The sequence below is a fragment of the Actinomadura keratinilytica genome (assembly GCF_039539665.1).
Classification (GTDB): domain Bacteria; phylum Actinomycetota; class Actinomycetes; order Streptosporangiales; family Streptosporangiaceae; genus Spirillospora; species Spirillospora keratinilytica.
Map to the genome: position 1 here is coordinate 1 of NZ_BAABDO010000014.1, position 56,057 is coordinate 56,057.

Here is a 56,057-nt window from a genome sequence, read left to right on the forward strand (position 1 = left end):
GCACGGGGCGCCGCCCGCCGGTACGCGGCGGCGGCCGCCGCCGTCATCGCGGCGGCCGTGCCGCCGCCCGCGCGCGCCGACCCGTCGGCGATGGCGGCCCACGTCCTGCGGTTCCCGCTGGGACTGGCGGACGTGGCGTCCCCCGCCGACAGCCCGCTGCCCGGGCACCTGCTCGCCGGCCTCGGCCCGTTCGGGCACACCCTGGCCCTGACCGCGCTCGCCGCCGCGGCCGTCGCGATGGCCGCGTCGCTGGTCGTCCGGCCGCCGCGCGGTCCGCGGGCCGCCGCCGACCGGCTCGCCCTCGGCCTGACCCTGGCGACCGCCCTCATGCCCGCCTCCCGGTGGGGCTACCTGGTCTACCCCGCCGTGCTGGCGCTGTGGGCGCGGCTCGCGGCCGCGCCCCGCCGCCCCGCTCCCCGCCCGGCCGCCGCTTCGCGGGAGGAGAACGACCTGTGCCGCGTTGCCTGATCATCACCAACGACTTCCCGCCGCGCCGGGGCGGCATCGAGACGTCCGTCCACGAGCTGGCGCGCCGCTTCCCGCCCGGCGAGGTCGTCGTCTGCACCTCCGACGAGCCGCAGGCGCGCGCCTTCGACTCCGGGCTGCCGTTCCCGGTGGTGCGCGACCGCGTCCGCACACTGCTGCCGACGCCCCGCGTCGCCCGCAACGCGCGCGCCGTGGCCAAGGCGTACGGCTGCGACCGCGCGTGGTTCGGCGCCGCCGCCCCCCTCGGGCCGCTGGCGGGACGGCTCGGACTGCCGCCCGTGGCGACCACGCGCCCTGGCGGTCAGCGAGGCCGCCGTCGTCAAGCACGTCGGCTCGATCTTCACCAAGCTCGACCTGCACCAGACGCCCGACGACCACCGCCGCGTGCCGGCCGTCCTCACCTACCTGCGCGGCGTGCGCCCCTGACCGGCCCCTAGCGCCCCTCGAAGACGGGCTTCTCCTTCTTCAGGAACGCCTCGGTGGCGTTGCGGTGGTCGGCCGTGGCCGCCAGCCGGTCCTGCAGCTCGGCCTCCTTCTCCAGGCTGGACTCCAGGTCGTGGGAGGCCGCGTGGTCGAGGGCGGCGCGGATGGCCGCGTACGCGACGGTCGGCCCGGCGGCCAGCCGGCGCGCCAGCTCCAGCGAGGCGGACGCCAGCTCGTCGGCCGGGACGACCCGGGCGGCCAGCCCCAGCTCCAGGGCCTGCGGCGCCTTCACCGGCTCGCCGAGCAGCAGCAGCTCGGCGGCCTTGGCGCGGCCCACCATCCGCTGCAGCGTCCACGACATGCCGGTGTCGGGGCCCAGCCCGATGCCCGCGAACGCCGTCACGAACGTCGCCTTCTCCGATGCGACGACCAGGTCGCACGCCCACGCCAGCCCGGCCCCGGCCCCGGCCGCCACCCCGTTCACCGCCGCCACCGCCGGCTTGGGCAGCCCGGCCAGCGCGCGCACCACCGGGTTGTAGTGCCGGCGGACGGTGTCGTCCAGGCCCTTGCCGGAGGCGAGTTTGTCGGCGTGCTCGCGCAGGTCCTGGCCCGCGCAGAACGCCCGTCCCGTGCCGGTCAGCAGCACCGCCCGCGCGCCCTCGTCCGCGGCGGCCCGCTCCAGCGCCGCGCGCAGCGCCTCCTTCATCTCGACGGTCAGCGAGTTCATCGCCTCCGGCCGGTTCAACGTGATCGTGGCCACTCCGTCGGCGACGTCGTACAGCACGCTCTCAGACACCATCGTCCTCACATTCCTCCCGGGAACCTCAGCCAACGATCGGTGAAACCGGAGGCCGCGGGCAAGAGCCGCGCCGCCGCGCGGCGGTCCGCCCGCCCGGCCGTCGCCTCCCCGGTCGCTGATCGTTACCACTTCGCGCCCCGAACACGGGATAATGGACCACTACTGATGACGCGGATGCGACAGGCGGCCACGCGGCCAACGGTGCCCGGAGGCCCCACGCGGCCCTAGGCAGGAAGGGGATGCACGCATGGCGGCGATGAAGCCGCGGACGGGAGACGGTCCGCTCGAAGTGACCAAGGAGGGACGCGGCATCGTCATGCGGGTCCCGCTGGAAGGCGGGGGACGCCTCGTCGTCGAGCTCTCCGCCGACGAGGCCAAGGAGCTCGGCGAGGCCATCAAGCAGGTCGTCGGCTAACTGACGACGCTCGGAGTCCTTGGGGAGGTGTACCCGCGGAGAGCGCGGGCCGACGGCTCCGCGTTGCTCCCCCAGGGGGCGACCCCCTGGCACCTCGTGAGGATTCCTGGTGTGCCGGTCCCGGCACGTCCGGCACGTGCGGTGACGGTCCCCGGCGCCACGCCGGGGACCCGCACCGTGCCGGACGCGATCGCGTGACGGTTCGCGCGGCACTTCCACTACTTCACGACACGCAGGCGGCTCCGCGGGCGGCGGGCTCGCGAGCAGGCCGAACGGCAGGGACAGGGGGATCACCGGCATGCCCATAGAGACCCGGGTCCGCGACGCGGGCGGACCGCCGGTCGAGGCGGCGGCGTCGCTCGGCGCGCAGGCGGTGGCACTGCCGGTCCGCCCCGGGCCGGTCGCTCCCGCCGACGCCCCGCCCGGCCTGCCGTGCTCCCTCGACGAGCTGCTGGCCCTGCACGGCGCCAAGGGCGAACCCGGCGAGGTCATCGCCGCGCCCGCGCGCCTCGGCGACCGGCTCGGCGAACTGCTGCTGTACGGGGTCGGCGAGGCCGCCCCCGCCGACCTGCGCAAGGCGGGCGCCGCACTGGCCCGCCGCGGCCGGGGCCGCGACACGCTCGTCGCGGGCCCTCCCGACACCTCGGCCGACGGGCTGTCCGCCTTCGTCGAGGGCGCCCTGCTCGCCGGCTACCAGTTCACGATCCGCTCCGGCGACGGCGCCGGGAGGGGCAAGGCCCCCCTCGGCACGCTGGCGCTGGCCGCCGGGTCCGCCGACCCGCGCGCGGCCGACCGCGGCGCCGCCCTGGCGCAGGCCGCCGCCCGCGCCCGCGACCTGGCCAACCAGCCGTCCACCGACAAGGGCCCGTCCTGGCTGGCCGACCGGGCCGCCGACCTCGCCGCCGAGGCCGGCCTCGGGCTGCGCGTGCTCGGCGAGAAGGAGCTGGCCGCGGGCGGCTTCGGCGGGCTGCTGGCGGTCGGCTCGGGCTCACCGCGCCCGCCCCGGCTGATCGAGCTGAGCTACGCGCCCGAGGACGCCGACGGACGCCACGTGGTGCTGGTCGGCAAGGGCATCACCTTCGACAGCGGCGGGCTGTCGCTCAAGCCCAACGACAACATGAAGACCATGAAGACCGACATGGCGGGCGGCGCCGCCGTCATGGCGGTCATGGGCGCGCTGCGCGACCTCGGCGTGCGGACCCGGGTCACCGGGGTGGTCGCCGCGGCCGAGAACATGCCGTCCGGGTCGGCCATGCGCCCCGGCGACGTGGTCGCCCACTACGGCGGGCGGACCTCCGAGGTGCTCAACACCGACGCCGAGGGCCGCCTCGTCCTCGCCGACGCGCTGGCCTACGCCGCCGCCGAGCTCGACCCCGACGTGATCGTGGACGTCGCCACCCTCACCGGCGCCGCCAAGGTCGCGCTGGGGCTGCGGCACGGCGCCCTGTACGCCACCGACGACGACCTCGCCGCGGCCCTCACCGCCGCCGGGCGCGCCGCGGGCGAGCCGCTGTGGCGGATGCCGCTGATCGACGACTACCGGCCCGGCATCGACTCCGACGTGGCCGACGTGGCCAACATCGAACGCCGCGGCTTCGGCGGCGGCTCGATCATGGCGGCGCTGTTCCTGCGCGAGTTCACCGGCGGGCGGCGCTGGGCGCACCTCGACGTGGCCGGTCCCGCGCGGGCCACCGGCGACGACGCCGAGATCACCAAGGGGGCCACCGGCTTCGGCGCCCGCCTGCTGCTCACCTGGCTCGCCGCACCGTCCGCCTGAGCCGCGGGCGGCCCCGGCCACCCGCCCGGCCGCGTCACACCCCGCGGCGTCACACCCTGCGGCCGGGTCACACCTTGCGGCGGTCGATCACCGGGATCCGGTGGCGGCTGCGCACCGCCGCCACGACCTCCTTCAAAGACGCGTCCCAGGCCGGGTCCACGGCGAAACACCACGCCGCCGCGTCCCGGGCCTCCGGCAGCGCCGCCGTGGACACGTCCGGCAGCGTCAGCGCGACCAGCAGCGACCGCTGCGCCGTGCGGACCGTCTCGGCCAGCTCCGCCGACGGCAGGAACACCAGGTAGTCCTGCTCGCCGCGGCGGGTGCCCGGCATCCCGCGGCGCAGCGCGCACATCGCCGCCACCCGCGGCCACGGCAGCACCCGGTCGGCGCGGCGCGGCAGCGGCCAGCGCGCCGGACGCCGCACGCCCGTGTCGTCCAGTTCCAGCACGGGCCGCCGCCCCAGCAGCACGCCCACCGCCCGCAGCAGGCCGGCGCCGAACAGGGCCAGCCCCAGCACGCCCACCGTGATGAACATCACGGCCCCGAACCCGGCGCGGCCCGTCACCCCGCCGGCGACGAAGCCCACCGAGGCCAGCACCAGCAGCGCCAGCGCCGCGACCTGACCGGCCGACCGCGCCGTCGGCCGCGTCCGGACCCGGAACACCGCCGCCGCGCCCCCGCCGGCCGCGGCGCTCATTCGCGCTTGACGGCGCACAGCAGGCCGTCGCCGACCGGCAGCAGCAGCGGCACCAGCCGCTCGTCCTCGCGGACCATCCGGTTCACCTCGCGCACCGCCAGCGTGTCGGGGTCGCGGCGGGCCGGGTCGGCCACCCGGTGGTGCCACAGCGCGTTGTCGAAGGCCAGCACGCCGCCCGGACGCAGCAGCCGCAGCGCCGCCGTCAGGTACTCGGGGTACTCGTGCTTGAGCGCGTCGCAGAACACCATGTCGTAGGCGCCGTCGGTGAGCCGCGGCAGCACCTCCAGCGCCCGCCCGACGATCATCCGGGTGCGGGAGGAGCCGAGGCCGGCCTCGGCGTAGGCGAGCTTGGCCAGCCGCTGGTGCTCGGGCTCGACGTCCACGCTGGTCAGCACCGCGTCCGGGCGCATGCCGCGCAGCAGGCAGATGCCCGACACCCCGCAGCCGGTGCCGATCTCCACGACCGTCCGGGCGCCGATCAGCGTGGCCAGGAACCGCAGGGCCGCCCCGCCGGCCGGGCCGATGGGCGTGGCTCCGACCTCCTCGCCCCGCCGTCGCGCGTTCACCAGCGCCTCGTCTTCGGGGAGGTACTCCTCCACGTAGGCCAGGGTGGCCTGAATGGCGTCGATGGCTGCCTCCTCGCGGGACCCCGCCTGGCTCATGTTGGAAAGACATTATCGCCGACCGGGAACCACCCGGCGTTTCAGCACGTTGTAACAGTCGTCGGTCCACTAACCGCCCCAGCCCAGGCGCGACCGTGTCGTTCCAAAGCGAGAGCGTTGGCCACCAGAGAGGAACAGCCCAGCACCATGGGAGTGGCAGCACTTACATTTAAGGGCGCTGTGGGGGTCGGCCCCCGCAAGGGGTTCGGGACCACGGCGGCCACGCGCACCCGCGAGAACGCGCCGGAGGCCGAATGGGCTCCGCCGTCGTGGGACGAGGTCGTGCGAGAGCACTCGGCGCGCGTCTACCGGCTGGCCTACCGGCTGACCGGCAACCAGCACGACGCCGAGGACCTCACCCAGGAGGTCTTCGTCCGGGTGTTCCGTTCGCTGGCGAACTACACGCCCGGCACGTTCGAGGGCTGGTTGCACCGCATCACCACGAACCTGTTCCTGGACATGGCGCGGCGCCGCCAGCGCATCAGATTCGAGGGGCTGGCCGACGACGCCGCCGAACGCCTGCAGGGCCGCGAGCCCACGCCCGCGCAGGCCTACGACGACCGCAACTTCGACGCCGACGTCCAGGCCGCACTCGACGCCCTGGCGCCCGAGTACCGGGCCGCCGTGGTGCTGTGCGACATCGAGGGCCTGTCGTATGAGGAGATCTCTGCGACATTGGGTGTCAAACTGGGAACCGTGCGCAGCCGCATCCATCGGGGGAGGGCGCAGCTGCGCGCCGCACTGGAGCACCGCGCGCCGCAACGCCGCGGTGCCGCGGACCCGGGTGCCGAGGCAGGTGACCTGGCCGCGGCGCTGCCGGCCGCAGCGGCCGCCGCGGGACGACCGGCCACGGGGGACGCGTCGACCTACGCCGGCGGGGCCCCGCGACCGGAGGGCGCATAGGGTTTCGCCACGCGCCGCCGCGCGTGACCGACTTGATCGACGAGGGAGCAGCGTGAGCTGTCTGGGGGAGCGTCTGACCGCGTTGGTCGACGGCGAGCTGGGGCACGACGAGCGCGACCGCGCGCTGGCCCATCTCGCGGTGTGCGCGCGGTGCAGGGCCGAGGCCGAGGCCCTGCGGGGGCTCAAGAGCCGGCTGCGGGGGCTGGCCGATCCGCCCGCCGGCGAGGGCGCCGACGACCTCCCGACGGGCGACTTCGTGGCCCGCCTGAAAGAACTGGGCCGGCAGGCGCTGGACGCGCCCGGCCCCGACGACCTTCCGCCGCCGGCGCGCCCGTCCGGCGGCATGACGCCCGCACCGGCGCGCCGCCGCGGCGGCGACCGCCTCTCCGACCGTTCGCACCGGCCGCTCGACCACCCCGCCCGCACCCGCCGGCACGCCGCCGTCACCGCCGCCGCCTTCGCCGCCGACCCGGTCGGCTGGCCGGACCGGCCCGATGCGGCGCGCTCGCACCGCCGCCGCTACCTGGCCGTCGGAGCGGCCCTGTTCCTCGGCATCGGCACCGCCTCCTACCTGGCGGGCGGCGAGCAGGACGCGCCCGCCGTCAACCCCGCCTTCGACCGGTTCGCCGTGGAGCACGCACTGACCTCCGGTGACGTCCCGATCACCGATCCGCTGCTGCAGGCCGTCCAGACCACGCCGGGGCCGTGACCGCGCGGACCTGGGCCGCGCTCGACAAAGCCGTATTCGCCTGCGGACTGGCAGGCGTCCTGATCCTGGCCTGCGCGCTGACCGGGGACGCCGCCGTGGCGCGGCGTGCGCCCAGCGACTCCGAGGCGGTGCGGCTGCTGCGCGACGCCGCCGAAGCGGCCCGCCGCGTCCCGTATGAAGGCGTCCAGGTCGTCACCACGTGGAACCGCCGCGGCGGCCGCCCCGTCACTTCACGCGTGGACATCGCGCACACCCCGGGGGAGGGCACGTACGTCGGCGACCGCGCGGACGACGGCGGCCGGGCCGCCTACCGGTCCGACGCGGCCGCCGGGCACGGCCCGCTCACCGGGTTCACCGCCGCGATGCTGGAGCTGCTCACCCGCAACTACGCCGTCGTGCGCGCGGACGACTCGTCGGTCTGCGGCCGCGCCGCCCGGGTGGTGGAGGCCCGCCGCCGCGACGGCAGTCCGGCCGGGCGCTTCTGGATCGACGCCGAGACCGGCCTGATGCTGTACCGGGAGCTGCTCGACGGCACCGGACGCACGATCACCGCGACCGGGTTCGACCAGGTGACCATCCCGTCCGGCGGACGCGGCGGCGAGGACGCGCCCGCGCGCGGCACCGCGCTCGGCAAGGCGGCGGTCGCTCCCGCCCGGAACGTCTCCCCCTGGGAGGACCGCCTCGACCCCGCCGAACTCGGCGACCTGCGCGACCACGGCTGGCCGCTGCCGCGCGCCCTGCCCGGCCTCAGCCTGTCCGACGCCCGCCGCTCCACCACCCGCCCCACCGACGGCACCGTCCACCTGACCTTCTCCGACGGGCTGGAGTCGGTGTCGGTGTTCGTGCAGCGCGGCAGCCTGGACGAAACCAGCCTCACCGACTGGAATCGTACTGTCACCGAGGGCGACACCGTCTTCCGGCGACGGGCGCTGCGGCAGTGGGCCGTGTGGGCCGACGACGGCTACGTCTTCACGGTGGTGACCGACGGCCCGGAGGCCGCCGCCGAGCGCGCGGTGGACGCTCTGCCCCACGGCGGAGGGGATGTGCGCACCCGGCTGGGCCGCGGTCTGCGCAGGCTCGCTTCGTGGGGCAACCCCTTCGGATAAGTCTTATGCTCACCACATGCCCCGATGGGCACGATGAGCCTGGATACGTGAACATGCACGGCGAGAACCATGCTCGGTAGGAGAGATGGGGATGACGGAAGACAGCCGCGGACCCGCCAGGGCGTCGGCGCAGGACGACGAGCTGGTCGCCGGCGCCGGGGTTGAGCGGCGGGAGCCCGGCGAGGCGGGGCAGGCCGCGGAGGAGGCCCGGCAGGACGCCCGGGACGACGCGGACGCCGCGGGACGCGAGCAGGGTTTCGCGCCCCCCGATCCGCCCGGCGGCGACGCCTCCTCTCCGGGATCCCGGCCGACCCTGCTGGACAAGCCCGTCGGCGGCGATGAGATGGCTCCGCAGCGGCCCGGGTTCGTCCCGTACGACCAGCACGCCCCCCAGCCCGACCCGTACGCCTGGCCGTCCCAGGGGCACCGGCAGCCCCCGCCGCCGACCGGCCCGCCGGTGTCCACGACCCCGCCGCCGGGCGCGACGCCGATGGGCCCGCCGCCGGGTTCCGGCGTCGGCCCCGGCACCCCCGGAGCCCCGGGCGATCCCGGCGGGCCCGGCCCCTACGGGGGGCAGTTCGGCGCGGCCCCCAACTGGGCCCCGGTCCCCGCGCCGCCGTCGTCCGGCCGCGGCGGCCCCGGCCTGGGCGTCATCGCCGCGATCGCGCTGATCGTGGCGCTGGTGGCGGGCGGTATCGGCGCCGGCGTCGGGGTGATGGCCGCCGACGGCGACGGCGGCACCGTCAGCCTCGGCAGCAGCTCCGACAGCAGCACCGGGCAGCAGAACCGGCCGCCGGACTCGGTCGCGGGCGTGGCGCAGCGGGTGCTGCCCGGCGTCGTCATGATCAGGGTGTCGTCGCCGACCGGCGAGGAGTCCGGGGGCACCGGCTTCATCGTCAACAACGGCTACATCATCACCAACAACCACGTGGTGTCCTCCGGCGGCCGGATCCAGGTGGTCTTCAACGACAAGAAGGTGCTGCCCGCCTCGATCAAGGGCCGCGACCCCAGCTCCGACATCGCCGTGCTGCGCCCCGAGGGCAACCACTCGATGCCCGCGCTGTCGCTGGGCGACTCCAGCAAGCTGGCGGTCGGCGACCCCGTGATCGCCATCGGCTCGCCGCTGGGCCTGCAGGGCTCGGTCACCACCGGCATCGTCAGCGCGCTCAACCGCGCGGTGCCCACCCGCGGCGAGGGCGGCGGCGACGGCTCGGTGCTCAACGCCATCCAGACCGACGCGGCCATCAACCCCGGCAACTCCGGCGGCCCGCTGGTGGACAGCAGCGGCCGGGTGATCGGCATCAACACCGCGATCGTCACGCTGGGCAGCGGCGGCATCACCGGGGAGACGCAGGGCGGCAGCATCGGCCTGGGCTTCGCCATCCCCATCAACCAGGGCCGCCGGGTCGCCGAGGAGATCATCAACACCGGCCGGGCGCGCCGCGCCCAGCTCGGCATCGGCATGGACCAGACCTTCCCCGGCCCGGGGGTGCGCATCCCCGAGCAGGCGCAGGGCGGGGTGCAGCCGCTGGTGAAGGGCGGGCCGGCCGAGCGCGCCGGGCTCCGCCCCGGCGACGTGATCACCAAGCTGGACGGGCAGCCGATCGAGGACCCGTCCGAGCTGGCGGCGCAGATCCGCAGCAAGGCGCCGGGCGACAAGGTCAAGGTCACCTACCAGCGCGACGGCAAGGAGACCACCGTCGAGATCACTCTGGCCGAGGCCAACTGAGCCGGCCCCGCGCGGCCGTCCGCCCGCCTGCCGTGCGGCGGGCGGACGGCCGCCGGGTTGCGGAAACGGGAAATCGCGATAAGCCGCCCGCTCTAGGCGATTTGCCGGGATCGGCCTTGTGTGCGCAGGGGATACGCTGACCGGCGGGATACCCTGTGGTGCATCGGGCCGGGACCGGGCCCGCGTACCCGGCGAGGTGTGGAGGACGGGTTGTTCGACGTCGGACTCGGCGAGATGGTCGTGCTCGTCGTGCTGGCCCTGGTCATCTTCGGGGACAGGCTGCCCCAGGTCGCCGGGCAGGCGGGACGGGCGCTGCGACAGCTGCGGCAGATGGCCAACAGCGCCAAGGCCGATCTGCAGGAGGGCCTGGGCCCGGAGTTCCGGGACTTCGACCTGGCCGACCTGCACCCCAAGACGTTCGTCCGCAAGCACCTGCTGGAGGACGACGACGGGTACGAGCCGAGGTACGGCTCGCGCGGCGGCGTCTTCGACGACGAACCCGGCTACGCCACCGCGGGCGGCGGCGGCCTGGAGTACGGCGAACGGCCGCCCTTCGACAACGAGGCCACCTGAGCCCCACCCCAGACGGCAAGGCCCCGGGACGGCGCGTCCCGGGGCCTTCGACGTGTTCGACGTTCAGGCCTGGACGGGCGGGGGCTCTTACGGCAGGCTCACGCCGCCTGAAGGCTCAGCCGCCGACGTCCGCCCGCCCGCTCACTTGCGCTTGGGCGTGATCCCCAGGGACATGCCGGCCAGGCCGCGGCCCCGGCTGCCGAGGCTGTCGGCGATCGTGCGCAGCACCTTGGCGGCCTCGGCGTCGGGGTCGTCCAGCACCAGCGGGCGTCCGGCGTCGCCGCCCTCGCGCAGCCGGGCGTCGATCGGCACCTGGCCCAGCAGCGGCACCCGGGTGCCCAGCGTGCGGGTCAGCGCGTCGGCGACCCGCTGGCCGCCGCCCGAGCCGAAGACGTCCTGGCGCTCGCCGCAGTGCGGGCAGGCCAGGTACGACATGTTCTCGATCACGCCGACCACCTGCTGGTGGGTCTGCGCGGCGATCGCCCCGGCCCGCTCGGCGACCTCGGCGGCCGCCTGCTGCGGGGTGGTGACGACCAGGATCTCCGCCGACGGCAGCAGCTGGGCCACCGAGATGGCGATGTCGCCGGTGCCCGGCGGCAGGTCCATCAGCAGCACGTCCAGGTCGCCCCAGTAGACGTCGGCGAGGAACTGCTGCAGCGCCCGGTGCAGCATCGGCCCGCGCCACACCACCGGCTGGTTCCCGGCGGTGAACATGCCCACCGAGATCACCTTCACGTCGTGCGCGCTGGGCGGCATGATCATGTCCTGGACCTTGGTGGGCGGGTGCTCCACGCCGAGCATCCGCGGCACCGAGTGGCCGTAGATGTCGGCGTCGACCACGCCGACCTTGCGGCCCTGCGCGGCCAGCGCCGCCGCCAGGTTCACCGTGACCGAGGACTTGCCGACGCCGCCCTTGCCGCTGGCCACCGCGTACACCTTGGTCAGCGATCCGGGCTTGGCGAACGGGATCTCCTTGACCGGCTCGCCGCCGCGCAGCCGGGTCTGCAGCGCCCTGCGCTGCTCCTCGCTCATCACGTCCAGCTCGACCTGGACCGAGGTGACCCCGTCCAGGCGGGACACGGCCTCGGTGACGTTACGCGACAGGGTGTCCTTCAGCGGACACCCGGCCACGGTCAGGTAGATGCCGACGCGCACCGCGCCGTCCGGCGCGATGTCGACGTTCTTGACCATGTCGAGCTCGGTGATCGGCTTGCGGATCTCCGGATCCTGCACCGTGGCGAGTGCCGCGGTCACCTGCTCGGTCGTCAGCTGGGAGGCCATGACTCCATGGTATGAACTCGGTCCGGGGCGTTGCGAATCAGCTCCCCTGGAGCGGACGGCCGCACCGGGGGCGGGAGTAGCATCGGGACGTGACACCGCCGTCCACCTCGATCTCCGCGGAGCTGTCGGTGTGGCGCATGCTGCTGCGCGCCCAGGTGCAGATCTCCCGCCGCCTGCAGGCGGACCTGCTGGCCGACCACGGCCTGCCGCTCGGCTCCTACGACGTGCTCACCCACCTCGGCGCGGCGCCCGGCGGGCGGCTGCGGATGAACGACCTGGCCGACCGGGTGCTGCTGTCGCGCAGCGGCCTGACCCGCCTGGTCGACCGGCTGCAGCGCGAGGGCCTGGTGGCCCGCCAGTCGTGCACCAGCGACGCGCGTGGGCTGTACGCAGTGCTCACCCCGGCCGGGCGGCGCCGCCTGGAGGAGGCCACCCCGACGTACCGGCGGGGCGTCCGCGAGTACCTGCTGAGCCGCCTGGACGAGGACGACCTGGGCCGCTTCGCCGCGATCCTGCGCAGGCTGCTGGACGAGCCGCCGGCCGCGTCCGCCCGCACCCCGCTGACGCGGCACCACGAGGCCACCGTCACCGCCTGACCGCCGCCGTGGCCCGCCGGGACCGGCCACGCGGGGCCGGGTCCGCGGGCCTGGACCCGCGGACCCGCCCCGGCAGCGGCGACCTGCCGGGAGGCGCCGTCAGCGCTTGGGCGCCGCCTCGCCGTTCTGGCGCCGCGGGGCCGGGGCGCCGCCGTGCTCCCCGTTCAGCTCCCTGAGCACGCGCTCCAGCTCCGAGCGCAGGAAGTCGCGGGTGGCGACCTCGCTGACCGCCAGCCGCAGCCCGGCGATCTCCCGGGTGAGGTACTCGGTGTCGGCGATGGAGCGCTCGTTGCGGGTCCGGTCCTGCTCGTACTGCACGCGGTCGCGGTAGTCCTGCCGGTTCTGCGCCAGCAGGATCAGCGGGGCGGCGAACGACGCCTGCACCGACAGCATCAGCGTCAGGAAGATGAACGGGTACGGGTCGAACCGCAGCTCCGCCGGCCCCAGGCTGTTCCAGGCCAGCCACACCGCGATGAACACCGTCATGTAGACCAGGAAGCGCGCGGTGCCCAGGAACCGCGCGATCCGCTCCGACAGCCGCCCGAACGACTCGGGGTCGTAGTGCGGCCGCGGCAGCAGCGACCGGGACGGTTCGCGCGGCTCGTCCAGGCGGGCGCCCACACGCCCCGCCCGGCGCCCGGCCGGCGACTCCCCGCGAAGCTCGATCATCCCGTTCTCCCTCAGCCTTCCCGCGGTCGGTGCGCGTCGTCGTATCCGTCAGCCGGTGTCTGTCAACCGGTACTCGTCCGCCGGCCCTGCCGGTTCCGCCTGCCGGCCCTGCCGGTTCCGCCTGCCGGCCCTGCCGGTTCCGCCTGCCGGCGCCCTACCCGTCGGCGCCGGGCCGCCCGGCGCCGCGCAGCGCCTCCTCCTCCGGGTCGGGGCGCTCGGCCGCCGCCACGTCCATCGCGTTCTCCCGCCAGTCCTGCGGCAGCAGGTGGTCGAGCACGTCGTCGATGGTGACCGCGCCGAGCAGGTGCCCGTCCTCGTCGGCCACGGGCGCGGCCACCAGGTTGTAGGCGGCCAGGAACATGGCCACCGCCTGCAGCGACACGGTCGGGCGCAGCGGCGCCAGATCGGTGTCGACGATCCCGCTGACCAGCGTGGACGGCGGCTCGCGCAGCAGCCGCTGGAAGTGCACCGTGCCCAGGTACCGGCCGGTGGGCGTGGCGGTGGGCGGACGGCACACGTACACCTGCGCGGCCATCGCCGGGTTCAGGTCCGGGTTGCGGATGTGCGCCAGCGCCTCGGCCACGGTGACGTCCGGCGACACGATCACCGGATCGGTGGTCATCAGGCCGCCCGCGCTGTCCTCGGCGTAGGTCAGCAGCCGCCGCACCGGCGCGGCGTCGCGCGGCTCCATCAGCGTCAGCAGCCGCTCGCGCTGCTCGGTGGGCAGCCCGCCCAGCAGGTCGGCGGCGTCGTCGGGACCCATCGCCTCCAGCACGTCGGCGGCGCGGTCGGCGTCCAGGGCGCCGAGGATCTCGATCTGGTCGTCCTCGGGCAGCTCCTCCAGCACGTCGGCCAGCCGCTCGTCGTCGAGGGCGACGGCGACCTCGGCCCGCCGCTTCTCCGACAGCTCGTGCACCACGTTGGCCAGGTCGGCGGGCTTCATCCGCTCGAACGCGGCGATCAGCCCGGCGGCGCCCTGGCCGTGCTCGACGGCCGAGAACCCGGTGACCGCGTTCCAGTCCACCACGAACACCTCGCCGCGGCGGCGGCGCAGCCCCCGGCCGCGGCCGCGGCTGACGGCGACCTTGCCGACCAGCCAGTCCCGGGTGCGGGTCGGCTCCATGCCGACGTCCACGACCTGCACCTGCTCGCCGGTCTCGGCCAGCGTGACGGTGCGGTCGAGCATCTCGGCGATCACCAGCGTCTCCGACTCGCGCTGCTGGAAGCGCCGCATGTTGAGCCGGCCGTCGAAGATGACCGCGTCGGGCTCGATCATCATCACCCGGGTGATGGGCAGGAACACCGGACGGCGCGAGGCGACCTCCACCACCAGCCCCAGCACGCGCGGCGGCCGGTCGCCCAGGCGCAGCGCCACCACCACGTCGCGGACCCGTCCGACCTGGTCGCCCACCGGGTCGAACACGGCGATCCCGGCCAGCCGCGCGATGAACACCCGCGTCGGAGTCGCGCTCATGACACGCAGGCTACCCGCGATCTTGACGTTGATCCGGACGGTGATCCGACCTTGCGAAGCGGAGTTCCACCGGCATGTCACATCCGCGGCGGCCGTTCCGTCTTCGGGGGTGATGTGCTGGAGACGACCGCGAAGGAGGCCGCCATGGCCCGCATCTCACTGGACCCGCCCAGGACCCTGCGCTACCGGGCGCTGGCGTGGATGCTGCGCCGCAAGTACGGCAAGGAGCTCGACCCGTTGCGGGCGATGGGCCACCACATGGGCGTGTTCACCACGTACGGGATCATGGAGATGGGAGTGATGCGCTGGAAGGCGCTCCCGAGCCGGCTCCGGGACCTGGCGATCATGGCCGCCGCGGTGCGCGTGGGCTGCGAGTGGTGCGTGGACTTCGGCACCTGGGAGGCCAACACGCACGGCATTCCGCTGGCCAAGCTGGAGGCGCTGCCGCGCTGGCGCGACAGCGACCTGTTCACCGAGGAGGAGCGCCTGGTGATGCAGTACGCCGAGGCGATGACCGCCGACCCGCCGCAGGTCACCGACGAGCTGGTCGAGGCGCTGCGCCGCCACCTGGACGAGCGCGGGCTGGTGGAGCTCACCATGTGCGTGGCCGTGGAGAACCTGCGCTCCCGCTTCAACGCGGCCGCCGGGCTCGTCGGCCAGGGCTTCAAGGAGCACTGCGAGATCCCGGCCCGGCGGGCCGCGAAGGAGAGCGCGGCATGAGCGGGAACCCGGCCGAACCCGCGGACGGGCGGGCGGCCGAGCCGGCGGACGCCGAGGCCGCGCGGCTGTTCGAGGAGCACCGGGGGCTGCTGTTCTCGGTGGCGTACCGGATGCTGGGCACCGTCGCCGACGCCGAGGACGCGGTGCAGGACGCCTGGCTGCGCTGGTCGGCGGCGGACCGCTCCGGCATCGCGGACGTCAAGGCGTACCTGGTGCGGGTCGTCAGCAACCTCGCGCTGGACCGGCTGCGGTCGGCGCGGGCGCACCGGGAGACCTACGTGGGCCCGTGGCTGCCCGAGCCGCTGCTCACCGCGCCGGACGTGGCCGAGGACGCCGAGCTGGCCGAGTCGGTGTCCATGGCGATGCTGGTGGTGCTGGAGACGCTGAGCCCGCTGGAGCGCGCGGTGTTCGTGCTGCGCGAGGTGTTCGGCTTCCCCTACGCCGAGATCGCCAAGGCCCTGGACCGCAGCGAGACGTCCGTCCGGCAGCTCGGCACCCGCGCCCGCAAGCACGTGGAGGCGCGCCGCCCCCGGTTCGCGGCGGACGGCCGGGAGCGGCAGGCCGCCACCGAGCGGTTCTTCGACGCGGTGCTCGGCGGCGACATCAACCGGCTGATGGAGACGCTGGCACCGGACGTGACGCTGTGGACCGACGGCGGCGGCAAGGTCCGCGCCGCCCGCCGCGTCATCCACGGCGCCGACAAGGTCGGCCGCCTGCTGCGCGCGATAGCCGGCTCCCCCTACGCCGGGGTGGATCCGCAGGACTGGACCTTCCGGCGCGTCACCGTCAACGGCGAGCAGGGGCTGCTCGTCGAGGGCCCGGCCGGCCCGCTCACCGTCGTGATCGTCGAGGTCGGTCCGGGCGGCACCGTGACCAGGGTGCTGATGGTCGCCAATCCCGACAAGCTGCGCGCGGTCAGCGAGGGCCGCCACCTGCCGGTGTGACGCCGGCCCCCGCCGGGGTCAGCGGTCGGCCCTGCGGCGCCTGCCGCCCATCAGACGCGGGGGCGGGCCGGCCGTGGTCGCCGGGGTGGGCACCGGGCGGACGGCGGCGTACTCGTCGTCGTATCCGCCCGGTGCCTCCACCACCTCGTCGGTGGGGGAGAGCCGTATGACGTACGACTCCTCCGCCCAGCGCTCCACCTGCCCCTCGTGGGTCGCCGCGTTGAGGCGCTCCTTGGCCAGCAGGGGGGTGACCTCGTCCCACAGGTCCGTGCCCGGCCGCACCTGCTCGCAGGCGGCGACGAACGACACCAGCCGCCCGCCCTTGTCCTTGCTGCGCAGCGTCACCCGCACCCGGTCGGCCTCGGGCAGGCCGGGCAGGGGCTGCTCGCCCTCGCCGCCCGTCAGGACGTAGGCCGCGCCGTCGTGCCACACGTGCCAGGCCGCGCGCGGCTGCGCCAGCCCCGGCAGATGCAGCCACATCAGCCCGGACTTCTTGGCCGCCTCCTCCACCAGCGCCTTCAGCTCGCCCATGCCCTCAGCGTCTCACACGGCCCCCGGTACCATCCGGCCATGCGGTCACGACGTACCACCCTGGCGGTCCCCGGCAGCAACCCCCGGTTCATCGAGAAGGCGCAGGGACTCCCCGCCGACGAGGTGTTCCTGGACCTGGAGGACGCGGTCGCGCCCTCGGCCAAGGAGGACGCCCGCAAGAACGTCGTGGCGGCCCTCAACGAGGGCGACTGGTCGGGCAAGGTGCGCGTCGTCCGCGTCAACGACGTGGAGACCCCCTGGGCGTACCGCGACGTGATCGAGGTGGTGGAGGGCGCCGGCGCCAACCTGGACTGCGTCATGCTGCCCAAGGTGCGCGACGCCTCCCACGTGCAGTGGCTGGACCGGCTGCTCACCCAGATCGAGCTGGCCATGGGGTACGAGCCGGGCCGCATCGGCATCGAGGCGCAGATCGAGGACGCCCGCGGCCTGGCCGGGGTGGACGAGATCGCCGCCTCCTCGCCCCGCCTGGAGACCCTGGTGCTCGGCCCCGGCGACCTGATGGCCTCGCTCAACATGAAGACGCTGGTGGTGGGCGAGCAGCCGCCCGGCTACACCGAGGGCGACGCCTACCACTACATCCTCATGCGCATCCTCACCGCCGCCCGCGCCCGCGACCTGCAGGCCATCGACGGGCCGTACTTCAACGTCCGCGACGTCGAGGCGTTCACCCGGGTGGCGCGGCGGTCGGCGGCGCTGGGCTTCGACGGCAAGTGGGTGCTGCACCCGGCGCAGATCGAGGCGTGCAACGAGGTCTTCTCGCCCGGCCAGGAGGACTACGACCACGCCGAGCTGATCCTGGAGGCGTACGAGTACCACACCACGGTGGAGGGCCGCGGCGCGGCGGTGCTCGGCGACGAGATGATCGACGAGGCGTCCCGCAAGATGGCGCAGGTGATCGCGGCCAAGGGCCGGGCCGCGGGGCTGACCCGCACCCGGCGCTTCGAGCCGCCGTCCTGATCCCGGCGCGCGGGACATTCCGCGACATCGCGCTGCGCCGGCGCGAAGGGCGCTGACCGGCACGTACGATTCGTCCCAGGTGCTGGTCGTCACGAGGGGGTTGTGCGGTGCCGGATCCAGCGGACACCAACGGCTGGGCGCTACCCGACAACCCCGGATCGTCCCAGGACCACCATCAGGCGCAGCCCTACCAGTGGCCCGCGCCGCGCCCGTACGCCGGCCCCCAGCCGTACGGGACGCCGCCCCAGCCCTACGGCACGCACACGCAGCCCCAGCCCTACGGGACGCCGCCCCAGCCTTACGGCGGCGCGCCGCAGCATTACGGCTCGCCCTACCAGCAGCCGTACGGATACCCGGGGTACGGCCACCCAGGTTACGGGCCGCCGCCGGTCAAACGACCGTGGACGGTGCCCGTCCCGGGCGGTGTGCCCTACCACCGCATGGCCCGCAACGCCGTGCACCGCTGGTGGCGGCCCCTGGTCGGCACGCTGGCGCTGCTGGGCGGCACCGTGTGCGCCATGTTCGGGCTGACGATCGTCGGGACGCTCCTCTACGCGCTCGCCACGGGGGAGATGCCGGAGCCGTCGCAGTCGGGGACCTCGTTCTTCGGCGATCCGACCGCGGACCTGGCCTTCAGCCTGGCCGCCCTCGCGGTGCTGCTGCCGGTGGTGCTGGTGGTGCCGTGGTGGGTGCAGCGGCGCCGCCCCGGCACGCTGTCGTCGGTGGCCGGGCGGCTGCGGTGGCGCTGGCTGCTGGTGTGCGTCGGCCTGGCCGTCGGGTTCTGCCTGGTGTCCTACGGCACCTCGTGGGTGGCGGGCCACTTCGCGGAGCCGCCCGACGGCGGCGGCGAGGACCGCTGGGTCGGCTGGGGCGAGTTCCTGCCGCCCGCCCTGATCATCATCGCGCTGGTGCCGTTCCAGGCGTCGGCCGAGGAGTACATCTTCCGCGGCTGGCTGCTGCAAGCGGTCGGCGCGTGCACGCTGGAGAACGGCGCCCGGCGCGCCTCCCGGGTGCTGAGCGCGGTGTTCCGCACCCCCTGGCCGGGCATCGTGGTCGGCTCGGCGCTGTTCACCTCCGGGCACGGCTACACCGGCTGGGGGATCCTGGACATCTTCGTCTTCGGCGCGATGGCCGGATGGGTGACGGTGCGCACCGGCGGCCTGGAGGCGTCCATCGCCGTCCACGTGTGCAACAACCTCATGGCGTTCCTGCTGCCCGCCGCCGTCGGCGATCTGGACATCGAGCAGGGGGCGGTGCCGTGGCAGTACGTCGTGGCGGACGTCGTGCCGATGCTGCTGTACGCGGCGGTCGTGGTGTGGCTGGCGCGCAAGATGCGCGTCCAGACCGTCACCGAGGGGTCGGACCAGTCGGCCGTCCCGGAGACCGCCCCCTACCCGGTGGGAGGCGTCTTCGGCGCACCGGGCGTCCCGGGCGGCCACCCCGGCGTGGACGGTTACGCGGTACCCGGCGGCTACGGTGCACCCGGTGGGGCCGAAGGGCAGCGCGTGTCCGGCGAGCAGGGTGCACCTGGCGGGCCCGGTGTTCCTTATGGGGCTGCGGAAGGGCAGGTGCCCGGACGGCCCGACGCCCCCGGCTCCTAGCCGCGCCGCCCTACGGCGCGTCGCGTGCGGCGGCGCCGGAACCGGCGAACGGATCCACCGGGCGCGGCGGCGTCCTGGGGAAGGCCAGCACGCCCCACTCGGTCAGGGCCTCCACCAGACCGGGTGACGTGGGCAGCCGCAGCAGTTCCTCGGGCGTGACCCAGCGGACGTCGCCGGCGTCGTCCCCGGCGGCCAGGCCGCCGCCGATCGGCGTGGCCAGATAGTCGAAGATGTCGTAGACGACGTCGCCGGGCCCCGGGCGCCGCACCGAGCCGACCAGGGGGCCGACCGCCACCCGCAGCCCGGTCTCCTCGCGCAGCTCGCGCACGACCGCGCTCACGTCCGTCTCGCCCGGTTCAACGCGTCCGCCGGGCACCGACCAGCGCCCGGCCGCGGGGGGCCGGGCCCGCCGCACCAGCAGCAGCCGCCCCTCCTGGTCGCGGACGATCCCGCCTACGCAGCGCACCCGCATGGGCACCCCCTTGCAGAGTATCTGTCTATTTTGTCCTGGTTTTGCGTTCCCGGCCACCGGGCGGACCTTGACGGCGGCGGGGTCCGGCACGCACTGTGGGTAACCATGAGGGCGGAGCCCACGTGCCCGCGCTGCGGCAAGCGTGTCGGTGCGCCGAACCTCTGGTCGAGCGACTGGAGCTGCCCCGTGCACGGGGCGGTGCTGCCGCGCCAGCCGTCCCGCCGGCCCGGCCCCGAGGGGCTGGCCGCCGCCGTCCACGACTCCCGCGTCCCGGTGTGGGCACCGTGGCCGCTGCCGCTGAGCTGGCTGGTCACCGGCTTCGTCACCGTGGGGGACGAGCGCACCGGCGCCCGCGCGTCGGCCGTGGCGGTGTCCGGGCCCGGGCTGGTGAGCGGCCTGGCCGACATGCTGCTGGTCGCCGAGGAGCCGGGCATCGGGCTCGGCGCATACTATGCCGGGCTGGCCGGCCCCGACCCCGGCGCGGGCTTCGACGACGGGCCCCCGCACGTCAAGGTCGAGGTCAGCGGCCCCTTCGCGGTCTGCGACCACTCGGTGCCGATGTGGTCGATCCCGGGCGGCCCCGACCGCGCCGTCTACGTCGGCGAGGCGATGGGCAACTGGCTCTGGGCGATCCTGTGGCCCGCCGACGCCGGAGTCCTCATGGTCGACCGCACGCACCTGGTCGACCTGCGCGACCCCGGCATGGAACTCGATCTCCCCTACGGCGCCTTCTGCCCCCGTCTCGACGCCTGAGTAGCCTCCTGCCGTATGCGCATCGATCTGCACTGCCACAGCGACGCCTCCGACGGCACCCGCCCGCCCGCCGAGGTGGTCCGGCGCGCCCGCGCGGCCGGGGTGGACGTGGTCGCCCTCACCGACCACGACACGGTGGCCGGCTGGGACGAGGCGGCGGCCGCCCTGCCGCCCGGGACGACCCTGGTGCCCGGCGTCGAGCTGTCGTGCCGGCAGGACGGCGCCGGCATGCACCTGCTCGGCTACCTGTTCGACCCGTCCGAGCCCGCCCTGGCCGCCGAGCTGGCCCGGATCCGCGACGACCGGGTGATCAGGGCGCAGGCCATGGTCGAGCGGCTGCGCGGCCTCGGCGTGGACGTCACCTGGGAGCGGGTGCGGGAGCTGGCCCGCGGCGAGGCCGTGGGGCGGCCGCATGTGGCCCGCGCGATGGTCGAGGCCGGGGCGGTGCGCACCCTGGACGAGGCGTTCACCCCCGACTGGATCGGGCCGGGCGGCCGCGCGTACGCCGACCGCTACGCGCTCGACCCGGTGCGGGCGGTCCGGCTGATCCGCGCGGCGGGCGGCGCGGCGGTGCTGGCGCATCCGCGGGCGGGCCGCCGCGGGTACGTGTTCGGCGACGCCGTGGTGGAGCGGCTGGCCGAGGCCGGGCTCGCCGGGATCGAGGCCGACCACCCCGACCACGGCGCGTCCGACCGGGCCCGGCTGCGGGACCTGGCGGCCGCGCTGGGCCTGTTCGTCACCGGCTCCAGCGACGACCACGGCGCCTCGACCGGCGACCGGATCGGCTGCGAGACCACCTCGGCGGCCGCCTACGAGGCGCTGCTGGACGCCGCCTCCGGCGCCGTCCGCACGGGATGAAAAGGCCCGCGGCTCACCGCGCGGCCGTCCCTGCCCCGCGGACGCGCGCGGTAGGGTGCGGAACGTGGACGCGCGCATCGATCAGGTGGTGACCTCGGGGAAGGTCACCCTGGACGACGAAGAGTACGACGTCGAGAGCAACACCTACATCGTCGGAGACGACGACGAGGTCATCGTGATCGACCCCGCCAACGACGCCGACGCCGTGCTGAAGGCGGTCGGCGAGCGCGAGGTCATGGCGGTGATCTGCACCGACGGCAACGAGCACAAGCTGTCGACGGTGCTGGAGGTCGCCGCGGCCGGCGAGGAGGACGAGGAGAACTGGGCGCCGATCGCGCTGCACCGGGCCGACCGGCTGCTGTGGCGCGACTACTTCGGGCGGCTGGCCCGCGACGAGGAGGACGAGGCGGACGCCAAGGCGCTGCGCTCGCTGGAGCCCGACATCTGGCTGGAGGACGGCGGCGTCTTCGAGATCGCCGGGACCCAGCTGGAGGTCGTGCACACCCCCGGGCACACCCCCGGCAGCGTGTGCGTGATCAGCGAGCAGCTCGGCGTGCTGTTCTCCGGCGACACCCTGCACCGCGGCCGCCCCGGCTCGATCGGCGGGGTCTACGAGGACCTGCGCAAGCAGCTCAACTCCATCGGGGCGCTGCTGACGCCGCTGCCCAAGGACCTGCGGGTGCTGCCCGGCCAGGGCGACGAGACCACGGTCGGCGACGAGGACGCCCGCTGGGAGACCTGGGGCGAGCTGGCCCGCGAGGGCGAAGGCGTCTGACCGCGGTCGCGTCGTGGGCGCCGAGCAGCTGCCGCTGGCGGGCATGCCGCAGCGGCTCTACACGTGCACGCCGTCGCGGCTGAACTCCTGGCTGGACTGCCCCCGCCGCTACCGGATGACCTATCTGGACCGGCCGTCCCCGCCCAAGGGGCCGCCGTGGGCGCACAACAGCCTGGGCTCCAGCGTGCACAACGCGCTGGCCGCGTGGTGGCGGCTGCCGCGTGCCGAGCGCACCCCCGAGACGGCGGGCAGGCTGCTGGTGCGCGGCTGGCTCACCGAGGGGTTCCGGGACGCCGAGCAGTCCGCCCGCTACCGCGAGCGCGCCCGCGAGATGGTGGAGCGCTACGTCGCCCGGCTCGACCCCGACGACGAGCCGGTGGGGGTGGAGCGCACCGTGGCGGCCCGCACCGACCGCATCGCGGTGTCGGGCCGCATCGACCGGCTGGACGACCGCGGCTCGGAGCTGGTGGTCGTCGACTACAAGACGGGCCGGCACGTCCTCACCGCCGACGACGCGCGCGGCTCCCTGGCGCTGGCGCTGTACGCGCTGGCCGCGTCCCGCGTGCTGCGCCGCCCGTGCCGCCGCGTCGAGCTGCACCACCTGCCCAGCGGCGAGGTCGCGGTGTGGGAGCACACCGACGAGTCGCTGGGCCGCCACCTGCGCCGCGCCGAGCAGATCGCCGCCGAGGCGGCCGCCGCGGACGAGGCGTACCGCACCCGGCTGAAGGACGCGGTGCCCCGGCCGCGTCCCGGTGAGGGCGGTGCCGCCGTCCGCCACGAGCCCTTCGACGAGCACTTCCCGCCGCGTCCCGGGAACCTGTGCTCGTGGTGCGACTTCCTGAAGCACTGCCCGGAAGGGCAGCAGGCCGCGACCCCCAAGGAGCCCTGGGCGGCCCTCCCGGACGCCTGAACCGGGAGGGCGCCGTCAAGGTCCGCGGGCAGGAAGGCCCGCGGCGCGGCCGGGTTGGGCGCGGCCGGGGGGTCAGGCCGCCGCGGGCGCCTTGCGGTGCGCGGGCCAGCGGCGCGGGTCGCGCAGCCCGTACAGTCCGCGGCCGACGTCGTAGCCCTCGGCGGCCAGCCGCTGCCGGGCGCGCTGCAGCATGTCCCGGGTGGGCTTGGCGAAGGCGAAGTCGTGCACCCGCTCGGGCACCGAGTTCATCGCCAGGCGGAACGAACGCAGCGCCGCGGTCACGGCGGCCTGCGGCACCTCCGGCAGGAGCCCGTACATGGCGCGGGCCCAGTCCGGCAGGCAGTAGTAGCACAGCGCGCCGAACGGGAAGTAGCCGGGCTTGCCGGCGTTGAGGAACCGCAGGTTCTCCGGCAGGGTCGGCCACATCAGGAACCGCACCGTGGCCCGCGCCTCCTCGGTGACGCGCAGCCTGGGCCGCATCTCGGCGAGGTACGCCTCCATCTCGGCCACGCTGCCGGGCACCTCGTCGGCGTGCAGGCCCACGTAGGTCGCGGTCTGCCGCTGCTCGTCCAGGTACCGGTCGGCCATGGCGTCCGTCAGCGGCAGCCCGGCGCGGCGCGCCACCTCCAGGTAGGAGTACACCTCGGCGCAGTGCACCCACAGCAGCAGCTCGGGCTGGTCGAGCGGTTCCTTCCGGCCGGTGTCGTGGTTGAGGATGCGCAGGCTGCGGTGGATGGCGCGGACCCGGGCCGCCAGCTCGTCGATCTCCTCGGGGCTGCCGAAGGTGGCGGTGCCCACGAAGTCGGCGGTGCGCCGCAGCCGCCCGAACGGGTCCTCCTGGAAGTTGGAGTTCTGCCACACCCCCCACATCGCCACCGGGTGCAGGGCCTGGAGCATGAGGCTGCGCACCCCGCCGACCCACATCGACCGGTCGATGTGCACCCGCCAGGTCACGCTTTCAGGGGGCTGGACGGTCGCCGGCATTCGACACCTCGCCAATGATCGCCGCGAATGAGACAAACATCAGTAAGTGTGTCATTACATCCGCGGGGCGGCAGCCCCCTGTGACGAGCGTCACCACGGAACCGGTGCCTCGTCAGGTGGAGATCAGGGGGCCCGTCAGGCGGGGATCAGGAGGGCGAGCCGCAGCGCCGCCGCCGCTCGGCGGCGTTCCAGAAGTCGGTGAGGGCGCCCGCGGTGGTCTCCGGCGCCTCCACGGCGGGCGAGTGCGCGGCGCCGGGGATGACGACCTTGGCCGCGTCGAGCCGCTCGGCCATGGCGGCCTGCTCGCGCGGGTCCCACACGTCGTCGTCCTCGCCGTACAGCACCAGGATCGGCAGCCCGTCCTCCTCGGCCTGCTTGGCCAGCTCGTCCACCCGGTCGGGGGCCGACAGCAGCTCGGCGGCCATGGTGCGCAGGCCCAGCTCGCAGTTGCCCAGCGTGCGCGCCTTCAAAAAGTCGACGATCTCGGGGGCCAGGCCGCGGGACCGGGCGTCCGGCTCCAGGGTGAGCGACCAGATGCGGTCCATGCCCAGCTGCGGGATCGCCTCCATCAGCGCCCGCGCCTTGGCCGCCGACGGCCCGTCCTGCAGGCCCGCGGGGCCGGAGCTCATCAGCGTGTAGGAGGTCAGCGGCACCCGGCCCGCCAGCACCGCCTCCCGGGTGACCAGGCCGCCGAACGAGTGGCCCACCAGGTGCACCGGGTCGGGGCCGAGGGCCTCGGCCAGCGCCGCGATGTCCTCGCCGAGCGCGGCCCGGCTGTAGAGGGACGGGTCGTCGCAGCCCGGGGACTCGTACTGGCCGCGCATGTCGACGGCCACCACCCGGCGCCGCCCGGCGTTGGCCAGGGTCTGCAGGACGGCGAGGAAGTCCTCCTTGCTGCCGGTGTAGCCCGGGACGAGGAGGGCGGGGCAGTGCTCGGCCACCCCCGAGCCCGGCATGCCCTCGAGGGCGGCGAACCTGCCTCGGGAGGTCTCCACGTACGTCCGACGCACGTTCGGGGGCAGGGTCAGGAACCGGGGCGTACTCAAGAGGGAGTTCTCCTGCTACTCACAGGGTGCCACCATACTAAATAGGCATTCTGGAACACCGGCTAAGGGCGTTCGGTGGTAGCGTCGCCGACGTGACGGCCATCTCCGCGCATCGCCGGGACGCGGCGGGCCTGGCCGGTCTGCGGACGGCGATCGCCTCGGGTGCAGAGTACGTCGAACTCGACGTGCGCCGCACCGCCGACGGCGAGCTGATCGTCCACCACGACCGCACCGTGGCCGGGCTGCCGCTGAGCCGCTGCACCTACGAGCGGGTCCGCGCGCTGGCGCCGCGGCCCGTACCCCGGTTCGCCGACGCCCTGCGCCTGATGGCGGGCCGCTCCCTCGGCCACCTGGACCTCAAGGAGCGCGGCTGCGAGCACGAGGCTGTCGCGCTGGCCCTGGACGTGCTGGGCCCGGGCCGCTTCGTGGTCACCACCCGCGAGCCCGCCTCGGTCGCCGCGATCAAGACCGCGTTCCCCGCCGTGACCACGGCCCTGTCGGTGGGCCGCGGCCTGTGGGAGCGCGGCGCCGTCGGCGACTTCGCGCCGGTGCGGCCGCTGCTGGACTCGGGCGCCGACATGGTCGCCCTCAACCACCGGCTGGCCCGCGTCGGCGTGCTGCGCCAGTGCGCCCGCGCCGGGGTGCCCGCCATGGTCTGGACGGTCAACGCCCGGCCGCTGATGCGCCGCTTCCTCGCCGATCCCCGGGTGGCCGTGCTCGTCACCGACCACCCGCACACGGCGCTGCGGCTGCGCGACGCCCACCGGCGCCGCACCACCTGACGGGCTTTCGTGCCGAATGTGCCAGATGGCGCAGCGGGCAGGCGATCAGCTCTCGTCGGCGGTGACCGGCTTGCCGCCGCGGGTGCGGCGACGGCGGCGGGTGCGGCGGCGCCCGCCGGCCCGCTCGGTGGTCGCCGCCTGCGCCGCGTCGCCGGCGGTCTCGTCGGACCGCTCGGTCGCGGCCTGCTCGGACGCGGCCTGCTCGGATGCGGACCGCTCGCCGGGCGCCGCGGCGTCGCCGTGCCCGCCCGAGGAGCCGATCGGCTTGCCGGCGCGGGTGCGGACCCGGTTGCGCTTGCGGCGCCGCGGGCGCGGCCGCTCCCGGTCGCGCACCGTCGAACGGGCGCGGCCGGTCTCGCCGATGTCCTCCAGCTCCTCGGCGGCCAGCCCGGCGCGCTCGCCGCGCTGCTCCTTGGGCAGCGTGCCGGTGGCGGTCTTGGGGATGCCGAGGGCCTCGTAGAGGTGGTCGGAGGTGGAGTAGGTCTCCTCCGGTGCGGCGAACGGCAGGCCGAGCGAGCTGTTGATCAGCTTCCAGCGCGGCAGGTCGGCCCAGTCGACCAGGGTGACGGCCGTGCCGGTGCGGCCCGCGCGGCCGGTGCGGCCGATGCGGTGCACGTAGGTGTCGGCGCTGTCGGGGCACTCGTAGTTGACCACGTGGGTGACGTCGTCGACGTCGAGCCCGCGGGCCGCCACGTCCGTGGCCACCAGCACGTCGATCTTGCCGTTGCGGAACGCGCGCAGCGCCCGCTCCCGCTGGCCCTGGCCCAGGTCGCCGTGCACGGCGGCGGCGGCGAACCCGCGGTGCGACAGGTCGCTTGCGACCCGGTCGCAGGCCCGCTTGGTCTGGCAGAACACCATGGTCAGCCCGCGGCCCTCGGCCTGCAGCACGCGGGCCAGCACCTCCGGGCGGTCGAGCTGGTGGGTCTGCCACACGTGCTGCACCACCTGCGGCGCGGCGTCCGGCTCGGTGTGCGCCTCGGCCCGCACGTTGGTGGGGCGGCGCAGGTAGCGGCGGGACAGGGCGACGATCTCGCCCGGCATGGTGGCCGAGAACAGCATGGTCTGCCGCTCCCGGGGCAGCAGGTCGACGATGCGCTCGATGTCGGGCAGGAAGCCCAGGTCGAGCATGCGGTCGGCCTCGTCCAGCACCAGCACGTCGATGCGCGACAGGTCCAGGTGCCTCTGCTTGACCAGGTCGAGCAGCCGCCCCGGGGTGCCGACGACGACGTCGACGCCCTCCCGCAGCGCGGCGATCTGCGGCTCGTAGGCCCGGCCGCCGTACACCGGCAGCACCCGCGAGCCCAGCTTGCCGCCGGCGACCAGCAGGTCGTCGGTGACCTGCATGGCCAGCTCGCGGGTGGGGGTCAGCACCAGCCCGCGCGGGCGGGTGCCGCCGTGCTCGATGCGCTGCAGCAGCGCCACGCCGAACGCCAGCGTCTTGCCGGTGCCGGTGCGGGCCTGCCCGATGATGTCGTGCCCGCCCAGCGCGATCGGCAGGGCGAGCTCCTGAATGGGAAACGCGTCGACGATGCCCTCGGCTGCGAGGGCATCGGCTATCTCGGGTACGACCCCGAGTTCGTGGAACGTAGTCAGGGCTTCCAGCCTCCAAAGTGCGGGGTCGACGCTCGCTCGCGCGGCGCAGCTGCAGAAGCCACCAAGCGCACCGGCCGGGCGGCGCCCCGCCGGTCGGGTCGCGTGGCCGCGCGCTCGCGCGGGAGGGACCAGCCGTCAGTCAAAATTTCCCGGTGACCGCGGCAGGGGTAGCGCAGTCACTCGCTGTGGCTGCGTGCGGTCACACTCCGCGACGCAGTGTACCGACCATGGTTTCCCTACACCAATAGCCGATCTCAGGTGACAACACCGCGCACACTCGGTGATATTCCCGGGTCGTCGGCATCGTCCAAGATCGGACGTGCCATGGCCACGGGCTAAACCTCTGCGGATTGGCCGGGAACGGACAGTTTTGATGAGCCGGGCGGAAAGGGCGAAGCCCCCGCAGGACAGGTGCGGGGGCTTCGCCGGGACGCCGGAGGGCGCCCCTTCGCGGGGGCGGCGGCCCTCCGGCCGGGGCGGCTCCGGGGGGCGGCGGCTCCGGGAGGGGGCCGTCACAACGTGCGCCGCCCGGTGCGCCACCGGCCGCGGCCACCGCCGCCGGTGAAGGTCCCGCTGATCAGCGCCACCGCGATCGCGGCGATCACCACCGCGAAGATGAACGCGATCACCGAACCGGCCCCGAGGGCGTTGGACACCATGCCGCCGAGGATCGCGCCGGCGATCCCGACCAGGAGCGTCAGCAGGATGCCCATCGGGTTGCGCCCGGGGACCAGCAGCCGGGCCAGGGCACCGATCACGGCACCGATGACGATGAACCACAGAATCGTCAGCATTCTCGACCACCATTTCGTCGTCCTGGGCCGCGACGGAGGCGCGCGGCCCGCGGTCGGTGGTCGATGTGCCCGCCATGAGCGTTTCAAACAAACCCCAGGCGGGCCGGGCGCCGGCGGTGCCCCCGGGGAGCGGCCCCGGACGCGCGGAGGCCCCTGGTCGCAAGCCGGACGCCTGCGGCCAGGGGCCTTTATCCGTCGATGGCGCCCGCCGCGCTCAGGTGTACCGCGAGCCGAACCCGACGGTGCGGTTCTCCTCCTCGCCGATCTCCAGGTAGCCGACCCGGTCGGCGGGGACGACCACCCGGCCGCCGCGCTGGTCGGTCAGCACGAACACGCCGGCCCCGTCGGCGGCGAGCGCGTCGGCCAGCGCCTGCTGCACCTCGTCGGCCGACTGCGCGGTCTCGACCACGAGCTCCTTCGGGACGGACTGGACACCGATGCGTACCTGCACGCGTTTCGCTCCCTCGACGAGGCGGGTGTGGGTCAGCTGGTGCGGGGGAAGCCGGAGATGCCGCGCCAGGCCAGGCGGGCGATGATCTTCTCGGCGGTGTCCTTGGGGATGGCCCGGTGCTGCGACAGCCAGTACCGCGCGCTGACCTCGGCCATGCCGACCAGGCTCATGCCGAGCAGATGGGCCTCGTCCGGCGGCGCGTCGGTGTCCTCGGCGATCACCTGGGCGATCATCTCCGCGCACTGCTGGTTGGTGCGCTCCACCCGGGCCCGCACCGGCGCCACGTTGCGCAGGTCCGACTCGAACACCAGCCGGTACGCCTCGCCCTCCCCGGCCACGAAGTCGTAGAAGGCGGCGATGACCGCCTGCACCCGCTGCTTGTTGTCCGTGGTGGACTCCAGCGCGTCGCGCACCGTGCGCACCAGGGCCTCGGCGTGCTCGTCCAGCAGCGCCAGGTACAGCTCCAGCTTGCCGGGGAAGTGCTGGTAGAGCACGGGCTTGCTGACGCCGGCGCGCTCGGCGATCTCGTCCATCGCCGCGGCGTGGTAGCCCTGGGCGACGAACACCTCCTGGGCCGCGCCGAGCAGCTGTCTGCGGCGCGCCAGCCGCGGCAGCCGCGTGCCGCGTGGGCGGGCGTCCGGGGTCGCGGTCACCACACTCTCCGATCACCGATCGATGCGACGGCGGGGCTGGTGGCCCCTCGGTCGTCGCTGGACGTTGATCCCATCATCGTACGCGCCGGTAACCTCGGGGGTCACGGTCGACGCCATGCACGATCGTACGCGCAAGCTCAGCGGTAATCGTCCTCGTCGTAGTCGACCTCCATGCTCTGCTCGGTGGCGTCGGCCTCGTCGGCGTCCAGCGGCACCTGCGGCGGCCACTGCGGCCGCTCGTCGTCCTCGGTCACCGCGATGCGCTGTTCGGCGGCATCGGCCTCCGGCTCCTCGTCGCGCAGCACCGGCTCGGGGCCGTTGGTCTCGGTCATGGCTGACTCCTTCCCATCGATCCCCATCCCGATCGGCGTCCCCGCGGGCGCGCCCGTGAGCGTCCCCGCGGGCGTCACAGCCGCCCCGCCAGCTCGCGCAGCGGTGCCTCCAGCGCCTCGCCGAACGTCGGGAAGGCGTGCACGACGTCGGTGAGCAGCCCCAGGGGCGTCTGCGCCCGGATGGCCAGGGCGATCTCGCTCATCCACTCCTCAGCGTAGAGCCCGACGGCGGCCGCGCCGATCAGCAGCCCGCGCGACCGGTCGGCGTACAGCTCGACCCGGCCGCGGTCGTCGGCCTCGACCGCCGCGCGGGCGGTGGCCGCGAGGTCGTACCCGGCGGTGAGCAGTTCCATGCCGCGCTCCTCGGCCTGGGCGGGCGACAGGCCGACCGCGTAGACGGACGGGGTCGTGTGCACGACGCGGGGCACCGCCCGGTAGTCGGCCTCGCGGCGCTTGCCGAGCACGTTGGACACCACCACCCGGGCCTGGTAGCGGGCGGCGTGGGTGGTGCGCGCCACGCCCGTCACGTCGCCGGCGGCCCACAGCCCGCCGGGCAGGTCCGGCGCGTCCGCCTCCTGGTCGCCGTCGCCGCGGACGACCGCGCAGGTCTCGTCCACGGCCAGGGGCCGGCCGGAGGCGACGGCGACGCCCAGGTTCTCCAGGCCGAGCCCCTCGACGCTGGGCCGCCGCCCGGACGCCAGCAGGATGCGGTCGGCCGCGAGCACGGCGCCGTCGGCCAGCCACAGCCGGGCCCCGGCGCCGCCGTCGCCGCGCGCGACGCGCACGACCTGCGACCCCAGCCGCAGGTCCACGCCGATCCGGCGCAGCGCGTCGGCCAGGATCTCGCCGGCGAACGCCGCCTCGGCGGTCAGCAGCCGCCCGGCCGGCTCGATCAGCGTGACCTGGGAGCCGAACGCCGCGTACACCTGCGCCATCTCGCAGCCGACGGGGCCGCCGCCGAGCACCACCAGGCGGCGCGGCAGGTCCGGCACGGTCAGCGCCTCGTCGCTGGTCCAGGTGGGCGCCTCGGCCAGGCCCGGCACGGCCGGGACGACCGGTTCGCTGCCGGTGCTGACCACCAGGTCGGTGTAGTCGTGCTCGGCGCCGTCCACCTCGACCGTGCCCGGACGCGTCACGCGGCCCCAGCCGCGCAGGACGGTCACGCCGTCCTCGGCCATGCGCGCCACGACGCGGTCGTCGTCGAGGCGGCCGGTGACCTCGTCGCGCCGCGCGACCGCCAGCTCCCAGGTCTCGCCCCGGCGGGCCGACAGCAGCAGCGACTTGGACGGCACGCAGGCGAAGTACGGAGACGCGCCGCCGACCAGGCGGCTCTCCACCAGCGCGACGTCGCGTCCGCTCTGGGCGAGTTCGGTGGCCACCAGCCCGCCCGCGGTGCCCCCGCCCAGCACCACGACGTCGTAGTGATGGTTGCGCTCCACGTGTCATCCCTCCACGCCGGTCACGGTGTCCCCCATCGCATCCATGGTGGCGGAAGCCGGTATCCCTGCGTGCCGGTTCGAACACATACGGCTCACCGTCGGGGCTCCCGGCGCCCCGGGGAAGGGGCGTGCGGCGCTCAGGGGAGGGGCTGGCGGCGCTCCAGGAGGGGTTCGAGCAGGTCCCCGTGCTTGTCGACGCGTTCGAGGACCTCTCCGGGCGTGAACGTCAGGTCGTCGGGGCCGCGGGCGTCCTCCAGCTCGTCCCAGGTGACCGGGGCCGACACCGACGGGGTGTGCGCGGCGCGCAGCGAGTACGGGGCGACGGTGGTCTTGGCCGGGTTGTTCTGGCTCCAGTCCACGAACACCTTGCCCTTGCGCAGCCGCTTGTCCATCTTGCTCACCACCAGGTCGGGGTGGTCGGAGGCCAGGGTCTGCGCGGCGCGCTTGGCGTACTCGGACGTGCGGTTGTCCTCCTTGATCGGCACGTAGAGGTGCAGCCCCTTCTTGCCGCTGGTCTTGGGGTAGGACTCCAGTTCGTCGGCGGCCAGCAGGTCGCGCAGCAGGCACGCCACCCGGCAGGCGTCGACGACCGTGGCGGGCGGGCCGGGGTCGAGGTCGAAGACCATCAGGTCGGGGCTGCGCTGCCTGCCGCGCGGCCCGACCTTCCACTGCGGCACGTGCAGTTCCAGCGCGGCCAGGTTGGCGCACCACACCAGCGTGGGCAGGTCGTCGACCACCACGTAGTCGATGGTGTCGCGGCCGCGGGAGCTGCCCGGCGAGGAGATCGTGGCGGTGCGGACCCAGTCGGGCGTGTAGGACGGGGCGCTCTTCTCGTAGAACGACTCGCCGTCCACTCCGTCGGGGTACCGGATGCGGGTGAGCGGGCGGTCCTTCAGGTGCGGCAGCAGCACCGGCGCGACGCGCGCGTAGTAGTCGAGGACCTCCCCCTTGGTGAACTCGGGGTACAGGTTCTTGTCCAGGTTGGACAGCCGCAGGTCGCGGCCCTCCACCTGCACGCCGAGCTTGTTAGGTGGCACGGATCACCTCTTGCGGGTCCTTGTCGTGGCGCAGCCCGCGCCAGGACGGGAAGCGCAGCCTCCCGTCGCGCGTGCGCAGGCTGTAGGCCACCTCCCCGACCAGGCGCGGTTCAACCCACTGGGCGTCGCGTGCGAACTCGCGGGGGATCGGCTCGTCGAACGGGCTGGTGGGGCGGCGCAGCGGCCACAGCGTCTCGTACAGCTCGTCCAGGGCCCGGTCGGTGAAGCCGGTGCCGACGTGCCCGACGAAGCACAGCCGGCCGCCGGCGTCGTACTCGCCGAGCAGCAGCGACCCCAGGCCGCCCTCGCGGCGCCCCCGGCCCGGCTTCCACCCGCAGACGACGACCTCGCGGGTCTGGAAGTGCTTGACCTTGCGCCAGAAGTCGACGCGGCGGCCCGGCCGGTAGGTGGAGTCGAGCCGTTTGGCCATCAGCCCTTCGAGCCGCTGCTCGCGGGTGAACTCCAGCAGCTCGGCGACCTGCGCGGTGTCGCCGCCGTGCAGGTAGGGCGGTGTCTCGACGGGCCCGGCGGTGGTCAGGTCCAGCTCGGCCAGCAGCGCGCGCCGTTCGGCGTAGGGCCGGTCGAACAGCGCCTGCCCGTCCAGGTACAGCAGGTCGAAGATCACGTATCGGACCGGGACCTCGCGGATCAGCCGGGGGCCGGGGCGGCTGACGTGCATGCGCCGCTGCAGCCGCGCGAAGCTGGGACGGCCGCGGTCGAACGCGACCACCTCGCCGTCCAGCACCGCGTCGTGGTGCGGCAGCAGGTCGGCCAGCCCGGTCAGCTCGGGGTAGCGGCGGATGAGCTCGGTGGCGCGCCGTCCGGTGGCCCGCACGCCGTCGGCGGACACGTAGGCGATGACGCGGACGCCGTCCCACTTGATCTCCAGAGCCCATCGTCCGGTGTCGTCGGGCAGGTTCCCGGTCTCGGCCATCATCGGCTGAACCGGCCACGGCATCGTCATATCCGCGTCTTACCCGGGGCCGACCGGACGGAAAAGGATCAGCGTGCCGGGACGGCGGCGTCCGGCGGGGCGCGGGCGCGGGCGGGACTATGGCGCAATCCGGGGGGCCTTGCGACGCTAGTGGGGAGGCCTCGGGGTAAGGACTGGTCATGCGCAGTATCTGGAAGGGCGCCATCTCGTTCGGTCTGGTGACGATCCCGGTCAAGGTGTACTCGGCGACCGAGCAGCGGGACGTCTCCTTCCACCAGGTGCACCGCACCGACGGCGGGCGCATCCGATACCGCCGGGTGTGCACCGTCGACGGCGAAGAGGTCCCCTACGCCGACATCGCCAAGGGGTACGAGCTGCCCAGCGGCGAGATGGTCGTGCTCACCGACGAGGACTTCGCCGACCTGCCGCTGTCCACCAGCCGCCGCATCGACGTGCTCCAGTTCGTGGCGGAGGAGGAGGTGGACCCCATCTACTTCGCCAAGTCGTACTACCTGGAGCCGGACGCCCAGGGCACCAAGCCGTACGTGCTGCTGCGCGACGCGCTGGAGCAGTCGGGCCGGGTGGCGCTGGTGAAGGTGGCGCTGCGCCAGCGCGAGTCGCTGGCGACGCTGCGCGTGCGCGACGGGGTGTTCGTCATGGAGACCATGCTGTGGCCGGACGAGATCCGCACCCCCGACTTCCCGTTCCTGGGCGAGGACATCGAGGTCCGCAAGCAGGAGCTGGCGATGGCGACGTCGCTCATCGAGACCATGGAGGGCGCCTTCGACCCGGCCGAGTACAAGGACGCCTACCGCGAGGCGCTGGAGGCGGTCATCGAGGCCAAGGTGGAGGGCCGGGAGGTGGCGCGGCCGGAGGAGGCCGCCGCGGAGGAGCCCGCCGCCGACCTGCTCAGCGCGCTGCGCGCCAGCGTCGAGGCGGCCAAGAAGAGCCGAGGGGAGAAGAAGGCGTCCGCCGGGGCGGGGAAGAAGGCCGCGTCGGCTGGAGGCGCGTCCGGCGGCCGGACGGCCAAGGCCGCGTCCGGCAAGAGCGCGTCCGCCAAGAGCGCGTCGGGCAAGGGCGCGCAGGGCAAGGCGGCGGACAAGAAGACGGCGGCCAAGCCGTCGTCGCGGAGCCGCAAGAGCGCCTAGCCGCGACGGGCCCGGCCGCCGTCCGGGGCGGCCCTTCAGAACGGCCCTTCAGAACGGCCGGTCAGAAGGGCCGGTCAGAACGGGACGGTGGTGCAGACGAGCCGGTCGCCCGCGTCGCCGGTCTTCCGGTCGGTCGGCTTGGCGTGCATCACGACCGATCCGGCCTGGCCCCTGCCGACGCGCCACGGCACCCTGGCGACGGAGCGCGCCGTGCGATCGGGCCGCACCTTGACGTCCAGCCAGATCTCCTTGTAGCGCAGCGGGGTGCCGCGCCCGGCCCCCGCGCGTTGGTAGTGCGGACCCGCCGCGGAGGGCTTGCGGCCGCACTTGTTCTTGTGGACGTGGACGCCGAGCGTCTTGCCGACGGCCTTCCTCGGCAGCCCGGTCGCCAGGAACCGCACCGTGGTCGAGCGCCTGCCGTAGGACACCCGCACCCAGGTCTTCGCCCTGGCGTAGCGGGGATCCTTGTAGACGTACGTCGGGCCCTGGACCCGTATGTCGCGCGCCTTCGCGTCGGCGAGGGCCGGGGCCGTCGGCGCGCCCAGCGCGAGCCCCGCCGCGCCGAGCGCGACGGCCGTGCGCCGCACCAGTGTCATGCTCGTCTCCCTGTTCACCCTGTGTTGTCGCGACGTCACGGAGACGTCACGCGGCAGCCCTGATCATGCCCCCGTTCGACAAGATCAATGCATGCCCGCAAGGGGTGGGGACCGTGTCGTCCACCGGGGTGAGCTGGTGAAACCTCTTGTATGAGGTGCGGCGCCCGGCCTGTCCGGTCAGGGGCGGCGGGGCGGTCAGGCGCCGGCGGGCTCCAGCGGGCGGGCGGGGGAGTCCGGGGCGTCCTCCTCGCGGATGCCGTAGCGGCGGTAGACGCGGGCGAGCGGTCCGGGGGCCCACCAGTTGGCGCGGCCGAGCAGCCGCATGGCGGCCGGGACGAGCAGCCCCCGCACGATCGTGGCGTCGAGGAGCACCGCGGTGACCATGCCCACGCCGGTCATCTTGATGAACGAGATGCCCGAGGTGGAGAACGCGCCCATGACCACGATGAACAGCAGGGCCGCGCCGGTGATCACCCCGGCGCTGCGCTGCAGGCCGGTGGCGACGGCCGCGGTGTTGTCCCCGGTGGCGTCGTAGCGCTCGCGGATCCGCGACAGCAGGAACACCTCGTAGTCCATGGTCAGCCCGAACAGCATGGCCAGCATGAGGATCGGCATCGCCGGGGCGAGCGTGCCGGTGGCGGTGAAGCCGAGCGGCCCGGACAGGTGCCCCTCCTGGAAGATCCACACGATGACGCCGAAGGTGGCCGACAGCGACAGCACGTTGGTGGCCATCGCCTTGAGCGGCAGCACCACCGAGCCGAACGCCAGGAACAGCAGCACGAACGTGGCGCCGCCGACCGTCGCCGCCAGCAGCGGCATCCGCGCGCCCAGGCCGGACAGCTGGTCGATCAGGTCGGCGGTCTGCCCGCCCACGTACACCTGCGTCCCCGGCGGGGCGGGCACGTCGCGCACCCGCTCGACCAGGTCGCGGGCCTGCGTGGACATCGGGTCGGCGTCGTGGCGCAGCGAGATCTTCGCGGTGGTGCCGGCGGCGCCGGTGACGGCGGCCTGGGTGACGCCGGGCACCTGGGCGAGCCGCTGCGCGTACGCGGCCGGGTCGGTGCGTCCGGTCACGACCACCTCGATGGGGGCGGTGGCGTTGCGCGGGAAGTCGCGTTCGAGCGTCTCGGCGACGACGCGCGCCTCCGTGCCCGTCGGCAGGACCTTGCCGTCGATGCCGCCCCAGGTGATGCCGAGGAACGGGACGGCCGGCGCCAGCAGCACGACCATGGCCCCGGCCAGGTACAGCACGGGGCGCCGCATCACGCTCCGGGCGAGCCGGTACCAGCCGGCGCCCCCGCCGGAGGCCGGTGCCGGAGTCCGGCGGCGCCGGATCGACAGGGCGTTGACCCGGGGGCCGAGGACGGCCAGCAGCGCGGGCAGCACGGTCAGCGCGGCGGCCATGCAGACCACGACGGTGGCGATGCCGCCGAAGCCCATCGAGCGCAGGAAGACCTGCGGGAACAGTGTCAGCCCGGCCAGTGACACCGCGACGGTGACACCCGAGACGGCGACGGTGCGTCCGGCGGTGGCCATCGTCCGCGCCAGCGCGTCCTCGGTGCCGCGGCCCGCGGCGAGCTCCTCGCGGAACCGGCCGACGATGAACAGCCCGTAGTCGATCGCCAGGCCGAGGCCGAGGAACGTGGTGATGTTGATGGCGAAGATGGACACGTCCGTGGCCAGGGTGAGCAGCCGCAGCGCGGCGAACGAGCCCAGGATCGCGATCCCGCCGACGACCAGCGGCAGGCTCGCCGCCACCGCCCCGCCGAAGATCACCAGGAGCAGGACCAGCAGCACCGGCATGGACAGCATCTCGGCGCGGGCGATGTCCTCGCGCACCCGGTCGTTGATGGCGACCTCGGTGGCGACCGTGCCGCCCAGCTGCGCGGTGCCCGCGGCGCCTACCGGGTGGCGCAGCGCGTCCTCGATGTCGGCGAAGTTCTCGGTGCGCTGCTCGGGGTCGGCGCCGGCCAGCCGCAGCACGGCGTAGGTGGCGGTGCGGTCGCGGCTGACCAGGTCGGGCGAGCCGGTGGACCAGTGCGTGACGACGCCGGCGACCTTGTCGCGGGGCAGGGCGGACAGGGAGCCGGTCACCGCGCTCCGGAAGGCCGGATCGTCGACCGTGCGGCCCTGCGGCGCCTTGTACAGGACGATGACGTCGGCCTCGGCGCGGCCGAGGTCGCGTTCGGCGATCTGCGCGGCGCGGACGCTCTCGCTGTCGGGGGTCTCGAAGCCCCCCGCGCTGCTCAGGGAGCCGAACACGCCGATTCCCCAGACCGCCGCGGCCACCAGGGCGAGGGCGCCCAGCACGAGCACGGGCCGTCGGCGCCGGTAGGCCGCCCTGCCCCATCGTTCCAACATGGTGCCTCCTCCGTGACAGTGGGTCACTGGAATGAACGGCGTTAACTAGTGAATGGCGTTAATTTCGCATACACCGTTAACTATCGTCAAGGCTGTTCATGCGACATCATCGAAGGGCAGGTGGAGGGAGGCCAGGACAGTGGGTGAGACCCGGCGCGACCGGCTGCGCGCGGCGACCATGGTGGAGATCACGCAGATCGCGCGGCACATCCTCGTCGAGGAGGGGCCGCGGGCGCTGTCGCTGCGCGCCATCGCCCGCCAGATGGGCATGACCGCGCCGGCGCTCTACCGCTACTTCGGCAGCCGCGACGAGCTCGTCCGGCACGTCGTGGGCGACATGTTCAAGGACCTGACCGACGCGCTGCAGCGGTCGATCGACGCCGCCGGCGACCTGGACGGCAAGTTCCTGGCCGCGGCCCGCGGATTCCGCCGCTGGGCGCTGGACCACCGGCGCGAGTACGAGCTGCTGTTCGGCGCCCCCCTGCCCGGCGTGCGGCACGGCGAGGAGAACGACTTCGCCGAGGAGTGCGCCCGGGCGTTCGGCTGGACGTTCGTCAACCTGTTCCTGGAGCTGTGGCGCAAGCGGCCGTTCCCCTGCCCGCCCGACGAGGAGGTCCGCCCCCGCCTGCGCGAGCAGCTGTACCGCTACCGGGAGGAGTCGCTGGGCGGGGCCGACCTGCCGGTCGGCGTCATCCAGATGTTCCTGCAGTGCTGGGTCCGGCTGCAGGGCAGCGTCAGCCTGGAGGTCTTCGGCCACCTCGACTTCGCCCTGGACGACCCCGAGCCGATGTTCGAGCTGATGCTGGAGGAGCTGGCGCCCACCCTCGGCCTGAAGTACAGCCCGCCGTCCGAGCGGTGACCGCGCCGGTCGGCAGCGTCCGCGCCCGAACGCGCGAGGGCCCCGGACCGGGCGGGTCCGGGGCCCTCGCACGTCCCGGCGGAACCGGGCTCAGGTATTCAGGGGCCGGGCGTCAGTACGACGGCAGGCTCGGGTCGATCTGGTTGATCCAGGCCACGATGCCGCCGCCGACGTGCACCGCGTCGGAGAAGCCGGCGTTCTTGACCACGGCCAGCGCCTCGGCGCTGCGCACGCCCGACTTGCAGTGCAGGACGATCTTCTTGTCCTGCGGCAGCCTCTCCAGGGCGCTGCCGTTGAGGAACTCGCCCTTGGGGATCAGCGTCGCGCCGGGGATCGAGACGATCTCGTACTCGTTCGGCTCGCGCACGTCCACCAGGAAGATGTCGTCCCCGCGGTCCTGCATGGCCTTCAGCTCGTGCACCGAGATGGTGGAGTCCTTGGCGGCCTCGGCGGCCGCGTCGGACACCGCGCCGCAGAACGCCTCGTAGTCCTCCAGCAGCGCGGTCTGGGTCGGGTTCTTGCCGCACAGCGGGCACTCGGGGTCCTTGCGGACCTTGACCGACCGGTAGGTCATCTCCAGCGCGTCGTAGATCATCAGCCGGCCGACCAGCGGCTCGCCGATGCCGGTGATCAGCTTGATGGCCTCGTTGACCTGGATGGAGCCGATCGAGGCGCACAGCACGCCGAGCACCCCGCCCTCGGCGCAGGACGGCACCATGCCGGGCGGCGGCGGCTCGGGGTACAGGCAGCGGTAGCAGGGGCCGTGCTCGGCCCAGAACACCGCGGCCTGGCCGTCGAACCGGTAGATCGACCCCCACACGTACGGCTTGCCGAGCAGCACCGCCGCGTCGTTGACCATGTAGCGGGTGGCGAAGTTGTCCGTCCCGTCGAGGATCAGGTCGTACTGGGCGAAGATCTCCATGATGTTGTCGCGGTCCAGCGCGGTGTTGTGGACCACGACGTCGATCAGCGGGTTGATCTCGCGCACGGTGGCGGCGGCCGACTCGGCCTTCGGCTGCCCGAGGCTGGACTGCCGGTGGATCACCTGCCGCTGCAGGTTGGACTCGTCGACCACGTCGAAGTCGATGATGCCCAGGGTGCCCACGCCGGCGGCGGCCAGGTACATCAGGGCCGGGGACCCGAGCCCGCCCGCGCCCACGCACAGGACCTTGGCGTTCTTCAGGCGCTTCTGCCCGGCCATCCCGACGTCGGGGATGATCAGGTGTCGCGAGTAGCGGTTGACCTCGTCGCGGGTGAGCTCCGCTGCGGGCTCGACCAGAGGTGGCAACGACACGGTGGGTGCTCCTGTGCTGACGCTCGGCTGTACCAGGGGTGTGGACGCCCCCGCCGCGGCACCGGCCGTGACCGGCCCCGCCGGGATCGTCCTCCCACCGCACAACCTTGCCATGTCCGTCCGAATTCCCGCACTGCGCCGCACGTCACAGCCGTCGTCCGCATGAGCGCGCGGCGGACGGGGGCGCCGCCGCGACGAAGGCCCGCATCCCCGGGGAGCGCCGCGCGCATTCGCGCGGCCCCGCGTCCGCGAAATGATCGCCGCGGGCCCGCACCCGCCGTCGCACTGCCGCGCCGGAGCGTGCATAGATCGCCATAACGCGGGCAAACGAGGCACGTATCGCCTCGTATCGAAGGAGGAACCGTGGGTTTCCTCGCCAAGCTCAAGAACAAGACGCAGCGGGCCAAGGGCCGCGCCAAGGAAGGGGCCGGCCGCCACACCCGTGATCCCTACCTCGAGTCCGAGGGCACCAAGGACCGCGTCTCCGGTGGCGTCAAGCAGGCCGGAGAGCAGGTCAAGGACGCCGCCGGAGAAGTCCGCCGCACCATGGACCGCTGACCACAGCGGCAACACCGTCACCATAGGCCGCATCGTTCTCGGTGAGGATTGATGCGGCAAGGTAAAAAATGCGCGCCGTTCCCCGCGCGGCGAGTGACCGCGCGGAGGGGGAGCGGACTGCGGCGAAAAGCCTGCACCGTGGGGAGAAAGGGCCTCTCGTCCGAGGGGCCCTTTTCCCTGCTCGCGACTTGCGCGCGGTAGTGGTCCCCATCAAGACAGGGCAGATCCCGGCAAACCGCAGTTAATCTGTCCGTTTGTGGCGTTCCTGCCTTCAGTCAACCGGCCGCCCGCCCAGCCCGACCCGCCGGCGGCCCCGCACAGCGATCCACCCCGGCGGCCGACGGTGCTGGGCCTGCACGGCCGCCAGTGGATGGCCGTCGCCGTGGTCGTGGGCTGCTGCTACCTGGCGATGACCCTCGCCGCGTTCGCCGGCGCCTGGACGACGCTGCACCGCGAGCCGACCGCCGCCGAGATGAAGCGCGCGGCCGCCGCCGAGGTCGCCCGCCGCTGGCAGACCTGGCCCGCGCAGCGGATCTTCCCCGAGCGGCTGCCCTACACCACCGGCGGCGGACGCAGCGAGTACGCGTCCCTGCAGGGCATCTCCACGGCGACCGCCTGCGACACGACCGCGGCGGACGCGGAGATCGCCGCGGTGCTGCGCCGGCACGGCTGCCGCGCCGTGCTGCGCGCCACCTACGCCGACCAGCTCCAGGGCGTGGTGGTCACGGTCGGCGTGGTCGCCTTCGCCGACCCGTTCCAGGCCGACCGGGCCCTGCGCGAGCTGCCCGCCGCCGCGCTGCCGGACCGTTCCCGCGGCGTCCGGCCCGCGCTGCGCGCCGCCGCCTTCCCGGGCACGGCCGCCGCCCGCTTCACCGACGCCTCCCGCCAGGACCGCAGCAGCGACCGGGGCGGCCCCTACGTGGTGCTCACCACCTCCGGCCAGGCCGACGGACGGCCCGCCGCCGCGATCACCAAGAACCGTCCCGGCAGCCCGTTCGCCCTGGCCCCCCAACTCGGCCGCCGCATCGCCAAGAACCTGTCCACCCAGGCGCTGCCCGACTGCTCGTCCCGCGAGTGGCGCTGCTGAGGCGACCCCACCGGAGTGCTGTGCTGATGACGCTTGCCCGGCGAACCGCCGCGACCCTGCTCGCCCTGGCCTTGGGGGCCGCCCCGGCCCTCGCCCCCCAGGCCGCGCACGCCGACTCCGTCCGCGACCGGCAGCGGCCGGTGATCCAGACGCTGGAGCTGGAGGAGGCCTGGAAGGTCACGCGCGGCCGCGGCGTGACGGTCGCGGTCGTCGACTCCGGTGTCGACCCCGACCAGCAGGACCTCGCCGGCGCGGTCACCACCGGCCCCAACATGCTGGCCGAGGTGGACCGCGGCACCCGGCCGTCCCGCATGCACGGCACCGGCATGGCCTCGCTGATCGCCGGGCGCGGGCACGGCCCGGGCGGACGGGACGGCGTGATCGGCGTCGCGCCCGAGGCCCGCATCCTGGGGATCCGCGCCATCGGCGAGGAGGAGGACCCCAGCTACGCCCGCTACACCTCGTCGGACGAGGCCGAGGACGCGGTGGCGCGCGGCATCCGCTACGCCGCCGACCACGGCGCCGACGTGATCAACCTGTCGCTCGGCAAGGACGACGAGAACCCGGCCGAACGGGAGGCCATCGCCTACGCCATCGACAAGGGCGTGGTGGTGGTGGCGGCCGTCGGCAACGACGGGGAGGCCAAGAAGCTCCTGGACCGCGACGGGTTCGCCCCCTACTCCTACCCCGCCGCCTACCCGGGCGTCATCGCGGTCGCCGCGACCGACCCCGACCACGGGCACGCCGCGTACTCCAACCGCAACTACTCGGTGCTGCTGTCCGCGCCGGGCAGCGGGATCCCGGTCGCGGCGCCGGGCGGCGACTACTACATCACCGACGGCACCAGCGACTCCAGCGCGCTGGTGGCGGGCATCGCCGCGCTGATCCGCAGCCGCCACCCCAAGCTGCCCCCGGCGCTGGTCACCCAGGCGCTGCTGAACAGCACCCGGCACGGCCCGCCCGCCACCTACGACCCCAACGTGGGGTTCGGCGAGGTCAGCGCGGCGCGCGCCGTCCGGGCGGCGGACGCGCTGGTGGCGCCGCGCCAGACGGTGGGCCAGCCGCCGTGGCAGCGGTTCGGGGCCGACGACCCCGGCCCGGTCGAGGTGATCGACCGGCCCGCCTGGGTGCGCCCGCTCATCCTGTCCGTCACGGTGCTGGGCATCGCGGGCGCGGCGGTGGCGGTCGCGGTCGCGGTCGCCCTGGCCCGCCGCCACCCCCGCAACCAGCCGTCCCCCGAAACGCGGACGGCGCCCTCCGAGGTCTAACGCGGGGCACACTTCTGGGGTGCATCCGGCCCCGGACCCGACGGAGTCACCCTTGGCCTCTGAACAGCCGCCCGACACGCTGGACGACCCTGAAACGCCGGGCGAACCCGGCACGCTGGACGACTACGCCGACGCGGTGCTGGGCGTGGTGGAGCGCATCCCGCCCGGCCGCGTCCTGGCCTACGGGGACGTCGCCGAGCTGCTCGGCGCGGGCGGGCCGCGGCAGGTCGGCCGCGTCATGGCCCGGTACGGCGGCGCCGTGCCCTGGTGGCGGGTGCTGCGCGCCGACGGCAGCCCGCCGCCCGGCCACGAGGTGCGGGCGCTCGCGGAGTACCGCGCCGAGGGCACGCCCCTGCGCCCCGACGGCCGCCGCGTCGACATGCGCCGCGCCCGCTGGGACGGCCGCGGCTGACCGAGCTGTAGCACGGCCGTAACAGTCGAGGCGGTTTCCTCGAACATCCGGTTCGTAGCATGAACGGGGTGAGGGTCGCCGAGCTGCTCGAAGATCCGGAACTGCGGCTGCGCCCGCTGGCCTGCCACGACCGGCTGGACCGCCCGGTGCGGCAGGTGTTCGTCACCGACCTGCCCGACCCCAGCCGCTACCTGGACGGCGGCGAACTGGTCCTGACCGGGCTGATGTGGCGGCGCGGCCCCTACGACTCGGCGCCCTTCGTCGCCGCGCTGGCCGCCAAGCAGGTCGCCGCCCTGGGCGCAGGGGAGGCCGTGCTGCCCGTCCCGGACGACCTGGTGGCCGCCTGCGACCGCTACGGCCTGCCGCTGGTGGCGGTGCCCCGCGAGACGCCGCTGTCGCGCCTCATGGCGATCGTGGTGCGCCGCCTGGACGCCGAGGCCGGCTCCCTCGGCGACGTCCCGGCCACGCATGCGGCGCTGCTGGAGCGGCTGCCCGCCGACGCCCGCCGCGAGTTCCGCCGCCGCGTCCTCGGCGAGCTGATCAGCTACGACCGCCGCCACCGCGGCGACCTGCTCGCCACGCTGAGCGAGTTCCTGGCCTGCTCGGGCTCCTGGACGGTGTGCGCGCGCCGCCTCAACCTGCACGTCAACACGCTGCGCTACCGCATCGGCCGCATCGAGGAGCTCACCGGCCGCGACCTGTCGTCCCTGGACGACCGGGTCGACCTGCTGCTGGCCCTGCGGGCCGAGTAGTCGGCGGGCGGGCCGCCGCGCCGGTTGCGCTCGTTTCTCACGGGGCACCCGCGCGCCATGCGGCGGTTCTGGTCAGAACTGTCCCGATGATCTGCTGGAATCGTCTGTTGTGCCGTCAGCGTCCTACCGCCTCGTACGGCGCGCCGGTCCCGCGCGCGCCGTCCCACCCGTGCTCGACGAACGGCAGCGCCGGGTCGTCGAGCACACCGGCGGGCCGCTGCTGGTGCTGGCCGGGCCGGGCACCGGCAAGACGACCACCATCGTGGAGGCGGTCGTCGACCGCATCGAGAACCGCGGCACCGACCCCGAGCGGGTGCTGGTGCTCACCTTCAGCCGCAAGGCCGCCGAGGAGCTGCGCGAGCGCATCACCGGACGGCTGCGCCGCACCACGCGCACCCCGCTGGCGCTGACCTTCCACAGCTACGCCTACGCGCTGCTGCGCCGCGAGGCCGTGCTGAACGAGGAGCCCCCGCCGCGCCTGCTGTCGGGGCCCGAGCAGCTGCTGGAGGTGCGGCGGCTGCTGCAGGGCGAGCTGCAGGACGGCGCGCCGGACTGGCCGGAGCGGCTGCGCCCGGCCCTGGCCACCCGCGGGTTCGCCGAGGAGCTGCGCGACTTCTGCCTGCGCGCCGTCGAACGCGGCCTCGGCCCCGAGGAGCTGGTCGCGCTGGGCCGCACGCGCGGCCGCGACGACTGGACGGCCGTCGGCCGGTTCATGGAGCGCTACGCCGACCGGTTCGCCGTCGACCCCGTGCCCACCTACGACTACGCCGAGCTGATCTGGGCCGCGGCGGGCCTGCTGTCGGACGAGGACGTGCGCCTGCGCGAACGCGGCTGCTACGACGCGGTGTTCGTCGACGAGTACCAGGACACCGACCCCGCCCAGGAGCACCTGCTCCGGCAGCTGGCGGGGGACGGCCGCGACCTGGTCGTCGTCGGCGACCCCGACCAGTCGATCTACGGGTTCCGCGGCGCCGACGTCCGCAACATCCTGCACTTCCCGACCCGCTTCCCCACGATCACCGGCGAACCGGCGCCGGTCGTGGCGCTGCGCGACTGCCGCCGCATGGGCCCGGAGGTGCTGGCCGCGTCCCGCCGCATCGCGCGCCGGCTGCCCGCCGGGCCGCTGGCCGCCGAGCACCGCGACCTGCGCCCCGTGCGCGCCGCCGACGGCGACGACGGCCCGGCCGACGAGGTGCGGGTGGTCATCGCCGACAGCGAGAGCCAGGAGTCCGCGCTGGTCGCCGACGAGCTGCGCCGCGCGCACCTGCTGGACGGGGTGCCGTGGTCGCGGATGGCGGTGCTGGTGCGCAGCGCCACCCGCCAGGTGCCGGTGCTGCGGCGCGCCCTCGCGCAGTCCGGGGTCCCGGTCGTCGTCGCCGGCGACGAGGTGCCGCTGATCGCCGAACCCGCCGTCCGGCCGATCCTGCTGCTGCTGCGCGCCGCCCTCAAACGCGGGTTCCTGGACGAACTGGTCGTCGAGGAGCTGCTCACCGGCCCCCTGGGACGCGCCGACGCCCTGGCCATGCGCCGCCTCAAGCGCGCGCTGCGCGACCTGGAGGACCTGTCGGGCGGGCAGCGTCCGCTGAGCGAGCTGCTCGTCGCGGCCGTGAACGACCCGCGCGAGCTGATCCCCGTCCACGAGAAGGTGCGCGCCCCGGCCGAACGCGTCGCCCATCTGATCGAGGTGGCCCGCGACAGCGCCCGCGACGGCGGCACGGCCGAGGACGTGCTGTGGGCGGTGTGGCGGGAGAGCGGCCTGGCCGAGGAGCTGCTGGAGCAGAGCGCCAAGGGCGGCACCCGGGGCGCGTCCGCCGACCGCGACCTGGACGCCGTCGTCGCGCTGTTCGACCACGCCGCCCGGTTCGTCGACCGCATGCCGCAGGCCGGCCCCGAGCTGTTCGTCGACTCCGTCGCCGCCCAGGAGATCGCCGGGGACACGCTCGCCGAGCAGGCCCCGCACGGGGAGGCGGTGCGGGTGCTGACCGCGCACCGCTCCAAGGGCCTGGAGTGGGACGTGGTCGTCGTCGCCGGGGTGCAGGAGGGCCTGTGGCCGGACGTGCGGCTGCGCGGCTCCCTGCTGGGCATCGAGGAGCTGGTCGAGCACGCGGCGGGCGGCGACCTGCCCGGCGAGGAGGCCGCCGGCGCGTCCATGGCCGCCAAGATGCTGGACGAGGAGCGCCGCCTGTTCTACGTCGCGGTCACCCGGGCGCGGCGGCGGCTGGTCGTCACGGCGGTCGGCGGCGACGACACCGAGGAGCGCCCGTCCCGGTTCCTGGGCGAGCTGCTGCCGGGCGCCGCCGAGCAGGCCCAGCTCGACGAGAAGACCCGCTGGCTGTCGCTGCCCGCGCTGGTCGCCGACCTGCGCTCGGTCGTGGCCGACCCGGCCCGCCCCGAACCGCTGCGCCGCGCCGCCGCCGCGCACCTGGCCCGCCTGGCCCGCGCCGGGGTGCGCGGCGCCCGCCCCGACCAGTGGTACGCCATCACCGCGCTGTCCGACCCCGGGCCCGCGTTCGGCGACGGCGAGCAGATCACCGTCTCGCCGTCGCAGGTGGAGACGTTCACCACCTGCGGCCTGCGCTGGCTGCTGGCCTCGGCGGTGGGCGCCCAGGACGGCGGCCCCGGCGAGTTCAGCACCATGGGCAAGGTCATCCACGCGGTCGCCGAGATGGCCGGGGCCGACGACGGCATCACCGAGGTCGACGTGGCCAAACGGCTCGACGAGATCTGGAACGAGCTGGACTTCCGCAGCGCGTGGTACTCCGACAAGCAGCGCGAGCAGGCCGCCGCGATGGTGGACCGGTTCCTGGCCTGGCACCGCGACAACCCCAACGAGGTCGTCGCGCTGGAGGAGTCGTTCAAGGTCGATCTCGGCCGGGTGGTGATCAAGGGGCGGATCGACCGGGCCGAACGCGACGCCGAGGGCCGCGCCGTGATCATCGACATCAAGACCTCCTCCACCGCCGTCCCCAAGGACGAGCTGGCGCGCCACCCGCAGCTGGGCGTCTACCAGTACGCGGTGATGCTCGGCGCGTTCGAGCGGCACGGCCTGGTCGAGCCGGGCGGCGCCAAGCTCGTCCAGGTCGGCAAGGCCGCCTTCGCCGCCCGCGCCCGCGAGCAGACGCAGCCGCCGCCCACCGAGGACCCCGAGCCCGACTGGCCGAAGAAGCTCGTCGACCTGGTCGCCGCCGGGATGGCCAGCGACGTGTTCCGGGCCCGCGCCAACGACAAGTGTCGGACCTGCCCGGTACGGTCCTGCTGCCCGGTGCACGAAGAGGGCGGGCAGGTGGGCCCGTGAGCACCGGTCGCACGCCCGGCGAGGGGAGGACTCCTTGATCACACCGGGGGAGCTCGCCCGGCTGCTGGGGATCCCGGAGCCGACCGACGAGCAGGCCCGGGTGATCGAGGCGCCGCTGGCGCCGATGGCGGTGATCGCCGGGGCCGGGTCGGGCAAGAGCGAGACGATGGCGGCCCGGGTGGTGTGGCTGGTCGCCAACGGGTTCGTCCGCCCCGAACGGGTGCTGGGGCTGACCTTCACCCGCAAGGCCGCCGCCGAGCTGGGCGCCCGCGTCCGCAAGCGGCTCGACCGGCTGCGCGAGGCGCTGCCCGCCGCCGAGCTGGACCGCCTCGGCGGCGAGTCGGTGTTCGACGGCGAGCCGATGGTGTCCACCTACCACTCCTACGCCGCCCGCCTGTTCGGCGACCACGCGCTGCGCGAGGCGCTGGAGCCCACCATGCGGCTGATCTCGCCCGCGGTCGCCTGGCAGATCTGCTCGCGCGTCGTCGACGCCTACGACGGCCCCATGGACAGGATCGAATGGTCGCCGGACACCGTCACCCGGGCCGTCATGGAGCTGTCCGGCGACCTGGCCGAGCACCTGCGCGGCCCCGACGACGTCCGCAAGGTCGGCGCCTGGCTGGAGGAGCGGTTCGCCGCGGTGCGCAGACCGCTGAAGGCCCAGCGCGACATCCTCGCCAAGCAGGCCGTCCGCGAGCAGCTCATGCCGCTGGTGGAGGCGTACGCGCGGGCCAAGGCCGACCGCGAGGTCATCGACCACGGCGACCAGATGGCGCTGGCCGCCCGCATCGCCCACCGGCATCCCGAGGTCGGGATGATCGAACGGTCGCGCTTTTCGGTGGTGCTGCTGGACGAGTACCAGGACACCAGCCACGCCCAGCTGGTGCTGCTGCGTTCGCTGTTCGGCGGCGGCCATCCCGTCACGTCCGTGGGCGACCCGTGCCAGTCGATCTACGGGTGGCGGGGCGCGTCCGCCGGCAACCTGCTGCGCTTCGCCCACGACTTCCCGCTGCGGCCCGCGCAGCGGCCCGGCGAGCGGGCGGTGCCCGCGCCGGTCGTGCAGCTCAGCCGCAGCTTCCGCAACGGCGAACGCATCCTCGAGGCGGCGGCGCGGGTCCAGGACGAGCTGCGCGCCGACACCTCGGCGGTGCCGCGCCTGGTGCCCGGCGCGGGGCGGGAGGAGCGCGGCCGCGTCGAGTGCGCGCTGTTCGAGACCGTGGAGGAGGAGGCCGAGCGGATCGCCGCGCGCGTGGCCCGGCTGCTGGCCGGCGACCCGGCCGTCGCGCCCGACGGCGGGGCCTGGGACGGCGCCGCGCCCCTGACGTACTCCGACATCGCGGTGCTGGCGCGCAAACGCTCCCAGTTCCCGCTGATCCGCAGGGCGCTGGAGAGCCGGGGCATCCCGGTCGAGGTCGTGGGGCTGGGGGGCCTGCTGACCGTCCCCGAGGTGCAGGACGTGGTGGCGACGCTGCGGGTCATGCACGACCCGACCGCCGGGGCGTCCCTGGCGCGGCTGCTGACCGGGCCGCGCTGGCGGCTCGGCCCGCGCGACCTGGTCGCGCTCGGACGCCGGGCCCGGGCGCTGGCGCAGGAAGCCGCCCGCGACGTCACCCCGCCCGCCGCCGAGTCCGCCGCCGAATCCCCTGCCGAGTCCGCCGCCGAGGCGGAGGCGGGGGCCGGCACCGGGGCCGCGGCCGCCGCGCCGGAGCCGCCGGACGACCCGCTGCGGCAGCTGGTCAGCGAACTGAACCAGGAGACCGGCGGCCTCGTCGACGCCCTGGACGACCTGGGGCCGCCCGAGCAGTACTCCCCGGAGGGGTACGCGCGGCTGCGGCGCCTGCGCGACGAGCTGCGGGCCCTGCGCCGCCAGGTCGGCCTGCCGCTGCCCGACCTGGTCACCGAGGTCGAACGCGTCCTCGGGCTCGACATCGAGGTCGCCGCCCGCGCCGGCCTCGACCCGGTCACCGCCCGCGCCGACCTGGACGCGTTCATCGACGCCGCCGCCGACTTCGCCGGAGACGCCGAGGACCCCACGCTCGGCGCGTTCCTGGCCTACCTGCAGGCCGCCGAGTCCGAGGAGTTCGGCCTGGAGGCGGGCCGGGTCGGCGAGAGCGACAGCGTCAAGCTGCTCACCGTGCACGCCTCCAAGGGCCTGGAATGGCCGGTGGTGATCGTGCCCGGCCTGTCCTACACGCCGCGCAAGGACGGCGGCCCCGCCAAGGGGTCGGTCTTCCCGTCCCCGCCGCAGAACTCCACCCGCTGGACCGCCAACCCCCGCGTCCTGCCGTTCATGCTGCGCGGCGACCGCGCCGACCTGCCCGACCTGCGCGGCCTGGAGAAGGACGACCTGGCCGACTTCGACCGCGCGTGCGCCGAACGCGACCTGCGCGAGGAGCGGCGGCTCGCCTACGTCGCGGTCACCCGCGCGTCCCACCTGCTGATCGCCACCGGCTACTGGTGGGGGTCGTCGGGCCGGCCCCTCGGCCCGTCCCCGTTCCTGGAGGAGATCCGCGAGGTGTGCATGGCGGGCGCCGGCACGGTCGCCGTCTGGACCCCGCCGCCGCCCGAGGACGCGACCAACCCGCTGCTCGAACGCGGCGAGGAGGCGCCCTGGCCGCTGTCGCCCGCCGAGCGGGCCGCCCGGGGCGACGCGTCCGCACGCGAACGCTACGACGCGATCGTCGCGGGCGCCCGCATGGTCGAGGACGCCATGACCGGCCGCAACCTGCACTGGGCCGGCGACGAGGGGCTCACCCCCGCCGACCGGCTGCGCATGACCGCCTGGGCGCGCGACGTGGAGCTGCTGCTGGCCGAGCGCGACCGCGGCCGCGGCGGCGACGGCCTGCAGGTCGAGCTGCCCGCGCACCTGTCGGTGTCGGCGCTGGTGTCCTTGGCCCGCGACCCCGAGGCCCTGGCCCGGCAGATCCGCCGCCCCATGCCGCGCCCGCCCGCCCCCTACGCGCGCCGCGGCACCGCCTTCCACGCCTGGCTGGAGGGCCGCTGGGGCCAGCAGCGCCTGATCGACCCCGACGAGCTGCCCGGCGCCGCCGACGAGGGCGCGGCCGACGACGCCTTCCTCGACCGGCTGCGGGAGCGGTTCGAGCAGTCGCCCTGGGCCGCCCGCCGGCCCGTGGACATCGAGGTCCCGTTCGAGACCGTGATCGCCGACCGGCTGGTGCGGGGCCGCATGGACGCGGTGTTCCGCACCGACGACGGCGGCTACGAGATCGTCGACTGGAAGACGGGCCGGCCCCCGACGGGCGCGGACGCCGACGCCGCCGCCGTGCAGCTGGCCGCCTACCGCCTGGCCTGGGCCGAGCTGGCGGACGTCCCCGTCGAGAAGGTCAGCGCCGCCTTCCACTACGTCGCCGACAACCTGACCGTCCGCCCGGCCGACCTGCTCGACGCCGCCGGACTGGCCGCCCTGCTGGAGAAGATCCCCGTGGCCGCCAAACCACTGTGAGAAACCCCTGTGATCCAGCCCCTGGTCACGGTGCGTCATTTCAGGGATGATCCGGGCAACGACGTCCAGGACGGGTATGACCTGCCGGACGGGTATGTAGGTATGCACTCACCGTGGCCGCGGCCCCGGCGCCGCATGTCCGGGGACGGGCGGCCGCCCCTGCGGCGGCCGCGCGGCGGCCGGGTGGTGGCTGAGCACGGCGAGGCGACGAGCGGAGGCAGGGGCTTGGCGAAGCGGCACGACGAGACGGTGGTACGGGAGTTCTCCAAGCAGGCGGAGACCTTCGGCGACCCGCGCCTGAACACGGCGTACACGCGCCACCTGGCGCGGCTGGTCGACTACATGGAGCCCGAACTGGACCGGGAGGACGTGGTGCTGGAGGTCGCCGCGGGCACCGGCCTGGTGTCGCGCGCGCTCGCCCACCGGGTCCGGCACGTGACGGCCCTGGACCTCACCCCCGCGATGCTCGAACAGGGCAAGCGCGAGGCCGACCGCGACGGCGTCACCAACGTGACCTTCACCCGCGGCGACGCCGCCGACCTGCCCTACCTGTCCCGCTCGTTCACCCTCGTGGTCTGCCGCTTCGCCCTGCACCAGGTCGCCGACCCCGAGGCCGTGCTGCGCGAGATGGCCCGGGTCAGCCGCCCGGGCGGGGCGCTGTTCATCCAGGACGTCATCCGCCCGGAGGACGTCGCCGCCGACCCGGACCGCATCGAACGGCTGCGCGACCCCTCCCACAACGCCCTGCTCACCCGGGCGCGCGTGACCGAGCTCGTCGAGGCGGCGGGCGCCGAGGTCAAGCGCACCGAGACCTTCGACCACGTCCGGCCGCTCGCGCCCTGGCTGGAGCAGGCCCGCACCCCGGACGACGACGCCGCCCGCATCCGCAAGGAGCTGGAGGCCGAACTGTCCGGCGGTCCCGCCACCGGCATGCGGCCCTGCATGGTCGACGGGGAGCTGTGCTTCACCCACACCAACCTGCTCGTCCACGCCTGCGCGCCGTGAGCGCGCACCCCGCGCGCCCTGCCCGCCGTCGCCGGGCGGGGTGCCCGGGTGTGCGGCGGTATGTCAGGTGATGACTTCGAGCAAACGTTCGACTTGTGTGACGTGCGTGCTCTATGTTGTCGAACATGAGTTCTAGCAGCGCTCCGGCCTCTTCCCCGGCACGGCGTCCGGAGCAGCACGCGGAGCGGCGGCGCTCGCAGCGGCGGCCCGAGCGTGAGCCCGCCGCGCTGGCCATGCGCATCGGCCTGGTCGCCGCCGAGGCCGCCCTGGCGACGTTCGCGCGCCACATCGACCTGGACGACCTCGCCGACGGCGACGTCGACTTCGAGGGCGCCATCGGCCCCGCCGAATGGCCGATCTTCTCCCTGGTCATCGACACCCTGGCCGAGACCCACGCCGGCGACGGCCGCACCCTGGACGAGCGCCGCGCCGACGCCCTCAACGACCTGGCCCGCATCTGCATGGCGGCCAAGTCCCGCGCGGCGACCCCCTGACCGGGAGCCGGTCAGTCCGGGAGGGCGCGCGCCTTCACCTTCCCGCTGCTGGTGCGCGGCAGCTCGTCCACGAAGTGCACGTCACGCGGCACCTTGTAGCGCGCGAGGTTCTCCTTGACGTACCGCTTGACGTCCTCTTCGTCGACCGACGCGCCCGGCTCGCGGACCACGTACGCGGCCAGCCGCTGCCCGAAGTCGGCGTCCTCCACGCCGACGACCGCGGCCTCGGCCACGTCGGGGTGGCGGCCGAGCAGGTCTTCCACCTCCCCGGGGAAGACGTTCTCGCCCCCCGAGACGATCATGTCGTCGGCGCGTCCGTCGACGAACAGCCGTCCCGCCCGGTCGAAATGGCCCAGGTCGCCGCTGCCCGCCAGGTTCCGGTGGACGCGTTTGCCGCCGCCCCCGGTGTACCCGGCGAACCGCAGTCCGCCCCCGGTGTAGATCTCCCCGATCTCTCCGGGAGGCAGTTCCCGCCCGTCCTCGTCCAGGATCTTGACGGTGAGGCGGAAGGTCGGCCTGCCCACCGTGCCCGGTGCCTCGCGCAGGTCCCGCGGGGTCGCGATGGTCGCCCACCCGGTCTCGGTGGCCCCGTACACGTTGTGCAGGACGTCCCCGAAGACGTCCATGAACGCCTCCGACAGGTGCGGGTGCAGCGCCGACCCGCCGGACACCACCACCCGCAGCGAGTCCGGCAGCGGCCGTCCGCGTGAGGCGTCCAGGATCCGCTGCAGCATGACCGGCACCGCGATGAGCGCCTCCACCCGGTAGGCGTCCACGGCGTCAAGCACCCTGTCCGCATCGAAGCGGCGCAGCAGCACCAGCGGCATGCCCATGCCCAGAGCGACCAGCGTGTACGCCATACCGAGGACGTGGAACAGCGGAGGCGCGACCAGGATCGGCGCCCCCGAACGCACCGGAACCCGCATCAGGTGGCTCAACGCCACCGGGACCAGCGCCGCGATCGAGACGTCGTGGCGGGCTCCCTTGGGGGTGCCGGTGGTGCCGGACGTCAGGATGACCACGCGGCTGTGCCGGGGCGGCTTGAACGCGGCGGCCTCCGTTTCCGCCAGCTCCTCCAACGTGGGGAGGGAGCGGCCGCCCGGGTGCTCGGTCCAGGCGTGGACGCGCCGGCCGTCGAAGGAGGACCGCTCGACCACCTCGTCGAACTCCTGGTCGTGCAACAGCAGCCGGACGCCCTCGCGCTCGGTGACCTCCCCCAGCTGCGCCGCGGAGAAGTCGGTGTTGAGCAGGACCACGTCGTTGCCCAGCCGCGACGCCGCCAGCAGCGAGATGACGAACCCGCGATGGTTGCGGCACAGCACCCCGATGCGGGCCTCTGGGGACGCCCCGCCCTGTCGGCCGGAAGGCGCGGCGGCGTCGAGGAGGCGCCGGTGCAGGGCGGTGGCCACTGCGGCCGCCCGCCGTTCCAGCTCCGCGTACGTCAGGGTGCCGTGGTCGTCGTGCAGCGCGGGCCGGGTGGGGAACCGCAGCGCCGCCGTCGCCCCCACGGTCGCGGGCGTCGGGCCGAACCGCGCACCCGCGAACACCAGCCGCACCGCCCGGTCCGGCCGGACCGGATGCAGCACGCCCGCGTCCCGGACCGCGCGCGCGGCCCGCGCCGCCAGACCCGCCGCCGTCCGCACCCGGTCGAGCACCACAGCCGTTCCCCTCCTGGCCGACCCGTCAACCGGTCAATGACATACCCATCCGTGCGCGAACATGTTGCGGCGGGTCGGGCCGTCCCGAGGCCGGGCAGCGCGTCAATGGTCGAGGTAGTGGAACTCCGGTTTCGGGTGCATGAGGAAGTCGTGGTGCGAGATGTTCCAGGCGTAGGCGCCCGCCATGGCGAACGCCACCACGTCCCCCGGCTGCAGCGACGGGACGGGGACGTCGCGTGCGAACACGTCCTTGGGCGTGCACAGCTGGCCCACCAGCGTCGCTCGCTGCGTCGGCTCCTGGGCGCCCCCCGACGGCAGGGGGACGAACGGCTGGTCGTGGCCCTTGGTGACGGGTGTGCGCAGGTGATGCGTGCCGCCGCGCAGCACGACATAGGTGTGGCCGTGCGTGGTCTTCACGTCCAGCACGTCGGTGACGTACCAGCCGTGGTAGGCGGTGACGGCGCGGCCCGGTTCGATGCGCAGGCGGACGCCGGGGGGAGCAAGGGCGGCGAGCCCCGCCGCGTAGTCCTTCCAGTCGAAGAGCCGGTCGGGGGCGGTGTAGTCCACCCCCATGCCGCCGCCCAGGTTCACCTCGGGGTCGGTGATGCCGCAGACGTCGCGCAGCCAGGGGACGGCCCAGCCCAGGATGCGGGAGGCCAGGCCGAGCATGGCGGGGGCGTCCAGGCCGGAGGCCAGGTGCGCGTGGACGCCGCGCAGGCGCAGCCGGGGATGTCCGGTGAGAAGCTCGGCGCACGTCTCCAGGGCGTCCTCGTCCATGCCGAAGGGGCCGCTCATCGACAGGGCGGCGCCGGATGTCGCGACCGGCAGGTTGGCGCGCAGCAGAATCTCGGCCGGGCGGTCCAGGGACGCCAGGCGGCGCAGCTCGTGGGGGCTTTCGACGTGCAGGCGGTGGACGCCCAGGTCGAGGGCCAGGCGCAGCTCCTCGTCGGTCTTGCCCGGGCCGCCGAAGGCCAGCCGCGCGTCCGGCAGGACCTGCCGCACGTGGACCAGCTCGCCGCCCGAGGAGACCTCGACGCCGTCCACGAACGGCGCCAGAACGCGCAGGAGCGGCGCGTCGGGGTTGGCCTTGGCCGCGTAGTAGAGCTCCGGGCCGTCGGCCGCCTGCGGCGATTTCAGCGCGCTGCAGACGGCTTCGGCGTGCGAGCGCAGGCCGGGCAGGTCGTACACGTAGGCGGGGAACCGTTCGAGGCCGCGGACGTACGACAGCACGTGCGAGGGCATGTTCATGCGATGTGCCTTCCGTGTGGGCGTCCGGCTCACGTACAGGGTGCCTGGGTGGCCAGGGGGTTGGGGGCCGTCACGTAGCCGGCGCCGCGGTCGGCGGTGCGGGCCCAGCGCGCCCGCAGGTTCGCCTTGGCCGGGAGCGGCACGCCCGCGAGCAGCGCCTTCAGCTCGGGGCGGCGTGCGCCTTCGGCGGCGGACAGCAGGCCGCGCGCGGCCGTCCACAGCTGCGGGTCGAGTTCGGGGTGCAGGTCGGCGACGGCCGCGGCGATCTCGGCGAGGTGGTTGACGAGCAGGCAGTACACGACGCGGTTCCAGCCGCGCTCGGCGTCGTAGGCGACGGACTGGCGGATGCGCGCCGGAAGGTCCGCCAGTCCGTCGAGCAGGCCGTGGCCGGGGACGAGCTTGGTGCCCTCCAGGTCGCGGAAGACCGCGCGGACGGGCATGCCCTCGTCGTCGACCGCGATGAGGACGTTCTGCAGGTGCGGTTCCAGGACGACGCCGTGGTCCAGGTAGGCGTGCAGGACCGGGAGCGCGACCCGCTTCACGTACGCCCGCCACCAGGTGAGGGCGTCGTCCGGGGAGGCCATCGCGGGGAGCTGCGCCAGAAGCGTCCCGTAGGGGTCCGCCAGGGCGGCCGCCAGGAGCGGCGTGCCGGGCAGGCCGCCGATGCCCTGCCGCAGGATGACGCCCAGCCCCTCGTACAGGCGGCGGTCGGCGAGCGTCACGGTGCGGTAGGCGGGTTCGGCGAGCAGGACGCAGGAGTCGAACCGGGCGCCCAGCGCGGCGAAGACGGGGCGCAGCACGCGGTTGAGGACGGTCGCGCCGGTCAGCTCGTACCAGGCGTTCTTGCGGACGCAGTTGGTGATGCGCACGTCCAGGCTGAACTTGCAGAACAGGTCGGCGGCCGGGACGTACACGGTGCGGACGGAGGACGTCGGCACCACCTCCGGGTCGGAGGGGCCGAGGTCGCGGACGAGGTCCTCGCGCAGGGCCCGCCGCAGCGCGGGACGGTCGGCGAGCAGGGACAGCTGCCAGGGGTGCGCGGGCAGCGCCCGGTAGCCGGGGGGAACGGCGGGGCCCAGGGCCTCCAGGGCGTCGAACGCGTTGGGTTCTCCCTCTTCCGCCAGGCACTCCTCCCGGACCGCCAACCAGTGGGGCTGGAAGCGGGCGCGGGCCTCGGGGGCGTAGGGCAGCCACTGCTCCGGGGCGCCCTGGCGTGCTTTAGGGGAGGGGTGGAAGCGGTGCCCGGCGACGAGGGACTGCTCCGACTCCACGTAGCGGCGGACGGCCTCGGACGGCAGCTCGGCGGTGCAGGAGCCGCCCCGGGCCTTGAGGATGGCGGTCAGGGCGGTGTGGCTGTTGGCGACCTGGCCGGTGAACTCGGGGTTGGCCTGGCCGGTGGCGAGTTCCAGTTCTCCGGCGACGAGGTTGCTGAGCCGGTCCCAGGACGCCGCGATCCAGTCGTCGCCGCGCCGCTCCTCGTACGGGGGGACGAGCCGGTACGAGGGGCCGACCGGGGGGCGTGCCAGGTGTGCGCGCAGCACGACCCCGACCCGCGGCAGGCGGACGATGAGGTGCTCGCCGTCCGGCCATATCTGCTGCTCGGGCGCGCAGACCTCCCGCACCAGGCAGTTGAGCAGTGCGGTGGCCGTGGCGTCGTCGGCGGTGAGCTTCGT

54 protein-coding genes and 1 pseudogene (1 of these 55 running past the window's edge) are annotated in these 56,057 nt (G+C 74.4%); 31 read left to right on the forward strand and 24 right to left on the reverse strand.

Annotation, left to right across the window (positions count from 1 at the left end):
- Together ABD879_RS07385 and ABD879_RS07390 are read left to right on the forward strand one after the other, a co-directional pair.
- Positions 1-468: hypothetical protein (locus ABD879_RS07385; RefSeq protein ID WP_425549622.1), on the forward strand; the 468-nt coding region annotated here is incomplete at its 5' end.
- A pseudogene (locus ABD879_RS07390) lies at positions 453-755 on the forward strand (alpha-(1-2)-phosphatidylinositol mannosyltransferase); the annotation flags it as partial. The gene ABD879_RS07385 and the pseudogene ABD879_RS07390, both read left to right, overlap by 16 nt.
- Positions 756-919: 164 nt before the next feature.
- On the opposite strand, the gene ABD879_RS07400 reads toward ABD879_RS07390, so the two are convergent.
- Positions 920-1,708, reverse strand: a complete 789-nt coding sequence (locus tag ABD879_RS07400; RefSeq protein ID WP_345018754.1) for an enoyl-CoA hydratase-related protein — start codon at positions 1,706-1,708, stop codon at positions 920-922.
- A gap of 247 nt (positions 1,709-1,955) precedes the next feature.
- Here ABD879_RS07400 and ABD879_RS07405 point away from each other — a divergent pair, with 247 nt between their 5' ends.
- Entirely contained in the window at positions 1,956-2,123 is a 168-nt protein-coding gene (locus ABD879_RS07405; protein ID WP_285491870.1) for a DUF3117 domain-containing protein, read from the forward strand.
- Positions 2,124-2,421: 298 nt separating this feature from the next.
- On the forward strand, positions 2,422-3,900 hold the full coding sequence (locus ABD879_RS07410) for a leucyl aminopeptidase (protein WP_345018759.1): 1,479 nt from the start codon (positions 2,422-2,424) through the stop codon (positions 3,898-3,900).
- A gap of 67 nt (positions 3,901-3,967) precedes the next feature.
- On the opposite strand, the gene ABD879_RS07415 is transcribed toward ABD879_RS07410, so the two are convergent.
- Both ABD879_RS07415 and ABD879_RS07420 read right to left on the reverse strand, forming a co-directional pair.
- Positions 3,968-4,597: a hypothetical protein gene (locus ABD879_RS07415; RefSeq protein WP_345018761.1), complete on the reverse strand. Its 630-nt coding sequence runs from the start codon at positions 4,595-4,597 to the stop codon at positions 3,968-3,970.
- Positions 4,594-5,259 carry an O-methyltransferase gene (locus tag ABD879_RS07420; protein WP_345018763.1) on the reverse strand — a complete coding sequence of 222 codons (666 nt, stop codon included), beginning with the start codon at positions 5,257-5,259 and terminating at the stop codon, positions 4,594-4,596. Before ABD879_RS07420 ends, ABD879_RS07415 begins: the two co-directional genes overlap by 4 nt.
- A gap of 147 nt (positions 5,260-5,406) precedes the next feature.
- On the opposite strand from ABD879_RS07420, the gene sigE reads away from it, so the two are divergent.
- The 5 genes from sigE (at position 5,407) to ABD879_RS07445 (ending at position 10,279) form a co-directional block, all read left to right on the forward strand.
- Positions 5,407-6,162, forward strand: coding sequence for an RNA polymerase sigma factor SigE (sigE, locus tag ABD879_RS07425; RefSeq protein WP_378272030.1), 756 nt, complete (start codon positions 5,407-5,409; stop codon positions 6,160-6,162).
- Positions 6,163-6,214: 52 nt separating this feature from the next.
- On the forward strand, positions 6,215-6,871 hold the full coding sequence (locus ABD879_RS07430; protein WP_345018767.1) for an anti-sigma factor family protein: 657 nt from the start codon (positions 6,215-6,217) through the stop codon (positions 6,869-6,871).
- Entirely contained in the window at positions 6,868-7,977 is a 1,110-nt protein-coding gene (locus ABD879_RS07435) for a sigma-E factor regulatory protein RseB domain-containing protein (RefSeq protein ID WP_345018769.1), read from the forward strand. The genes ABD879_RS07430 and ABD879_RS07435 overlap by 4 nt, the downstream gene beginning before the upstream one ends.
- A 91-nt stretch (positions 7,978-8,068) precedes the next feature.
- Positions 8,069-9,706 carry a S1C family serine protease gene (locus ABD879_RS07440; protein WP_345018771.1) on the forward strand — a complete coding sequence of 546 codons (1,638 nt, stop codon included), beginning with the start codon at positions 8,069-8,071 and terminating at the stop codon, positions 9,704-9,706.
- A 210-nt stretch (positions 9,707-9,916) separates the two neighbouring features.
- On the forward strand, positions 9,917-10,279 hold the full coding sequence (locus tag ABD879_RS07445) for a sec-independent translocase (protein ID WP_345018904.1): 363 nt from the start codon (positions 9,917-9,919) through the stop codon (positions 10,277-10,279).
- 141 nt (positions 10,280-10,420) lie between these two features.
- On the opposite strand, the gene ABD879_RS07450 is transcribed toward ABD879_RS07445, so the two are convergent.
- Complete coding sequence (locus ABD879_RS07450; RefSeq protein WP_345018773.1) at positions 10,421-11,560, reverse strand: Mrp/NBP35 family ATP-binding protein; 1,140 nt, start codon at positions 11,558-11,560, stop codon at positions 10,421-10,423.
- 89 nt (positions 11,561-11,649) lie between these two features.
- On the opposite strand from ABD879_RS07450, the gene ABD879_RS07455 reads away from it, so the two are divergent.
- Positions 11,650-12,156 carry a MarR family winged helix-turn-helix transcriptional regulator gene (locus ABD879_RS07455; protein WP_345018775.1) on the forward strand — a complete coding sequence of 169 codons (507 nt, stop codon included), beginning with the start codon at positions 11,650-11,652 and terminating at the stop codon, positions 12,154-12,156.
- Between the two features lie 99 nt (positions 12,157-12,255).
- Here the strand turns inward: ABD879_RS07455 and ABD879_RS07460 are convergent, their stop codons facing one another.
- Both ABD879_RS07460 and ABD879_RS07465 read right to left on the reverse strand, forming a co-directional pair.
- Positions 12,256-12,825, reverse strand: coding sequence for a DUF1003 domain-containing protein (locus tag ABD879_RS07460; protein WP_345018777.1), 570 nt, complete (start codon positions 12,823-12,825; stop codon positions 12,256-12,258).
- A 154-nt stretch (positions 12,826-12,979) separates the two neighbouring features.
- Positions 12,980-14,299, reverse strand: coding sequence for a magnesium transporter MgtE N-terminal domain-containing protein (locus ABD879_RS07465; protein WP_345018778.1), 1,320 nt, complete (start codon positions 14,297-14,299; stop codon positions 12,980-12,982).
- Positions 14,300-14,443: 144 nt separating this feature from the next.
- Here ABD879_RS07465 and ABD879_RS07470 point away from each other — a divergent pair, with 144 nt between their 5' ends.
- On the forward strand, positions 14,444-15,019 hold the full coding sequence (locus ABD879_RS07470) for a carboxymuconolactone decarboxylase family protein (RefSeq protein WP_345018780.1): 576 nt from the start codon (positions 14,444-14,446) through the stop codon (positions 15,017-15,019).
- Positions 15,016-15,963 carry an RNA polymerase sigma-70 factor gene (locus tag ABD879_RS07475; protein WP_345018782.1) on the forward strand — a complete coding sequence of 316 codons (948 nt, stop codon included), beginning with the start codon at positions 15,016-15,018 and terminating at the stop codon, positions 15,961-15,963. Before ABD879_RS07470 ends, ABD879_RS07475 begins: the two co-directional genes overlap by 4 nt.
- Positions 15,964-15,981: 18 nt before the next feature.
- Here the strand turns inward: ABD879_RS07475 and ABD879_RS07480 are convergent, their stop codons facing one another.
- Positions 15,982-16,494, reverse strand: a complete 513-nt coding sequence (locus tag ABD879_RS07480) for a hypothetical protein (protein WP_345018784.1) — start codon at positions 16,492-16,494, stop codon at positions 15,982-15,984.
- 39 nt (positions 16,495-16,533) lie between these two features.
- On the opposite strand from ABD879_RS07480, the gene ABD879_RS07485 reads away from it, so the two are divergent.
- Positions 16,534-17,472, forward strand: a complete 939-nt coding sequence (locus tag ABD879_RS07485; protein ID WP_345018786.1) for an HpcH/HpaI aldolase/citrate lyase family protein — start codon at positions 16,534-16,536, stop codon at positions 17,470-17,472.
- A gap of 440 nt (positions 17,473-17,912) precedes the next feature.
- Entirely contained in the window at positions 17,913-19,073 is a 1,161-nt protein-coding gene (locus ABD879_RS07490) for a CPBP family intramembrane glutamic endopeptidase (RefSeq protein ID WP_345018788.1), read from the forward strand.
- 10 nt (positions 19,074-19,083) lie between these two features.
- Here ABD879_RS07490 and ABD879_RS07495 read toward each other — a convergent pair whose 3' ends face one another.
- Positions 19,084-19,545 (reverse strand): NUDIX hydrolase, encoded by a 462-nt coding sequence (locus tag ABD879_RS07495; RefSeq protein WP_345018790.1) that lies wholly within the window; start codon positions 19,543-19,545, stop codon positions 19,084-19,086.
- A gap of 105 nt (positions 19,546-19,650) precedes the next feature.
- On the opposite strand from ABD879_RS07495, the gene ABD879_RS07500 reads away from it, so the two are divergent.
- The 4 genes from ABD879_RS07500 (at position 19,651) to ABD879_RS07515 (ending at position 22,841) form a co-directional block, all read left to right on the forward strand.
- Positions 19,651-20,298, forward strand: a complete 648-nt coding sequence (locus ABD879_RS07500; RefSeq protein ID WP_345018793.1) for a DUF6758 family protein — start codon at positions 19,651-19,653, stop codon at positions 20,296-20,298.
- A 15-nt stretch (positions 20,299-20,313) separates the two neighbouring features.
- Complete coding sequence (locus tag ABD879_RS07505; RefSeq protein WP_345018795.1) at positions 20,314-21,156, forward strand: PHP domain-containing protein; 843 nt, start codon at positions 20,314-20,316, stop codon at positions 21,154-21,156.
- 64 nt (positions 21,157-21,220) lie between these two features.
- Positions 21,221-21,931, forward strand: a complete 711-nt coding sequence (locus tag ABD879_RS07510) for an MBL fold metallo-hydrolase (RefSeq protein ID WP_345018797.1) — start codon at positions 21,221-21,223, stop codon at positions 21,929-21,931.
- A 13-nt stretch (positions 21,932-21,944) separates the two neighbouring features.
- Positions 21,945-22,841, forward strand: coding sequence for a RecB family exonuclease (locus ABD879_RS07515; RefSeq protein WP_345018799.1), 897 nt, complete (start codon positions 21,945-21,947; stop codon positions 22,839-22,841).
- A 72-nt stretch (positions 22,842-22,913) separates the two neighbouring features.
- Here ABD879_RS07515 and ABD879_RS07520 read toward each other — a convergent pair whose 3' ends face one another.
- Both ABD879_RS07520 and ABD879_RS07525 read right to left on the reverse strand, forming a co-directional pair.
- Complete coding sequence (locus ABD879_RS07520) at positions 22,914-23,825, reverse strand: oxygenase MpaB family protein (protein ID WP_345018801.1); 912 nt, start codon at positions 23,823-23,825, stop codon at positions 22,914-22,916.
- A gap of 146 nt (positions 23,826-23,971) precedes the next feature.
- Positions 23,972-24,871, reverse strand: coding sequence for an alpha/beta fold hydrolase (locus ABD879_RS07525; RefSeq protein ID WP_345018803.1), 900 nt, complete (start codon positions 24,869-24,871; stop codon positions 23,972-23,974).
- A gap of 92 nt (positions 24,872-24,963) precedes the next feature.
- Here ABD879_RS07525 and ABD879_RS07530 point away from each other — a divergent pair, with 92 nt between their 5' ends.
- On the forward strand, positions 24,964-25,653 hold the full coding sequence (locus ABD879_RS07530; RefSeq protein WP_345018805.1) for a glycerophosphodiester phosphodiesterase: 690 nt from the start codon (positions 24,964-24,966) through the stop codon (positions 25,651-25,653).
- A 45-nt stretch (positions 25,654-25,698) separates the two neighbouring features.
- Here ABD879_RS07530 and ABD879_RS07535 read toward each other — a convergent pair whose 3' ends face one another.
- The gene (locus ABD879_RS07535) at positions 25,699-27,165 is read right to left on the reverse strand and encodes a DEAD/DEAH box helicase (RefSeq protein ID WP_345018907.1); all 1,467 of its coding nucleotides are present in this window, start codon (positions 27,163-27,165) and stop codon (positions 25,699-25,701) included.
- Here ABD879_RS07535 and ABD879_RS07540 point away from each other — a divergent pair.
- Positions 27,049-27,402: a hypothetical protein gene (locus ABD879_RS07540; RefSeq protein ID WP_345018807.1), complete on the forward strand. Its 354-nt coding sequence runs from the start codon at positions 27,049-27,051 to the stop codon at positions 27,400-27,402. The two genes, ABD879_RS07535 and ABD879_RS07540, sit on opposite strands and share 117 nt — an antisense overlap.
- A gap of 356 nt (positions 27,403-27,758) precedes the next feature.
- Here the strand turns inward: ABD879_RS07540 and ABD879_RS07545 are convergent, their stop codons facing one another.
- The 7 genes from ABD879_RS07545 to ligD (ABD879_RS07575) all read right to left on the reverse strand — a co-directional run bounded on the left by ABD879_RS07545 (position 27,759) and on the right by ligD (ABD879_RS07575) (position 32,910).
- Positions 27,759-28,040: a GlsB/YeaQ/YmgE family stress response membrane protein gene (locus ABD879_RS07545; protein WP_345018809.1), complete on the reverse strand. Its 282-nt coding sequence runs from the start codon at positions 28,038-28,040 to the stop codon at positions 27,759-27,761.
- 214 nt (positions 28,041-28,254) lie between these two features.
- Positions 28,255-28,491, reverse strand: a complete 237-nt coding sequence (locus ABD879_RS07550; protein ID WP_345018811.1) for a DUF3107 domain-containing protein — start codon at positions 28,489-28,491, stop codon at positions 28,255-28,257.
- 32 nt (positions 28,492-28,523) lie between these two features.
- Positions 28,524-29,144: a TetR/AcrR family transcriptional regulator gene (locus ABD879_RS07555; protein WP_285491844.1), complete on the reverse strand. Its 621-nt coding sequence runs from the start codon at positions 29,142-29,144 to the stop codon at positions 28,524-28,526.
- 137 nt (positions 29,145-29,281) lie between these two features.
- A complete protein-coding gene (locus tag ABD879_RS07560) occupies positions 29,282-29,476 on the reverse strand; it encodes a hypothetical protein (RefSeq protein WP_345018814.1) in 195 nt (64 codons plus the stop codon).
- A 74-nt stretch (positions 29,477-29,550) separates the two neighbouring features.
- The gene (locus ABD879_RS07565) at positions 29,551-30,915 is read right to left on the reverse strand and encodes a dihydrolipoyl dehydrogenase family protein (RefSeq protein ID WP_345018816.1); all 1,365 of its coding nucleotides are present in this window, start codon (positions 30,913-30,915) and stop codon (positions 29,551-29,553) included.
- Between the two features lie 137 nt (positions 30,916-31,052).
- A complete protein-coding gene (gene ligD, locus ABD879_RS07570) occupies positions 31,053-31,952 on the reverse strand; it encodes a non-homologous end-joining DNA ligase (protein WP_345018818.1) in 900 nt (299 codons plus the stop codon).
- Positions 31,942-32,910 (reverse strand): non-homologous end-joining DNA ligase, encoded by a 969-nt coding sequence (gene ligD, locus ABD879_RS07575; RefSeq protein WP_345018820.1) that lies wholly within the window; start codon positions 32,908-32,910, stop codon positions 31,942-31,944. The genes ligD (ABD879_RS07570) and ligD (ABD879_RS07575) overlap by 11 nt, the downstream gene beginning before the upstream one ends.
- Before the next feature lie 155 nt (positions 32,911-33,065).
- On the opposite strand from ligD (ABD879_RS07575), the gene ku reads away from it, so the two are divergent.
- On the forward strand, positions 33,066-34,034 hold the full coding sequence (gene ku / locus ABD879_RS07580) for a non-homologous end joining protein Ku (RefSeq protein WP_345018822.1): 969 nt from the start codon (positions 33,066-33,068) through the stop codon (positions 34,032-34,034).
- 74 nt (positions 34,035-34,108) lie between these two features.
- On the opposite strand, the gene ABD879_RS07585 is transcribed toward ku, so the two are convergent.
- Together ABD879_RS07585 and ABD879_RS07590 are read right to left on the reverse strand one after the other, a co-directional pair.
- Positions 34,109-34,630, reverse strand: coding sequence for a hypothetical protein (locus ABD879_RS07585; protein WP_345018824.1), 522 nt, complete (start codon positions 34,628-34,630; stop codon positions 34,109-34,111).
- A gap of 195 nt (positions 34,631-34,825) precedes the next feature.
- Positions 34,826-36,991, reverse strand: a complete 2,166-nt coding sequence (locus ABD879_RS07590; protein WP_345018826.1) for an MMPL family transporter — start codon at positions 36,989-36,991, stop codon at positions 34,826-34,828.
- Between the two features lie 139 nt (positions 36,992-37,130).
- Here ABD879_RS07590 and ABD879_RS07595 point away from each other — a divergent pair, with 139 nt between their 5' ends.
- Positions 37,131-37,850: a TetR/AcrR family transcriptional regulator gene (locus ABD879_RS07595; RefSeq protein ID WP_345018827.1), complete on the forward strand. Its 720-nt coding sequence runs from the start codon at positions 37,131-37,133 to the stop codon at positions 37,848-37,850.
- A 112-nt stretch (positions 37,851-37,962) separates the two neighbouring features.
- Here ABD879_RS07595 and moeZ read toward each other — a convergent pair whose 3' ends face one another.
- Positions 37,963-39,144, reverse strand: coding sequence for an adenylyltransferase/sulfurtransferase MoeZ (moeZ, locus tag ABD879_RS07600; RefSeq protein ID WP_345018829.1), 1,182 nt, complete (start codon positions 39,142-39,144; stop codon positions 37,963-37,965).
- Positions 39,145-39,507: 363 nt separating this feature from the next.
- On the opposite strand from moeZ, the gene ABD879_RS07605 reads away from it, so the two are divergent.
- The 9 genes from ABD879_RS07605 to ABD879_RS07645 all read left to right on the forward strand — a co-directional run bounded on the left by ABD879_RS07605 (position 39,508) and on the right by ABD879_RS07645 (position 51,478).
- On the forward strand, positions 39,508-39,702 hold the full coding sequence (locus ABD879_RS07605) for a CsbD family protein (protein WP_345018830.1): 195 nt from the start codon (positions 39,508-39,510) through the stop codon (positions 39,700-39,702).
- 256 nt (positions 39,703-39,958) lie between these two features.
- The gene (locus ABD879_RS07610; protein WP_345018832.1) at positions 39,959-40,789 is read left to right on the forward strand and encodes a hypothetical protein; all 831 of its coding nucleotides are present in this window, start codon (positions 39,959-39,961) and stop codon (positions 40,787-40,789) included.
- A gap of 26 nt (positions 40,790-40,815) precedes the next feature.
- Positions 40,816-42,057 (forward strand): S8 family serine peptidase, encoded by a 1,242-nt coding sequence (locus tag ABD879_RS07615; protein WP_345018834.1) that lies wholly within the window; start codon positions 40,816-40,818, stop codon positions 42,055-42,057.
- Positions 42,058-42,172: 115 nt separating this feature from the next.
- Entirely contained in the window at positions 42,173-42,469 is a 297-nt protein-coding gene (locus ABD879_RS07620; protein ID WP_345018910.1) for an MGMT family protein, read from the forward strand.
- A 59-nt stretch (positions 42,470-42,528) separates the two neighbouring features.
- A complete protein-coding gene (locus ABD879_RS07625; protein WP_345018835.1) occupies positions 42,529-43,221 on the forward strand; it encodes a PucR family transcriptional regulator in 693 nt (230 codons plus the stop codon).
- 169 nt (positions 43,222-43,390) lie between these two features.
- Positions 43,391-46,516 (forward strand): ATP-dependent helicase, encoded by a 3,126-nt coding sequence (locus tag ABD879_RS07630; protein WP_345018836.1) that lies wholly within the window; start codon positions 43,391-43,393, stop codon positions 46,514-46,516.
- Between the two features lie 34 nt (positions 46,517-46,550).
- On the forward strand, positions 46,551-49,979 hold the full coding sequence (locus tag ABD879_RS07635) for an ATP-dependent helicase (protein ID WP_345018837.1): 3,429 nt from the start codon (positions 46,551-46,553) through the stop codon (positions 49,977-49,979).
- 225 nt (positions 49,980-50,204) lie between these two features.
- On the forward strand, positions 50,205-50,984 hold the full coding sequence (locus tag ABD879_RS07640) for a class I SAM-dependent methyltransferase (protein ID WP_345018838.1): 780 nt from the start codon (positions 50,205-50,207) through the stop codon (positions 50,982-50,984).
- A 125-nt stretch (positions 50,985-51,109) separates the two neighbouring features.
- Positions 51,110-51,478: a hypothetical protein gene (locus ABD879_RS07645; RefSeq protein ID WP_345018839.1), complete on the forward strand. Its 369-nt coding sequence runs from the start codon at positions 51,110-51,112 to the stop codon at positions 51,476-51,478.
- A gap of 11 nt (positions 51,479-51,489) precedes the next feature.
- Here ABD879_RS07645 and ABD879_RS07650 read toward each other — a convergent pair whose 3' ends face one another.
- From ABD879_RS07650 to ABD879_RS07660, 3 genes are all read right to left on the reverse strand, one after another.
- Positions 51,490-53,136 carry an AMP-binding protein gene (locus ABD879_RS07650; RefSeq protein WP_345018840.1) on the reverse strand — a complete coding sequence of 549 codons (1,647 nt, stop codon included), beginning with the start codon at positions 53,134-53,136 and terminating at the stop codon, positions 51,490-51,492.
- A 102-nt stretch (positions 53,137-53,238) separates the two neighbouring features.
- Positions 53,239-54,384, reverse strand: coding sequence for a type III PLP-dependent enzyme (locus ABD879_RS07655; RefSeq protein WP_345018842.1), 1,146 nt, complete (start codon positions 54,382-54,384; stop codon positions 53,239-53,241).
- Positions 54,385-54,413: 29 nt separating this feature from the next.
- Positions 54,414-56,057, reverse strand: the 3' portion of a protein-coding gene (locus tag ABD879_RS07660) for an IucA/IucC family protein (RefSeq protein ID WP_345018844.1). Its footprint extends 18 nt past the window's final position; only the last 1,644 of its 1,662 coding nucleotides appear in the window; its start codon lies beyond the right edge, outside the window — the gene reads right to left on this strand; it ends in the stop codon at positions 54,414-54,416.

Excerpts from the sequence above, each read along its gene's own strand:
- ABD879_RS07400 (WP_345018754.1), bottom strand. The coding sequence starts at position 1,708 with ATGGTGTCTGAGAGCGTGCTGTACGACGTCGCCGACGGAGTGGCCACG.
- ABD879_RS07405 (WP_285491870.1), top strand. The coding sequence starts at position 1,956 with ATGGCGGCGATGAAGCCGCGGACGGGAGACGGTCCGCTCGAAGTGACC.
- ABD879_RS07410 (WP_345018759.1), top strand. The coding sequence starts at position 2,422 with ATGCCCATAGAGACCCGGGTCCGCGACGCGGGCGGACCGCCGGTCGAG.
- ABD879_RS07415 (WP_345018761.1), bottom strand. The coding sequence starts at position 4,597 with ATGAGCGCCGCGGCCGGCGGGGGCGCGGCGGCGGTGTTCCGGGTCCGG.
- ABD879_RS07420 (WP_345018763.1), bottom strand. The coding sequence starts at position 5,259 with ATGAGCCAGGCGGGGTCCCGCGAGGAGGCAGCCATCGACGCCATTCAG.
- sigE (WP_378272030.1), top strand. The coding sequence starts at position 5,407 with ATGGGAGTGGCAGCACTTACATTTAAGGGCGCTGTGGGGGTCGGCCCC.
- ABD879_RS07440 (WP_345018771.1), top strand. The coding sequence starts at position 8,069 with ATGACGGAAGACAGCCGCGGACCCGCCAGGGCGTCGGCGCAGGACGAC.
- ABD879_RS07450 (WP_345018773.1), bottom strand. The coding sequence starts at position 11,560 with ATGGCCTCCCAGCTGACGACCGAGCAGGTGACCGCGGCACTCGCCACG.
- ABD879_RS07460 (WP_345018777.1), bottom strand. The coding sequence starts at position 12,825 with ATGATCGAGCTTCGCGGGGAGTCGCCGGCCGGGCGCCGGGCGGGGCGT.
- ABD879_RS07465 (WP_345018778.1), bottom strand. The coding sequence starts at position 14,299 with ATGAGCGCGACTCCGACGCGGGTGTTCATCGCGCGGCTGGCCGGGATC.
- ABD879_RS07470 (WP_345018780.1), top strand. The coding sequence starts at position 14,444 with ATGGCCCGCATCTCACTGGACCCGCCCAGGACCCTGCGCTACCGGGCG.
- ABD879_RS07475 (WP_345018782.1), top strand. The coding sequence starts at position 15,016 with ATGAGCGGGAACCCGGCCGAACCCGCGGACGGGCGGGCGGCCGAGCCG.
- ABD879_RS07480 (WP_345018784.1), bottom strand. The coding sequence starts at position 16,494 with ATGGGCGAGCTGAAGGCGCTGGTGGAGGAGGCGGCCAAGAAGTCCGGG.
- ABD879_RS07485 (WP_345018786.1), top strand. The coding sequence starts at position 16,534 with ATGCGGTCACGACGTACCACCCTGGCGGTCCCCGGCAGCAACCCCCGG.
- ABD879_RS07490 (WP_345018788.1), top strand. The coding sequence starts at position 17,913 with ATGGCCCGCAACGCCGTGCACCGCTGGTGGCGGCCCCTGGTCGGCACG.
- ABD879_RS07495 (WP_345018790.1), bottom strand. The coding sequence starts at position 19,545 with ATGCGGGTGCGCTGCGTAGGCGGGATCGTCCGCGACCAGGAGGGGCGG.
- ABD879_RS07500 (WP_345018793.1), top strand. The coding sequence starts at position 19,651 with ATGAGGGCGGAGCCCACGTGCCCGCGCTGCGGCAAGCGTGTCGGTGCG.
- ABD879_RS07505 (WP_345018795.1), top strand. The coding sequence starts at position 20,314 with ATGCGCATCGATCTGCACTGCCACAGCGACGCCTCCGACGGCACCCGC.
- ABD879_RS07520 (WP_345018801.1), bottom strand. The coding sequence starts at position 23,825 with ATGCCGGCGACCGTCCAGCCCCCTGAAAGCGTGACCTGGCGGGTGCAC.
- ABD879_RS07545 (WP_345018809.1), bottom strand. The coding sequence starts at position 28,040 with ATGCTGACGATTCTGTGGTTCATCGTCATCGGTGCCGTGATCGGTGCC.
- ABD879_RS07560 (WP_345018814.1), bottom strand. The coding sequence starts at position 29,476 with ATGACCGAGACCAACGGCCCCGAGCCGGTGCTGCGCGACGAGGAGCCG.
- ligD (WP_345018820.1), bottom strand. The coding sequence starts at position 32,910 with ATGCCGTGGCCGGTTCAGCCGATGATGGCCGAGACCGGGAACCTGCCC.
- ku (WP_345018822.1), top strand. The coding sequence starts at position 33,066 with ATGCGCAGTATCTGGAAGGGCGCCATCTCGTTCGGTCTGGTGACGATC.
- ABD879_RS07585 (WP_345018824.1), bottom strand. The coding sequence starts at position 34,630 with ATGACACTGGTGCGGCGCACGGCCGTCGCGCTCGGCGCGGCGGGGCTC.
- ABD879_RS07590 (WP_345018826.1), bottom strand. The coding sequence starts at position 36,991 with ATGTTGGAACGATGGGGCAGGGCGGCCTACCGGCGCCGACGGCCCGTG.
- ABD879_RS07615 (WP_345018834.1), top strand. The coding sequence starts at position 40,816 with ATGACGCTTGCCCGGCGAACCGCCGCGACCCTGCTCGCCCTGGCCTTG.
- ABD879_RS07625 (WP_345018835.1), top strand. The coding sequence starts at position 42,529 with ATGAACGGGGTGAGGGTCGCCGAGCTGCTCGAAGATCCGGAACTGCGG.
- ABD879_RS07645 (WP_345018839.1), top strand. The coding sequence starts at position 51,110 with ATGAGTTCTAGCAGCGCTCCGGCCTCTTCCCCGGCACGGCGTCCGGAG.
- ABD879_RS07655 (WP_345018842.1), bottom strand. The coding sequence starts at position 54,384 with ATGAACATGCCCTCGCACGTGCTGTCGTACGTCCGCGGCCTCGAACGG.